The organism is Sphingomonas sp. dw_22 (assembly GCF_018449795.1).
In the GTDB taxonomy this organism is placed as follows: Bacteria; Pseudomonadota; Alphaproteobacteria; order Sphingomonadales; family Sphingomonadaceae; genus Sphingomonas.
This window is the reverse complement of the sequence record NZ_JAAVVE010000002.1, coordinates 173,015-225,899: the sequence shown is the minus strand read 5'-3', so window position 1 is coordinate 225,899 and position 52,885 is coordinate 173,015. Positions and strand designations below refer to the sequence as shown.

58 protein-coding genes, 1 pseudogene and 1 riboswitch (1 of these 60 only partly in view) are annotated in these 52,885 nt (G+C 67.0%); of the genes and pseudogenes, 36 read left to right on the top strand and 23 right to left on the bottom strand.

Annotated elements, in window-relative coordinates; all coding sequences use genetic code 11:
* From HB724_RS01910 to ruvB, 4 genes are all read left to right on the top strand, one after another.
* The coding region (locus tag HB724_RS01910) for an RcnB family protein (RefSeq protein WP_218625028.1) at positions 1 to 292 on the top strand (292 nt) is incomplete at its 5' end.
* 292 nt (positions 293 to 584) lie between these two features.
* Positions 585 to 1,181, top strand: a complete 597-nt coding sequence (gene ruvA, locus HB724_RS01905) for a Holliday junction branch migration protein RuvA (protein WP_213979199.1) — start codon at positions 585 to 587, stop codon at positions 1,179 to 1,181.
* A gap of 2 nt (positions 1,182 to 1,183) precedes the next feature.
* On the top strand, positions 1,184 to 1,741 hold the full coding sequence (locus HB724_RS01900; RefSeq protein ID WP_213979198.1) for a DUF4337 domain-containing protein: 558 nt from the start codon (positions 1,184 to 1,186) through the stop codon (positions 1,739 to 1,741).
* 447 nt (positions 1,742 to 2,188) lie between these two features.
* Positions 2,189 to 3,211: a Holliday junction branch migration DNA helicase RuvB gene (ruvB, locus tag HB724_RS01895; protein WP_213979197.1), complete on the top strand. Its 1,023-nt coding sequence runs from the start codon at positions 2,189 to 2,191 to the stop codon at positions 3,209 to 3,211.
* A gap of 8 nt (positions 3,212 to 3,219) precedes the next feature.
* Here the strand turns inward: ruvB and HB724_RS20340 are convergent, their stop codons facing one another.
* Entirely contained in the window at positions 3,220 to 3,831 is a 612-nt protein-coding gene (locus HB724_RS20340) for a PEPxxWA-CTERM sorting domain-containing protein (protein ID WP_256731244.1), read from the bottom strand.
* A gap of 185 nt (positions 3,832 to 4,016) precedes the next feature.
* A complete protein-coding gene (locus HB724_RS01885) occupies positions 4,017 to 4,451 on the bottom strand; it encodes a MerR family transcriptional regulator (protein WP_213979196.1) in 435 nt (144 codons plus the stop codon).
* 72 nt (positions 4,452 to 4,523) lie between these two features.
* Between HB724_RS01885 and HB724_RS01880 the strand changes: the two genes are divergently transcribed.
* The 8 genes from HB724_RS01880 (at position 4,524) to HB724_RS01845 (ending at position 12,797) form a co-directional block, all read left to right on the top strand.
* Complete coding sequence (locus HB724_RS01880; protein WP_213979195.1) at positions 4,524 to 5,357, top strand: oxidoreductase; 834 nt, start codon at positions 4,524 to 4,526, stop codon at positions 5,355 to 5,357.
* Positions 5,358 to 5,726: 369 nt separating this feature from the next.
* Entirely contained in the window at positions 5,727 to 6,734 is a 1,008-nt protein-coding gene (locus HB724_RS01875) for a PhoH family protein (protein WP_213979194.1), read from the top strand.
* A gap of 49 nt (positions 6,735 to 6,783) precedes the next feature.
* Positions 6,784 to 7,035 carry a type II toxin-antitoxin system VapB family antitoxin gene (locus HB724_RS01870; RefSeq protein ID WP_213979193.1) on the top strand — a complete coding sequence of 84 codons (252 nt, stop codon included), beginning with the start codon at positions 6,784 to 6,786 and terminating at the stop codon, positions 7,033 to 7,035.
* Positions 7,032 to 7,433, top strand: coding sequence for a type II toxin-antitoxin system VapC family toxin (locus tag HB724_RS01865; protein WP_213979192.1), 402 nt, complete (start codon positions 7,032 to 7,034; stop codon positions 7,431 to 7,433). Before HB724_RS01870 ends, HB724_RS01865 begins: the two co-directional genes overlap by 4 nt.
* On the top strand, positions 7,433 to 7,942 hold the full coding sequence (gene ybeY, locus HB724_RS01860; protein ID WP_213979191.1) for an rRNA maturation RNase YbeY: 510 nt from the start codon (positions 7,433 to 7,435) through the stop codon (positions 7,940 to 7,942). The genes HB724_RS01865 and ybeY overlap by 1 nt, the downstream gene beginning before the upstream one ends.
* A gap of 8 nt (positions 7,943 to 7,950) precedes the next feature.
* Entirely contained in the window at positions 7,951 to 8,865 is a 915-nt protein-coding gene (locus tag HB724_RS01855; protein WP_213979190.1) for a hemolysin family protein, read from the top strand.
* A 143-nt stretch (positions 8,866 to 9,008) separates the two neighbouring features.
* The gene (gene katG / locus HB724_RS01850; protein ID WP_213979189.1) at positions 9,009 to 11,240 is read left to right on the top strand and encodes a catalase/peroxidase HPI; all 2,232 of its coding nucleotides are present in this window, start codon (positions 9,009 to 9,011) and stop codon (positions 11,238 to 11,240) included.
* 177 nt (positions 11,241 to 11,417) lie between these two features.
* Positions 11,418 to 12,797, top strand: coding sequence for a sorbosone dehydrogenase family protein (locus HB724_RS01845; protein ID WP_213979188.1), 1,380 nt, complete (start codon positions 11,418 to 11,420; stop codon positions 12,795 to 12,797).
* A gap of 56 nt (positions 12,798 to 12,853) precedes the next feature.
* Here the strand turns inward: HB724_RS01845 and HB724_RS01840 are convergent, their stop codons facing one another.
* Both HB724_RS01840 and HB724_RS01835 read right to left on the bottom strand, forming a co-directional pair.
* Entirely contained in the window at positions 12,854 to 13,156 is a 303-nt protein-coding gene (locus HB724_RS01840) for a polyhydroxyalkanoic acid system family protein (protein WP_213979187.1), read from the bottom strand.
* Positions 13,156 to 13,572: a VOC family protein gene (locus tag HB724_RS01835; RefSeq protein ID WP_213979186.1), complete on the bottom strand. Its 417-nt coding sequence runs from the start codon at positions 13,570 to 13,572 to the stop codon at positions 13,156 to 13,158. Before HB724_RS01835 ends, HB724_RS01840 begins: the two co-directional genes overlap by 1 nt.
* Before the next feature lie 261 nt (positions 13,573 to 13,833).
* On the opposite strand from HB724_RS01835, the gene HB724_RS01830 reads away from it, so the two are divergent.
* The 7 genes from HB724_RS01830 to HB724_RS01800 all read left to right on the top strand — a co-directional run bounded on the left by HB724_RS01830 (position 13,834) and on the right by HB724_RS01800 (position 21,635).
* The gene (locus HB724_RS01830; RefSeq protein WP_213979185.1) at positions 13,834 to 14,742 is read left to right on the top strand and encodes a CPBP family intramembrane glutamic endopeptidase; all 909 of its coding nucleotides are present in this window, start codon (positions 13,834 to 13,836) and stop codon (positions 14,740 to 14,742) included.
* Positions 14,743 to 15,231: 489 nt separating this feature from the next.
* On the top strand, positions 15,232 to 16,791 hold the full coding sequence (gene lnt, locus HB724_RS01825) for an apolipoprotein N-acyltransferase (protein ID WP_213979184.1): 1,560 nt from the start codon (positions 15,232 to 15,234) through the stop codon (positions 16,789 to 16,791).
* Between the two features lie 74 nt (positions 16,792 to 16,865).
* On the top strand, positions 16,866 to 18,077 hold the full coding sequence (gene metK, locus HB724_RS01820) for a methionine adenosyltransferase (protein ID WP_213979183.1): 1,212 nt from the start codon (positions 16,866 to 16,868) through the stop codon (positions 18,075 to 18,077).
* Positions 18,078 to 18,240: 163 nt separating this feature from the next.
* The gene (locus HB724_RS01815; RefSeq protein WP_213979182.1) at positions 18,241 to 19,002 is read left to right on the top strand and encodes an EAL domain-containing protein; all 762 of its coding nucleotides are present in this window, start codon (positions 18,241 to 18,243) and stop codon (positions 19,000 to 19,002) included.
* A gap of 186 nt (positions 19,003 to 19,188) precedes the next feature.
* Entirely contained in the window at positions 19,189 to 20,001 is an 813-nt protein-coding gene (locus HB724_RS01810) for an EAL domain-containing protein (protein ID WP_213979181.1), read from the top strand.
* Positions 20,002 to 20,160: 159 nt separating this feature from the next.
* Complete coding sequence (locus HB724_RS01805) at positions 20,161 to 20,853, top strand: tRNA (guanine(46)-N(7))-methyltransferase TrmB (RefSeq protein WP_213979180.1); 693 nt, start codon at positions 20,161 to 20,163, stop codon at positions 20,851 to 20,853.
* Between the two features lie 10 nt (positions 20,854 to 20,863).
* A riboswitch (yybP-ykoY riboswitch) is annotated at positions 20,864 to 20,975 on the top strand.
* 90 nt (positions 20,976 to 21,065) lie between these two features.
* Positions 21,066 to 21,635, top strand: coding sequence for a TMEM165/GDT1 family protein (locus tag HB724_RS01800; protein ID WP_213979179.1), 570 nt, complete (start codon positions 21,066 to 21,068; stop codon positions 21,633 to 21,635).
* A gap of 16 nt (positions 21,636 to 21,651) precedes the next feature.
* Here HB724_RS01800 and HB724_RS01795 read toward each other — a convergent pair whose 3' ends face one another.
* From HB724_RS01795 to HB724_RS01785, 3 genes are all read right to left on the bottom strand, one after another.
* Positions 21,652 to 22,353 carry a Crp/Fnr family transcriptional regulator gene (locus tag HB724_RS01795; RefSeq protein ID WP_213979178.1) on the bottom strand — a complete coding sequence of 234 codons (702 nt, stop codon included), beginning with the start codon at positions 22,351 to 22,353 and terminating at the stop codon, positions 21,652 to 21,654.
* 207 nt (positions 22,354 to 22,560) lie between these two features.
* Positions 22,561 to 23,685 carry a GNAT family N-acetyltransferase gene (locus HB724_RS01790; RefSeq protein ID WP_213979177.1) on the bottom strand — a complete coding sequence of 375 codons (1,125 nt, stop codon included), beginning with the start codon at positions 23,683 to 23,685 and terminating at the stop codon, positions 22,561 to 22,563.
* Positions 23,686 to 23,729: 44 nt separating this feature from the next.
* A complete protein-coding gene (locus tag HB724_RS01785; RefSeq protein ID WP_213979176.1) occupies positions 23,730 to 24,086 on the bottom strand; it encodes an STAS/SEC14 domain-containing protein in 357 nt (118 codons plus the stop codon).
* A 58-nt stretch (positions 24,087 to 24,144) separates the two neighbouring features.
* Here HB724_RS01785 and HB724_RS01780 point away from each other — a divergent pair, with 58 nt between their 5' ends.
* Together HB724_RS01780 and HB724_RS01775 are read left to right on the top strand one after the other, a co-directional pair.
* On the top strand, positions 24,145 to 24,603 hold the full coding sequence (locus tag HB724_RS01780; RefSeq protein WP_213979175.1) for a DUF2721 domain-containing protein: 459 nt from the start codon (positions 24,145 to 24,147) through the stop codon (positions 24,601 to 24,603).
* 51 nt (positions 24,604 to 24,654) lie between these two features.
* Positions 24,655 to 25,008, top strand: a complete 354-nt coding sequence (locus HB724_RS01775; protein WP_213979174.1) for a hypothetical protein — start codon at positions 24,655 to 24,657, stop codon at positions 25,006 to 25,008.
* Positions 25,009 to 25,108: 100 nt separating this feature from the next.
* Here the strand turns inward: HB724_RS01775 and HB724_RS01770 are convergent, their stop codons facing one another.
* Together HB724_RS01770 and HB724_RS01765 are read right to left on the bottom strand one after the other, a co-directional pair.
* A complete protein-coding gene (locus HB724_RS01770) occupies positions 25,109 to 26,692 on the bottom strand; it encodes an amidase (RefSeq protein WP_213979173.1) in 1,584 nt (527 codons plus the stop codon).
* Between the two features lie 326 nt (positions 26,693 to 27,018).
* On the bottom strand, positions 27,019 to 27,552 hold the full coding sequence (locus tag HB724_RS01765) for a hypothetical protein (RefSeq protein ID WP_213979172.1): 534 nt from the start codon (positions 27,550 to 27,552) through the stop codon (positions 27,019 to 27,021).
* 454 nt (positions 27,553 to 28,006) lie between these two features.
* On the opposite strand from HB724_RS01765, the gene HB724_RS01760 reads away from it, so the two are divergent.
* The 3 genes from HB724_RS01760 to HB724_RS20335 are packed head-to-tail and all read left to right on the top strand — an operon-like array spanning position 28,007 to position 30,468.
* Positions 28,007 to 29,932: a ribonucleoside-diphosphate reductase subunit alpha gene (locus HB724_RS01760; protein WP_213979171.1), complete on the top strand. Its 1,926-nt coding sequence runs from the start codon at positions 28,007 to 28,009 to the stop codon at positions 29,930 to 29,932.
* Positions 29,907 to 30,320 carry a DUF559 domain-containing protein gene (locus tag HB724_RS01755; RefSeq protein ID WP_346344646.1) on the top strand — a complete coding sequence of 138 codons (414 nt, stop codon included), beginning with the start codon at positions 29,907 to 29,909 and terminating at the stop codon, positions 30,318 to 30,320. The genes HB724_RS01760 and HB724_RS01755 overlap by 26 nt, the downstream gene beginning before the upstream one ends.
* Positions 30,307 to 30,468 carry a DUF559 domain-containing protein gene (locus HB724_RS20335; RefSeq protein WP_256731242.1) on the top strand — a complete coding sequence of 54 codons (162 nt, stop codon included), beginning with the start codon at positions 30,307 to 30,309 and terminating at the stop codon, positions 30,466 to 30,468. Before HB724_RS01755 ends, HB724_RS20335 begins: the two co-directional genes overlap by 14 nt.
* A gap of 116 nt (positions 30,469 to 30,584) precedes the next feature.
* On the opposite strand, the gene HB724_RS01750 is transcribed toward HB724_RS20335, so the two are convergent.
* Positions 30,585 to 30,851: a DUF2171 domain-containing protein gene (locus HB724_RS01750; protein WP_213979170.1), complete on the bottom strand. Its 267-nt coding sequence runs from the start codon at positions 30,849 to 30,851 to the stop codon at positions 30,585 to 30,587.
* 95 nt (positions 30,852 to 30,946) lie between these two features.
* Here HB724_RS01750 and HB724_RS01745 point away from each other — a divergent pair, with 95 nt between their 5' ends.
* The 8 genes from HB724_RS01745 to HB724_RS01710 all read left to right on the top strand — a co-directional run bounded on the left by HB724_RS01745 (position 30,947) and on the right by HB724_RS01710 (position 35,982).
* Positions 30,947 to 31,270, top strand: a complete 324-nt coding sequence (locus tag HB724_RS01745; RefSeq protein WP_213979169.1) for a hypothetical protein — start codon at positions 30,947 to 30,949, stop codon at positions 31,268 to 31,270.
* A 25-nt stretch (positions 31,271 to 31,295) separates the two neighbouring features.
* On the top strand, positions 31,296 to 31,520 hold the full coding sequence (locus tag HB724_RS01740) for a hypothetical protein (protein ID WP_213979168.1): 225 nt from the start codon (positions 31,296 to 31,298) through the stop codon (positions 31,518 to 31,520).
* The gene (locus HB724_RS01735) at positions 31,517 to 31,789 is read left to right on the top strand and encodes a hypothetical protein (protein WP_213979167.1); all 273 of its coding nucleotides are present in this window, start codon (positions 31,517 to 31,519) and stop codon (positions 31,787 to 31,789) included. Before HB724_RS01740 ends, HB724_RS01735 begins: the two co-directional genes overlap by 4 nt.
* A gap of 19 nt (positions 31,790 to 31,808) precedes the next feature.
* The gene (locus HB724_RS01730) at positions 31,809 to 32,864 is read left to right on the top strand and encodes a ribonucleotide-diphosphate reductase subunit beta (RefSeq protein WP_213979166.1); all 1,056 of its coding nucleotides are present in this window, start codon (positions 31,809 to 31,811) and stop codon (positions 32,862 to 32,864) included.
* Positions 32,865 to 33,249: 385 nt separating this feature from the next.
* The gene (locus HB724_RS01725) at positions 33,250 to 33,855 is read left to right on the top strand and encodes an opacity protein (protein WP_213979165.1); all 606 of its coding nucleotides are present in this window, start codon (positions 33,250 to 33,252) and stop codon (positions 33,853 to 33,855) included.
* Positions 33,856 to 34,317: 462 nt separating this feature from the next.
* Positions 34,318 to 34,968, top strand: coding sequence for a DUF4893 domain-containing protein (locus HB724_RS01720; protein ID WP_213979164.1), 651 nt, complete (start codon positions 34,318 to 34,320; stop codon positions 34,966 to 34,968).
* Positions 34,969 to 35,022: 54 nt separating this feature from the next.
* The gene (locus tag HB724_RS01715; protein ID WP_213979163.1) at positions 35,023 to 35,508 is read left to right on the top strand and encodes a nuclear transport factor 2 family protein; all 486 of its coding nucleotides are present in this window, start codon (positions 35,023 to 35,025) and stop codon (positions 35,506 to 35,508) included.
* A gap of 72 nt (positions 35,509 to 35,580) precedes the next feature.
* Positions 35,581 to 35,982: a globin gene (locus HB724_RS01710; protein ID WP_213979162.1), complete on the top strand. Its 402-nt coding sequence runs from the start codon at positions 35,581 to 35,583 to the stop codon at positions 35,980 to 35,982.
* 68 nt (positions 35,983 to 36,050) lie between these two features.
* On the opposite strand, the gene HB724_RS01705 is transcribed toward HB724_RS01710, so the two are convergent.
* The gene (locus HB724_RS01705) at positions 36,051 to 36,521 is read right to left on the bottom strand and encodes a cytochrome c (protein WP_213979161.1); all 471 of its coding nucleotides are present in this window, start codon (positions 36,519 to 36,521) and stop codon (positions 36,051 to 36,053) included.
* Between the two features lie 130 nt (positions 36,522 to 36,651).
* Between HB724_RS01705 and HB724_RS01700 the strand changes: the two genes are divergently transcribed.
* Positions 36,652 to 36,846, top strand: coding sequence for a hypothetical protein (locus tag HB724_RS01700; RefSeq protein ID WP_213979218.1), 195 nt, complete (start codon positions 36,652 to 36,654; stop codon positions 36,844 to 36,846).
* Here HB724_RS01700 and miaB read toward each other — a convergent pair.
* The 10 genes and pseudogenes from miaB to HB724_RS01650 all read right to left on the bottom strand — a co-directional run bounded on the left by miaB (position 36,834) and on the right by HB724_RS01650 (position 43,965).
* Positions 36,834 to 38,132, bottom strand: a complete 1,299-nt coding sequence (gene miaB / locus HB724_RS01695; protein WP_213979160.1) for a tRNA (N6-isopentenyl adenosine(37)-C2)-methylthiotransferase MiaB — start codon at positions 38,130 to 38,132, stop codon at positions 36,834 to 36,836. The genes HB724_RS01700 and miaB overlap by 13 nt on opposite strands.
* Positions 38,133 to 38,406: 274 nt before the next feature.
* On the bottom strand, positions 38,407 to 39,285 hold the full coding sequence (locus tag HB724_RS01690; RefSeq protein WP_213979159.1) for a lysophospholipid acyltransferase family protein: 879 nt from the start codon (positions 39,283 to 39,285) through the stop codon (positions 38,407 to 38,409).
* Positions 39,257 to 39,679 carry a Fur family transcriptional regulator gene (locus HB724_RS01685; RefSeq protein WP_213979158.1) on the bottom strand — a complete coding sequence of 141 codons (423 nt, stop codon included), beginning with the start codon at positions 39,677 to 39,679 and terminating at the stop codon, positions 39,257 to 39,259. The genes HB724_RS01690 and HB724_RS01685 overlap by 29 nt, the downstream gene beginning before the upstream one ends.
* Positions 39,680 to 39,806: 127 nt before the next feature.
* Complete coding sequence (locus HB724_RS01680) at positions 39,807 to 40,220, bottom strand: MucR family transcriptional regulator (protein ID WP_213979157.1); 414 nt, start codon at positions 40,218 to 40,220, stop codon at positions 39,807 to 39,809.
* Positions 40,221 to 40,326: 106 nt separating this feature from the next.
* Positions 40,327 to 40,803: a GNAT family N-acetyltransferase gene (locus HB724_RS01675; protein WP_213979156.1), complete on the bottom strand. Its 477-nt coding sequence runs from the start codon at positions 40,801 to 40,803 to the stop codon at positions 40,327 to 40,329.
* Positions 40,800 to 41,444: pseudogene (gene tsaB / locus HB724_RS01670) on the bottom strand (tRNA (adenosine(37)-N6)-threonylcarbamoyltransferase complex dimerization subunit type 1 TsaB). Before tsaB ends, HB724_RS01675 begins: the two are co-directional and overlap by 4 nt.
* A gap of 46 nt (positions 41,445 to 41,490) precedes the next feature.
* The gene (locus HB724_RS01665; RefSeq protein ID WP_213979155.1) at positions 41,491 to 42,084 is read right to left on the bottom strand and encodes a malonic semialdehyde reductase; all 594 of its coding nucleotides are present in this window, start codon (positions 42,082 to 42,084) and stop codon (positions 41,491 to 41,493) included.
* A gap of 29 nt (positions 42,085 to 42,113) precedes the next feature.
* The gene (locus HB724_RS01660; protein ID WP_213979154.1) at positions 42,114 to 42,689 is read right to left on the bottom strand and encodes a NifU family protein; all 576 of its coding nucleotides are present in this window, start codon (positions 42,687 to 42,689) and stop codon (positions 42,114 to 42,116) included.
* A 71-nt stretch (positions 42,690 to 42,760) separates the two neighbouring features.
* Positions 42,761 to 43,033, bottom strand: a complete 273-nt coding sequence (locus HB724_RS01655; RefSeq protein ID WP_256731241.1) for a hypothetical protein — start codon at positions 43,031 to 43,033, stop codon at positions 42,761 to 42,763.
* A gap of 122 nt (positions 43,034 to 43,155) precedes the next feature.
* Positions 43,156 to 43,965 carry an aspartyl/asparaginyl beta-hydroxylase domain-containing protein gene (locus tag HB724_RS01650; protein WP_256731240.1) on the bottom strand — a complete coding sequence of 270 codons (810 nt, stop codon included), beginning with the start codon at positions 43,963 to 43,965 and terminating at the stop codon, positions 43,156 to 43,158.
* Between the two features lie 224 nt (positions 43,966 to 44,189).
* Between HB724_RS01650 and HB724_RS01645 the strand changes: the two genes are divergently transcribed.
* The gene (locus tag HB724_RS01645) at positions 44,190 to 47,063 is read left to right on the top strand and encodes a M16 family metallopeptidase (protein WP_213979152.1); all 2,874 of its coding nucleotides are present in this window, start codon (positions 44,190 to 44,192) and stop codon (positions 47,061 to 47,063) included.
* A gap of 45 nt (positions 47,064 to 47,108) precedes the next feature.
* Here HB724_RS01645 and HB724_RS01640 read toward each other — a convergent pair whose 3' ends face one another.
* A complete protein-coding gene (locus HB724_RS01640) occupies positions 47,109 to 48,896 on the bottom strand; it encodes an AMP-dependent synthetase/ligase (RefSeq protein WP_213979151.1) in 1,788 nt (595 codons plus the stop codon).
* Positions 48,897 to 49,092: 196 nt separating this feature from the next.
* Here HB724_RS01640 and HB724_RS01635 point away from each other — a divergent pair, with 196 nt between their 5' ends.
* Positions 49,093 to 50,820: a gamma-glutamyltransferase family protein gene (locus HB724_RS01635; RefSeq protein WP_213979150.1), complete on the top strand. Its 1,728-nt coding sequence runs from the start codon at positions 49,093 to 49,095 to the stop codon at positions 50,818 to 50,820.
* Between the two features lie 235 nt (positions 50,821 to 51,055).
* Here HB724_RS01635 and HB724_RS01630 read toward each other — a convergent pair whose 3' ends face one another.
* Complete coding sequence (locus HB724_RS01630) at positions 51,056 to 52,060, bottom strand: quinone-dependent dihydroorotate dehydrogenase (RefSeq protein WP_213979149.1); 1,005 nt, start codon at positions 52,058 to 52,060, stop codon at positions 51,056 to 51,058.
* 264 nt (positions 52,061 to 52,324) lie between these two features.
* Here HB724_RS01630 and HB724_RS01625 point away from each other — a divergent pair, with 264 nt between their 5' ends.
* Positions 52,325 to 52,885, top strand: partial view of a helix-turn-helix domain-containing protein gene (locus HB724_RS01625; RefSeq protein WP_256731239.1) — the 5' portion only. It continues 342 nt past the right edge of the window; only the first 561 of its 903 coding nucleotides appear in the window; the start codon lies at positions 52,325 to 52,327; the stop codon falls past the right edge of the window.

Genomic DNA, 52,885 nt, shown 5'->3' with positions numbered 1-52,885 from the left:
CCCCTCGCCGGTGCGCCCCGACCGCCCGGGCGCGGGTCGTCCGCCGAATTTCCGGCCGGTCCACGGCCCCACCTATCGCTATCCGCGCGGCTACCGCTATCGCCGCTGGACGACGGGTCTGTTGCTGCCGAGCATCTTCCTGTCGAGTTCCTATTATTATGACGACTATGGCGCGCTCGGCGTCGGGCCGCCCCCGCCGGGCTATCGTTGGGTGCGCTACGGGCCGGACCTGCTGCTCATCCAGATCCGCACGCGGCGTGTGGTCGATGTGATCTACGGCGCCTTTTATTGATCCGGAAACGAAGCGGCCGCCTGGGACGGATCGACATTTGACGGCCCCCTCCCTGCAAGCAGGGAGGGGAAAGCTCGATTGCTCCTGGCCCGCCGATGGCCGGCCGCTTCGTTTTCCGCTTTCCTACACGCCGTTGTTCCGCTTATGTACCGCGCGTGATGCCGCACGCCCTCCGCCGCGCCTGTCCGCCCGCCCGCCATGCGCGGCCCCGCGCTCGCGCCTCCGCGACCGGTGGGTTTTTTCGCAATGCCGGTGTCAACCGTGTCAACCTGCGGTGGCCGGAGGGCCGGCGATGATCGCGCACCTCAAGGGCCATCTCGCCGCCACCGGCGCGGATCATGCGGTGATCGACGTGAATGGCGTCGGCTATCTGGTCGGCGCCTCGGCCCGCACGCTGACCGCGCTCGGCACGATCGGCGATCTGGTCACGATCCATACCGAGATGCTGGTATCGGAGGATTCGCTCCGCCTGATGGGCTTCGCCAGCGCCGAGGAGCGTGACTGGTTTCGCCTGCTGACCTCGGTCCAGGGTGTCGGCGCCAAGGTCGCGCTGGCGATCCTCTCGATTCTCTCGCCCGAGGAAGTGCAGACCGCCGTCGCCCGCGCCGATTCCGCGATGATCGCCCGTGCCAACGGCGTCGGGCCGAAGCTCGCCCAGCGCATCGTCAACGAATTGAAGGACAAGGCCGGCGGCATCGCCCTGGGCGGCAGCGGCGCGACCGCCGCGCCGGCAGGCGGCGCGGCGGCGGATGCCGTCTCGGCGCTCCTCAACCTCGGCTTCAAGCCCGCCGAGGCAAGCGGCGCGGTGAGCGCCGCCAATGACGAGCTGGGGCCGGGCGCTACGCTCGATGCGCTGGTCCGCCTGGCGCTCCGGAAGGCGGCGAAATAGCCATGGAAATCGAAGTCAGCGCCGAGGCCAAGGACAAGTCGCTCAATCGCCGCGTCGCGATCACCGTCGTCGTGCTGTCGGTGGTGATGGGCCTGTGCGGCATCAAGGACGGCAACATCGTCCAGGCCATGCAGGCGGCGCAGTCCGCATCGGTGGACGATTGGAACGAATATCAGGCGACCCGCACCAAGCTGCACATCGCCGAGACCAGCCGCACCCAGATCGCGGCGCTCGCCGCCGATCCGGCCCGGGCCGCGCCCGTGCTCGCGGGCATCGACCGCGACATCGCCCGCTACCGGGCCGAGGCCCCGCGCCTGGCGGCCGAAGCCAGGGCGCAGTCGGATCGCTATGACGCGCTCAACGTCCATGACGACCAGTTCGACGCCAGCGACGCGGCGATCTCCACCGCCATCTCGATCGCGGCCGTCTCGGCATTGGCGGAGAGCGGCTGGCTGCTCGGCGCGGCCTGGGCGTTCGGCGCGTTCGGCCTGTTCATAGGCCTGTGCGGCTTCGCCGGCTGGAGCTTCCATCCGGCGCTGCTGAGCGGAGTGCTGGGGTGATGGGGTTATTTGATCGAAAAACTTCTGCATCTCGTGGCCTCTTATCCCTGGCCATTGGAGTGCAAGTCACGATTGTCACTGAGTTGGGGTTTAACCGAGATAGCGAAGTGCTTTGCGCATACTTTTGCGCTCACATTCATGGGTATTCCAAGATCGTTGGCGCCAGTGGAGAGATATTAGAGCGCTTTATCGAAAATTGTTATGCGGGCCTCGTGGAGATAACACCATTGGCGCGGGGAAGATTAATTCCCTTCGGTCTCGCGCTTGGAGGGGCGATAAAGTCGATTGATAGGGCCGGTCTAACAAACGGATGGGCGGATTTTTATCGTCTCCTTGAGGGAGCACACGAATGGTCTACACCTAAGGTTGAGCTAGATATTTGGGTGGGGACAATGGAGCGAGCAGTATTTGCGATGCTCCAAGAACAGAAGCGCGGTTGGAAGCCTGATGTCTGATTCTGATCGCATCCTCGCCCCCGCGCGCAAGCCCGAGGACATCGACGCCGCCCTGCGCCCCAAATCGCTCGACGAGTTCGTCGGCCAGAAGGCGTCGCGCGAGAATCTCCGCGTGTTCATCCAGGCGGCCAAGGCACGCGGCGAGGCGCTCGATCACGTCCTCTTCTTCGGCCCCCCCGGCCTCGGCAAGACCACGCTCGCCCAGATCGTCGCGCGCGAGATGGGCGTGGGGTTCCGCGCGACCTCCGGCCCGGTCATTGCCAAGTCGGGCGACCTCGCGGCGCTGCTCACCAATCTCGAGGACGGCGACGTGCTGTTCATCGACGAGATCCACCGCCTCGCGCCCGCGGTAGAGGAAGTCCTCTACCCGGCGATGGAGGATCGCGCGCTCGATCTGATGATCGGGGAGGGGCCGTCCGCCCGCTCGGTGCGGATCGATCTGCCGCGCTTCACCCTGGTCGGCGCCACCACGCGCCAGGGCCTGCTCACCACGCCGCTGCGCGACCGGTTCGGCATCCCGGTCCGCCTGCAATTCTACACGGTCGAGGAGCTGACCAGCGTCGTCACCCGCGCCGCGACGCTGCTCGACCTCCATATCGCCCAGGACGGCGCGCGCGAGATCGCCCGGCGCTCGCGCGGCACGCCGCGCATCGCCGGGCGGCTGCTGCGCCGCGTGCGCGATTTCGCCAATGTGCTGGGCGAGGAGACGGTCCATGCCCGGGTGGCCGATTCGGCGCTCACCCGGCTGGAGGTCGATTCGCTCGGCCTCGACGCGATGGACCGCCGCTACCTCACGATGATCGCCGATATCTACAAGGGCGGCCCGGTCGGCGTGGAGACGCTGGCGGCGGGGCTCAGCGAGCCGCGCGACACGATCGAGGAAGTGATCGAGCCCTATCTCATCCAGATCGGCATGATCGCCCGCACCGCGCGGGGCCGCTGCCTCAATCCCGCCGGATGGAAGCATCTCGGCCTCGATCCCCCGGCCTCGGCGCAGGACGGCCTGTTCGATTGAGGCGCCGGTCAGGCGGCGGCGTAGCGCACGCGCACCCGGCGGCGCAGCGCCATGCCGGCCAGGCCGAAGCCGCCGATCATCAGGCCCCATGCGGCGGGCTCGGGAACCGGGCTGATCGTGCCCTCGGTGATGCGCACGCCCAGGTCGAGCGGGCCGTATTCGGTGGTCCATCCCGCGCCCGACCGGCGGATCGCATAGGATTGGAGCGGGTTGCCGGCGCTGGAGGGCATCCAGGGCAGGATGCCGAAATCGTCGACGAACGCGAACGTCGCCCAATAGGTGCCCGGTCCCAGATCCCAGTCCAGCGCGTTCAGGCCCTGCCAGCCCGAGTCGTTGAGCGTGAAGCTGCCGGAGAAGAGCGTCGCGCCGGGCAGGCCGCCCGCATCGCCCGCGACGCCGATGATGGCCTCGCCGCCATCGCTGCCGATCCAGCCCTGGATGCTCGCCAGCGTGGTCGCATGGTCCAGGGTGAAGCTGCCGGCCAGGAGCTGGCCCCAGCCGAGCGAATAGCCGGAATAGGGATTGGCGGGCGTGCCGGTATCGACGATCGTCTGCGCCGATGCATTGGCCGAGGCGATCAGGGCGGCACCGGCCAGAAGGCCACGGACGACGGTCTTCATACGCTATATCCCCGCTGTTGATGCTTCGGGGCTATCGGCATTCCGGCATCCAGCCAGGGCTTTTCCGCCGCTTTCCTGTCCTGAAACGGGAAAAATGCGCGGCCATGGTTACCCGACGCGGGGCCTGTCCCGGTCCGGCACGACAGATGCGAATGAATGCAGTTAATGATTCGGCCGACGGATCTTCAGGAGGCCCGCGCCCGCGCCGCCGTCACCGGCGCCGGGCATTCCTCGAATGCGCCGAAGCCCGGCTCCGGCCCCTGCTCGCCGCCTTCGAGCCAGGCGATCTTGGCGCGGACATAGCCGACCATCGCGTTGAGCTGCCCGGCCTTCTCCTCCAGCCGCACGAGCTGCATCCGCATCACTTCCAGGCTGCGCGTGGGCGTCATTCCGCCCATATTATATTCCTCCGCCAGCACGGCGATCTCGCGCAGCGAAAAGCCCAGCCCCTGCGCCATGCGGATGATCCGCGCGGCTTCGACATGCTCGGGCGTGAAGATCTGATAGGGGTTGGCGCCGCCCTTCCGCCCGGTCTCGGGCCGGAGCAGCCCCTTGCGGACATAGAAGCGCACCGTGTCGACGCTCAAGTCCGCGGCGCGGGCGAATTCCGAGATCAGCATGATTTTATCCCTTGACCATGGACCAAGGTCCACACTTATATCCCCTGGCTCCGATTTCAACTGGAGCAAAGCATGCAGAAAACCGCACTCGTCACCGGTGCCTCGGCCGGCATCGGCGAAGCCACCGCCCGCCGGCTGCTGAAGGACGGCTATCGCGTCTTCGCCGCCGCCCGCCGCCTCGATCGCATGGCCGGCCTCGCCGCCGAGGGCGCCGAGCTGATCGACCTCGATCTCACCCAGGATGCCTCGATCGTCGCCGCGATCGCGACGATCCGTGAAAAGGCCGGCCGGCTCGACGTGCTCGTCAACAATGCCGGCTATGGCAGCTATGGCGCGCTGGAGGACGTGCCGATGGCGGAGGCGCGCCGGCAGGTGGAGGTCAACCTGTTCGGCCTCGCGCGCCTGTGCCAGCTCTCGACGCCGCTGATGCGCGCGCAAGGGTCGGGCACGATCCTCAACGTCACTTCGATCGGCGGCAAGTTCGGCGAGCCCTTCGGCGCCTGGTATCACGCCACCAAGTTCGCAGTGGAGGGGCTGAGCGATTGCCTCCGCCTGGAGCTTCGCCCGTTCGGCATCCGCGTCGTCGTGATCGAGCCGGGCGCGATCCGCACCGAATGGGGCGGCATCGCCGTCCAGAGCCTGATCGAGCGTTCGGGCAAGAGCGCCTATGCGCCCTATGCCCTGAAGCACGCCGCGATGCTCGGCAGCGCCGACAATGTCAGCTTCGTCTCGCCGCCCGAAGTGGTCGCCGATACGATCGCCAGGGCCGTCGCCGCGCGCCGCCCGCGCATCCGCTATGCCACCGGGGGCGGCGCGAAGGTTTTCCTGTTCCTGGCGCGCTGGCTGCCCGATCGGATGCTCGATTCGCTGATGTGGCGGATGAGCCAGTCGGGGAAGATCGGCTGAGATCCCGGGACGAATCGACATTTGACGCTCCCCTCCCTGGAAGGGAGGGGTCGGGGGTGGGTGCGCGGCCGCCAGGTCGCGCTCGGCGCAAAGCGCCGAACGGGCATCGGGCGAAAACCGCCGCCAAGCCGGCACGAAATGCGGTCCGCTGTCTCTCCCGCGTCACACCGCCCAATTATCGCGTCGGCATGCCGGTTTTTCCGCTGTCCATGTAGGATTTCCTCTGCCAGACTCTCCCTCGCACATGCACCACGGAACCACCCGTACCTGCTCCGGCTTCGCCTCTTCAGGCCGTGCATGCCCTGCGCCCCAAAGTGCACGAATGGAGCGCATCTCCGCGCACTTTGCCTCTCGCCTTGAAAGGATCGCATGAGCCGAAAGCCCGTCCCCGCCCAGTCCGGTGAACGCTCCAGGGTCGAGGTGACGTTCGACAAGCCGCAACTCCTGCCGCAGCTCTTCGGCGAATATGATTCGAACCTGCTGATGCTCGAGGAGCGGCTGGGCGTCTATATCCATGCCCGCGGCCAGCGCGTCGTGATCGAGGGCAGCGCGGAGGCCGTCGCCCATGCCCGCGAAGTCCTCCAGGAGCTCCACAGCCGGGTGATCCGCGGCGAGGATATCGACGGCGGGCTGGTCGATTCGGTGATCGCGATGTCGAGCGAGCCGATGCTGACCGGCATCGTCCGCGCCGATGCGCCCGGCGGTGGCGGGGCGGCGCAGATCATGATCCGCACGCGCAAGAAGACGATCGTGCCGCGCTCGGCCGCGCAGGTGCATTACATGCGCGAGCTGGTCTCGAACGACATGATCTTCGCGCTCGGGCCGGCGGGCACCGGCAAGACCTATCTCGCGGTCGCCCAGGCCGTCGCGCAGCTCATCACCGGCACCGTCCAGCGGCTGATCCTGTCGCGCCCGGCGGTGGAGGCTGGCGAGCGGCTCGGCTTCCTCCCCGGCGACATGAAGGAGAAGGTCGATCCCTATCTGCGGCCGATCTACGACGCGCTCTATGATTGCCTGCCCGCCGAGCAGGTCGAGCGGCGCATCGCATCGGGCGAGATCGAGATCGCCCCGATCGCCTTCATGCGCGGCCGCACGCTGGCGGAAGCCTTCGTCATCCTCGACGAAGCGCAGAACACCACGCCCGCCCAGATGAAGATGTTCCTCACCCGCTTCGGCCAGAACAGCCGGATGGTGATCTGCGGCGATCCCAACCAGACCGATCTGCCCGGCGGCCCGCCCAGCTCGGGCCTCAACGACGCGGTCGGCAAGCTGGAGGGGATCGAAGGCATCTCGATCTGCCGCTTCGGCGTCCACGACGTGGTGCGCCACCCGATCGTGGGGCGGATCGTCGAGGCCTATGAGGGGCCGGGGGCTTGAAGGGAGGGATATCCCAAGCTAAATTGAGGATATCCTGAGGATTCGGACGATGGGCGCCCTTTATATCAAGGACGAAGACACCGCTGCGCTGGTCAGGCGCGTGGCCGAGCGTTCCGGCCTGACCAATACCGCGCTGATCCGCGAATTGGCGGCTGCGCGCGAAGCGGAATTGAATCGGGGCGAGCGACGGCTGAGCGCGCGGGAGAAGCTTGAACGTTTCTGGCGGGAACATCCTTTGCCGCCGCCCACCGGCTTGAAGGCCGACAAGGCGTTTTTCGACGAACTTTCGGGCGATCTGTGATCCTGTTCGTCGATGCCTCGGCGGTCGTGGCGATGATGAGCAAGGAGCCTGACGCGCTCGAACTTGCCGATCGGATCGGCCAGGCTTCGCGCTTGCTTTGGTCGCCGATCGTCAAGTGGGAAGCTGCCGTGGCACTTTCGCGACTACAGAAATACGCGACTGTCCATTCCGCAAGGAGCGATGTCTTCGCGTTTGGGCAGGAATATGAAATTGAATTGATGACGATCGGCGAAGATGAGAGTGAGATCGCCTTCGAAGCGTTCCGCCTTTACGGCAAGCGCAGCGGACACGCCGCTCGCCTCAACATGGGCGATTGCTTCGCCTATGCCTGCGCCAGGGCCAACAATGCGCGCCTGCTCTACAAGGGCGACGACTTTTCGAAAACGGACCTCGCCTGATGCTTGACGTCGCCGCTCTCCCCGAAAGCCCCTGGCCGACGGGCGATTGGGAAGCCCTCGCCAATCGGGCTGCCGAGGCCGCGATCCGCCAGACGCCCTTCGCCGAATGGCTCGGCTGGCCGACCGTGATCGAGATCGCCGTCCGCCTGACCAGCGACGAAGAGGTTCGCACGCTCAACCACCAGTATCGCGACAAGGACAAGCCGACCAACGTCCTGTCCTTCCCCATGGTCCAGCCCGACCTGCTGGAAACGGTGACGCAGAACAGCGACGACGGCGAGGTGATCCTGGGCGACATCGTCCTCGCCCATGGCGTCTGCGCCGCCGAGGCCGCCGAGCGCGAGATCGGCGTCGCGGATCATGCCACGCACCTGATTGTCCACGGGGTGCTGCATCTGTTAGGGTATGATCATATGGGGGACGCCGAAGCCGAGGCGATGGAAGAGATGGAGCGCGCCGCGCTCGATCAGCTCGGTCTTCACGATCCGTACCCGGTACGCGAGGACTGACCACGAACATGCCCGAGGGCCCCAGTAGCAGCGCCGCTGGCGAAACTGTTCACGAAAGCGGCGGCATATGGCGGGGACTCCGCACCCTGCTGTTCGGCGAGGAGCATGAGGAGACGCTGCGCGACCGCCTGGAGGAGGCGATCGATGAGCATGAGGAGGTGGGCGCCCGCGCCCCCGCCGGAGACCTCGCCCCGATCGAGCGCCAGATGCTGCGCAACCTGCTCCATTTCGGCGAACGCGATGCCGGCGACGTCGGCGTGCCCCGCGCGGACATCGTCGCGGTGGAGGAGGGCACCAGCTTCGCCGATCTGGTCCAGCTCTTCGCCGAGGCGGGGCACAGCCGCCTGCCGGTCTATCGCGATGCGCTCGATACCGTGGTCGGCATGGTCCATATCAAGGACGTGTTCGCGATCCTCGCCGCCGGTGCGCCGCATCCGCCGAGCATCGCCGAGCTGATCCGCGATCCGCTTTACGTGCCGCAATCGATGGGCGCGCTCGATCTGCTCGCCCAGATGCGCTCCAGCCGCACGCACCTCGCGATCGTGCTCGACGAATATTCGGGCACGGAAGGGCTCATCACGATCGAGGATCTGATCGAGGAGATCGTCGGCGAGATCGAGGACGAGCATGACGAAGCGCCGCACGCCCTGCTGGTGCCGATCGACGGCGGCGGCTGGGACGCCGATGCCCGCGCCGAGCTGGAGGACGTGGCCGAGATGGTCGATCCCCGGCTGGGCGAAGTCGACGAGGATGTCGAGACGCTGGGCGGCCTCGCCTTCGTGCTGGCGGGCCATGTGCCCCAGCCGGGGGAGTGCCTGAAGCATGAAAGCGGCTGGACGCTCGAAGTGACCGAGGCCGATGCCCGCAAGGTCACCCGCCTGCGCCTGCATCCGCCCGCCAGGCACGGGACGGGCGAGGAATGAACCCCGGGGGCCGTTCGCGGCCCCGGCATTTATCCTCCGTCATCTATAAATTCGATCAGCGACTACGCTTTAATGTGTTTAGGCGATGAACCCCCGCGTGGCAGTCTTCGTTTCGAAGAATCGCTTACCTAGGGAGATGTGCCATGGCCGATGTTGATCCGAGCGAAAGCCTGTCGAGCGTAGCGAAATGCCCGTTCGCGGGCGGCGGCACCCAGAACAAGGACTGGTGGCCCAACCAGCTCAATCTCAGGGTTCTCCACCAGCATTCGTCGCTCTCCAGCCCGCTGGGCGTGGACTTCAATTATGCGGAGGAATTCCGGAAGCTCGATCTGGCGGCGCTCAAGGCGGACATCCTCGCGCTGATGACCGATTCGCAGGATTGGTGGCCGGCGGACTGGGGCAGTTATGCCGGGCTCTTCATCCGCATGGCATGGCACAGCGCCGGCACCTATCGCATCGGCGACGGGCGCGGCGGCGGCGGCCGGGGCCAGCAGCGCTTCGCTCCGCTCAACAGCTGGCCTGACAATGTCAGCCTCGACAAGGCGCGCCGCCTGCTTTGGCCGATCAAGGCGAAATACGGCCAGAAGATCTCCTGGGCCGATCTGATGATCCTGGCCGGCAACGTCGCGCTCGAATCCTCGGGCTTCAAGACCTTCGGCTTCGCGGGCGGCCGCGTCGACGTGTGGGAGCCGGACGAGGACGTCTATTGGGGCAGCGAGAGAACTTGGCTGGGCGGCGACGAGCGCTATGCGCGGGGGCCGCACGGCGTCGAGAAGGAAGGCGGCGTGCTGGTGGGCGAGGAAAGCGGCGATGCGCCCCACTCGCGCAATCTGGAGAAGCCGCTCGCCTCGGTGCAGATGGGCCTGATCTACGTCAACCCGGAAGGGCCCGACGGCAATCCCGATCCCGTCGCGGCCGCCAAGGATATCCGCGATACGTTCAGCCGCATGGCGATGAATGACGAGGAAACCGTCGCGCTGATCGCGGGCGGCCATACGCTCGGCAAGACACATGGCGCCGGCCCGGCCGACGCGGTCGGCAAGGAGCCCGAAGCGGCTCCGATCGAGGCGCAGGGCCTGGGCTGGGCGAACAGCTACGGGAGCGGCAAGGGCGGCGACGCGATCACCAGCGGCCTGGAGGTCGTCTGGACCCAGACGCCCACCCGGTGGAGCAACAATTTCTTCGAGAATCTGTTCGGGCACGAATGGGAGCTGACCAAGAGCCCGGCCGGCGCCCACCAATGGATCGCCAAGGATGGCAAGGCGACCATCCCCGATCCCTTCGATCCGTCGAAGAAGCGCGTGCCGACGATGCTCACGACCGATCTGACGCTGCGCTTCGATCCCGAGTTCGAGAAGATCTCGCGCCGCTTCCTGGAGAATCCGGAGCAGTTCTACGACGCTTTCGCTCGCGCCTGGTACAAGCTCACCCATCGCGATATGGGGCCGCGCGCCCGTTATCTCGGATCGGAAGTGCCGGGCGAGGTGCTGATCTGGCAGGATCCGCTGCCCGCGCCCGCGCTTCCCGCGCCGGGCGCGGCGGACATCGCCGATCTGAAGGCGCGGATCGCGGCGTCGGGCCTCACGGTGGCGGAGCTCGTCTCGACTGCCTGGGCATCGGCCGCGTCCTTCCGGGGCGGCGACAAGCGTGGCGGCGCCAATGGCGCGCGCGTGGCGCTGGCCCCGCAAAAGGACTGGGAAGTCAACGATCCCGCCCAGCTCGCCAGGGTGATCGGCAAGCTGGAGGAGATCCGCGCGGCTTCGGGCAAGGTGTCGCTCGCCGATCTGATCGTGCTGGCCGGCAATGTCGGCGTCGAGCAGGCCGCGCAGGCGGCGGGCGTGCCGGTCGAGGTGCCGTTCGCGTCCGGCCGGGTCGATGCCACGCAGGAGCAGACCGATGTCGATTCCTTCGAAGCGATGGAACCGGTGGCGGACGGCTTCCGCAACTATCTCAAGCCCGGCCTCGGCGTGCCCGCCGAAGCGCTGCTGGTCGACAAGGCGCAGCTGCTGACGCTGACCGTGCCCGAGATGACCGTGCTGGTGGGCGGCCTGCGCGTGCTGGGCGCCAACAGCCGCGGATCGAAGCAGGGCGTGCTGACCGACCGGCCCGGCGCGCTCACCACCGACTATTTCGTCAACCTGCTCGACATGGCCACCGTCTGGACCCCCGCGCCCGACGGCTATGAAGGCCGCGACCGCAGGACCGGCGCGGTCAAATGGAGCGCCAGCCGCGCCGATCTGGTCTTCGGGTCGAACGCGCAGCTTCGCGCCACCGCCGAAGTCTATGCCAGCGCGGACGGCAAGGAGAAGTTCGTGAAGGACTTCGCCGCGGCCTGGGCGAAGGTGATGAACCTGGACCGCTACGACCTGGCATAACCAAAACTCCTCCCCGGAACGGGGAGGGGGACCGCTCGCGAAGCGAGTGGTGGAGGGGCCGCCGCGTCAACGGCGGTTGCACCGCCGCCCCTCCACCATGCTTCGCATGGTTCCCCTCCCCGTTCCGGGGAGGAATTAAGAATTGGCTTCGGCCCGCCTGCCTCCTATCCTGGCGCCATGTTGAAACGCCTTCTGATCGCCCTCGGCATCCTCGTCGTCGCGGGTGCCGCCATCTGGTTCTGGGCCAGTCAGCCCGATGTGGCGCAATATAGCGAGCAGGCGGTCACCGGCCGCGTGCCGCAGCTCAGCCCCCCGCGCGAGCAGAGCATCCCCACGATCGGCGTCGCCAAGGCGATCGGCTGGCAGAACGGCGCCAAGCCGACCCCCGCTGCCGGCCTCCAGGTTGCGGCCTTCGCCGACAAGCTCGAACATCCGCGCTGGCTCTATCGCCTCGCCAATGGCGACGTGCTGGTCGCCGAGACCAATTCGCCGCCGCGCAAGGGCGGGGGGATCACCGGCTTCGTGATGGGCTGGCTGATGCGCGACGCGGGCGCCGGCGTCGCCTCGCCCAATCGCATCACGCTGCTGCGCGACACCAATGGCGACGGCGTGGCGGACATGCGCACCGCCTTCCTCACCGGGCTCAATTCGCCCACCGGCATGGCCGTGGTCGGCAATTGGCTCTATGTCGGCAACACCGACGCGCTGGTCCGCTATCCCTTCCAGCCCGGCCAGACGCAGATCACCGCCAGGCCCGAGAAGATCGTCGACCTGCCCGGCGGCGGCAATCACTGGGCGCGCAACGTGATCCCGGGGCCGGACGGCAGCCTGTTCGTCGCTATCGGCTCCTCCTCGAACATCGCGGACAACGGGCTGGAGGCCGAAGGCCCCACCTATACCGCCGAGACTGCATCCGAGATGGCGGCCGCGTCGAACAAGCCTGGCCGCGCGATGATCCTCCAGGTCTTCCCCGATCGCAAGGCGCTGCGCGTCTATGCCTGGGGCCTGCGCAATCCCAACGGCATGGCGCTGGAGCCGCATTCGGGCCAGCTCTGGACCGTGGTCAACGAGCGCGACATGCTCGGTTCGGATCTGCCGCCCGACTATCTCACCCAGGTCGATCTCGGCGCCTTTTATGGCTGGCCGTGGAATTACTGGGGCGGCTATGTCGACAAGCGCGTCACGCCCGAGCGGCCGGACCTGCGCGAATACACCAAGCGCCCCGATTTCGCGCTGGGGCCGCACACCGCGCCGCTGGGCCTCACCTTCGCCGCCGACGCCAAGCTGGGCGCACAATATGCCGACGGCGCGTTCATCGGCCTGCACGGCTCGTGGAACCGCGAGCCGCGCTCAGGCTACAAGGTCGTCTATGTCCCCTTCGGTACGGCCGGCTTCCCGGTCCGCGACGCCAAGCCGGCCGACGTCCTCACCGGTTTCCTGAACAAGGACGGCAAGGCGATGGGCCGCCCGGTCGGCGTCATCACCGACGCGACCGGCGCGCTGCTGGTGGCGGACGATGTCGGCAATACGGTCTGGCGGGTGAGCGCGGCGCGATAGCGCTCTCCCTTTGGGAGAGGGTTGGGTGAGGGCTCAGCGCAATGCGCTCGCGACCTTCATTCCAGCAGCTTGGGCGCTTCCTTCGCCAGCTTCTCGCGGATCTTGCCGGCGAACAGCGCCAGCATCGGCGGCAGATCGACTTCGGCATGGACGTGCTGTTCGAACACCTCCAGCCGGCTCGCGATCACCTGCCCCATCGCGCTCAGCGTGAAATGGAGCGTATCGCCTTCCCAGTGCTGCTCGATCGCGCCGCCGCCGGGGAACATGTCGGCGAGCTTGCCGATGCCGCCCGCGATCCGGCCGCGCGCCGCCTCGCGGCCGAGCTTGTGGGGCACATCGACGGAAACCGGATCGCCCATCAGCGGGCGAACAGCATCGAATCGTCGGCGAATGCCTTGAATTCCAGCGCGTTGCCGCTGGGATCGCGGAAGAACATCGTCGCCTGCTCGCCCACCTGCCCCTTGAAGCGGACATAGGGCGCGATCCCGAAGGGGATGCCCGCCGCCTCGACGCGTGCTGCCAGCGTTTCCCAGTCCGGCATCGTCAGCACCACGCCGAAATGCGGCACCGGCACGTCGTGCCCGTCGACTTCGTTGGCGACGGCGACCGGTTTCGCGGCGGGATCGAGATGCGCGACGATCTGGTGGCCGAACAGATCGAAATCGATCCAATGCGCGGAAGATCGCCCCTCGGGGCAGCCGAGCACCCCGCCATAAAAGGCACGCGCCGCGGCAAGATCATGGACGGGGAAGGCGAGGTGGAAGGGGCGGATCATGACGTGGTTCTAGCCGATTCAGTGGGGCAGGAACAATGTCGCTCAATGCCAGGGCGCTGCGTGCACGCGATCGCTTCCGGCGAATGACTGCTAACGACCCACTTCCGGTCATTCTACGGCCCGGTGGACGACGCCTGCTCCTGCCAGAAGCCGCCGTTCGACGGCTAGAGATCAGTCAGGCGATGACTACATCGGGTGGTGATGTATTTTCAGGTACGGGTTAGGGGAACTAACATTCCGCGAAGGGCGACCTTCTACAAGATGGAAGAGACGTTCAATATGAGCAACTTGCCCCTTGCGTGGCCGCCGACATCCCGGAGTTGGCTTGCGTTGCTGTTTGTGGCCGTAGTTTACCTCGGATTCGACCAGGTTGCGGATGCCATCGACACACCGTTGGCCGAGGCGTTCAACCTGCCCGTCTCTGCCTATGGCGAGCTTAAGCTGTTACCCTACGCGCTACTAATGGCAGTGCGACTGGTACTGGAGTTGCTTGTCGTTGCAGCCGTCTGTGGAATCCTGGGTTGCCGTATGTTCGGCTTTCCGCTGGTCGGTCCCGAGATTGGGAAACTGACAGCGATTGGGCTGGCGATCGGTCTGGCCGTCATGGTCTGCGCCATCCTGGCGATCATGGTCACCGGGAACGCCAATGTTGCTGTGTCAACGCAATCGCCCCTCTCGGCCCTGTTGCACGGCGGCGGCTGGCTGATCTTCGACTTTATCGGAGCGACGGGCGAAGAACTTTTCGGGCGAGTAGCGGTCTTGCTGGTCGCAGAACGCTTCGTCGGATGGCGCGGCGCGATCATTGTCTCCGGGTTGATGTTCTCCGTTCTTCACTTCGGCAACCCCGGAGCGAGCTGGATCTGGCTTGCGCGCCTGTTCTTCCAGGGCGCGTTGTTGGCCTATGCGGTGTACCGGACAGGGTCGGTCTGGTGGTCGGTTGGCTACCATACCGGCTGGAATTGGGCGAGTGCGCCGCTATTCGGCGCAGCGGGCAGCGGCTATCTCGATGAAGGTCATCTTCTTGACTTCACGCCAACCGGCTCGAGCATGATTACCGGGGGAGCCGTAGGGCCGGAAGGAAGCATCTTTGCCTTCGTCGCGGTGCTCTGCGCCTTCGTGCTGCTCGTCACCATAACTCCCGATCGCAGGCTGCTCGCACGGCAGGTTTAAGCAACGATCTTGGCGGACCGCAGCGGCTGGAAAGGGATTCTTCCGGCCCGTTTGCACATCTAACGCTGGTTGGTGGCCTCCCGCATTCCGCACCATAGGAACGCCGTTGGAAACTCGTGATTGCCCTGTCTCAAGGGACGAACTTTCGGCAAAGTTGGTGCCGGGCGGTTGTTGACGAAGGTTTTGCATGGGCCGCGTTTCGAGCAGCCGAGATCGAAGTCCGCTTTGGACAAGCTGTCATTCGTCTCCGCCCCGCCCCTGCAAAGGGCAGGAAAGTCCCCAAAAATCAGCTGTTCCAAATCGTGCAGCGAGCCAGATGAACGAACGGCAGGTTCCGGGGCTAGCAACTGAACCGCTGAACGACGACAAGGGGCCGCTGGGTGCCCCGTCCTCGCAATCATCGAATGTCCGCTTTCCACCAATAGCCAACATTCGAATTGACCGGCAGGCGCTTCCTCTAGCCCGCCCCCATCGGCTAAGCCCGCGCCCATGCTCCGCCGTCCCCTGCTCACCGCCTTCGCCCTAGGCCTGCTTTCCGCGACCGGTTTCGCGCCGCTCGACTGGTGGGGCGTCGCGCTCGCCTGCTTCGCGCTGCTGCTGTGGCTGGTCCGCGAAGCCCCCAGCCTTAGATCGGCGCTGCTGCGCGGGTGGGTGTTCGGCGTCGGCCATTTCACCCTGGGCGACAACTGGATCCAGCACGCCTTTGATTATCAGGACAAGATGCCGCCGGTGCTCGGCTATTTCGCCGTCGTCCTGCTCGCGCTCTATCTGGCACTCTATCCCGCGCTGGCGATGGGCCTCGCCTGGCGCTTCGATCGCAGCATCCGCAGCCGCGCCGGCTGGGTGGAGGCGGACCTGGGCTATGTCCTGGCCGCCGCCGCCGCCTGGATCGCCACCGAATATCTGCGTGGCGTGCTGTTCACCGGCTATCCGTGGAACCCGCTCGGCGTGCTCTGGGTGCCCGTGCCCGGCATCCGCAATCTCGCCGCCTGGATCGGCACCTATGCGCTGTCGGGCGTCACGATCGCGGTCGCCGGCACGATCTTCCTCGCCGCCCAGCGCAACTATCGCCCGCTGCTGCTCCTCCCCGCGCTCGCGCTGTTCGCTGTCCTGACTTCCGACCGCTGCGACCGGATCAAGTGCATCAGCACCGCGAGCGGCACCGAGGTCACCGTCGTCCAGCCCAATATCGGCCAGGACGGCGTCGACGCTCCCGATTATGCCGAGCGCGTCCTCGCAAAGCTGATCGCGCTCAGCGGAGGCCCCGCCGCGCTGCCCCGGCTGGTCGTGTGGCCGGAGGGGATGGTCAACCAATATATCGAGGACGGCTATCCCGGCCGCTATTATTTCCGCGCCGATCCGCGCCTCATCCGCGCCCGCATCGCCTCGGTGCTCGGCCCGCTCGATCAGGCGATGGTCGGCGGCACCGCGCTGATGTTCGATCCCAATCAGCGGCTGACCGGCGCCGGCAATTCGGTCTGGACGGTCGATCCCGCCGGCATGCTCGGCCAGCGCTACGACAAGGCGCACCTCGTGCCCTATGGCGAATATCTCCCGATGCGCCCGCTGCTCGAGCCGCTCGGCCTCGCCCGGCTGGTGATGGGCGATGTCGATTTCATCCCCGGCCCCGGCCCGCGCACGCTCGACGTCCCCGGCTTCGGCAGGGCCGGCATCCAGATCTGCTACGAGATCGTCTTCTCGGGCCAGGTGGTGGACAGGCGTAACCGCCCGGATTTCCTGTTCAACCCCTCGAACGACGCCTGGTTCGGCACCTGGGGCCCACCCCAGCACCTCGCCCAGGCGCGGCTGCGCGCGATCGAGGAAGGGCTGCCGATCCTGCGCGCCACGCCCACCGGCATCTCGGCGGTGATCGATGCGCGCGGCCGCGTGCTCGGCACGGTGCCGGCGGGGCAGGAGGGGACGATCCGCCTGCCGCTGCCGCGCCCGCTGCCGCCCACGCTGTTCGCAAGGCTCGGCAACTGGCTCGCTTTCCTCGTCGCGGGGCTGTTCCTCGTCTTCGCCGTTGCCAATCGCCGCTTTGCCCGTTAGGGGCAGCATATAAGGAAAGCTTTATATGGGCATGGCAACGGCCCGGCTGTCCTGGCCCCTGCACGAGGAAAATCATGCGTTCCAATTATCTCTTCACGTCCGAATCGGTCTCCGAAGGCCATCCCGACAAGGTTTCCGATCAGATTTCCGACGCGATCGTCGATCTGTTCCTGTCCAAGGATCCCGAGGCGCGCATCGCCTGCGAGACGCTCACCACCACCCAGCTCGTCGTGCTCGCCGGTGAAATCCGCGGGCGCGGCATCATGGACGAGGCCGGCAACTGGGCGCCCGGCGTCCAGGAAGAGGTCGAGAAGACCGTCCGCGATACCGTCAAGCGCATCGGCTATGAGCAGGACGGCTTCCACTGGGAGACCTTCCGCTTCGAGAACAATCTCCACCCGCAGTCGGCGCATATCGCGCAGGGCGTGGACGCCAGCGGCAACAAGGACGAAGGCGCCGGCGACCAGGGCATCATGTTCGGCTATGCGGCCGACGACACGCCCGATCTGATGCCGGCGACGCTCTATTACAGCCACAAGATCCTCGAGCAGATGGCGGCCGATCGCCATTCGGGCGCCGCGCCGTTCCTGGAGCCCGACGCCAAGAGCCAGGTCACGCTGCGCTACGAGGGCAGCAAGCCCGTCGCCGCCACCGCGATCGTCGTCTCGACCCAGCATGGCAAGGGCTATGACCAGGGCGAGAAGGAAGCCGAGCTCCACGCCTATGTGAAGAAGGTCGTTGCCGGCATTCTTCCGGCCGAGTTGCTTTCGGACGAGACCGTCTATCACATCAACCCGACCGGCAGCTTCGAGATCGGCGGCCCGGACGGCGACGCCGGCCTGACCGGCCGCAAGATCATCGTCGACACCTATGGCGGCGCGGCCCCGCACGGCGGCGGCGCCTTCTCGGGCAAGGATCCCACCAAGGTCGATCGCTCGGCGGCGTACATCACCCGCTATCTGGCGAAGAACATCGTCGCCGCCGGCCTGGCCCAGCGCGTGACGATCCAGCTCGCCTATGCGATCGGCGTGTCCAAGCCGCTGTCGCTCTATGTCGATACCCACGACACCGGCACCGTCGGCGACGACAAGATCGAGGAAGCGATCATGAGCATCGCCAAGCTGGGCGGCCTCACCCCGCGCGGCATCCGCACGCATCTCGGCCTCAACAAGCCGATCTATCAGAAGACCGCGGCCTATGGCCATTTCGGCCGCAAGCCCGAGGGCGATTATTTCCCTTGGGAAAAGACCGATCTGGTCGAGGATCTGAAGGCCGCCCTGGCCTGATCTTCCATCACGGTTTCCGCTGATTGCCATGGCCCCGCGCAGCACCCTGCTGCGCGGGGCCGTCTGGTTTTTTGCAGCCTCGCACGCGGCCGTGCGCGACGCGCCTCTATAAGAATCGATACCTTCATTTCTTCAGCGGAAAAGGGTTTGAGAGGAGCGCGAGATGAGCTCGGGAATCATAAACCCGGAAGCGCCTATCCGCCCGGCGGCCGAGTCGGGCATGACCATGGCTTTCCAGCCGATCGTCGATGTCGTCGAGGGGCGCGTCTATGCCTATGAGGCCGTGCTGCACGGACCCGAGGGCGAAACCGCCGCCGAGATATTCGCGCGGATCGTCCCCGAATCGCGCGGCGACTTCGATCGCCGCTGCGCCGCCGCCGCGGTGCGCTGGGCAATGGCGGCGGGGCTGGGGAACACCGCCGCGCGCCTGTGCATCCCCGTCCATGCCCCCGGCGCCTCAGTGCCCGGCGAACCGATGCTCACTGCGGTCCGGATAGGCAGGCAATGCGGCCTGATCCCCGAACGGATGATCTTCGCGCTGCACGGCTATCAGGATCTGCCCGGCGCGAAGCTCGCCGACATCGTCCATTGCAATGCCAGCATGGGCAGCCAGACGATCTTCGTCGGCCTGGGCGCCGATCAGGTCGGGCTCGGCGCCTGCGCGCGCTATGCGCCCAATGCGGTGAAGCTCGACAGCGATCTCGTCAGCGGCATCGCCAATAGCTGGTCGCGCCGGCTGGTGCTCGAAGACCTCACCCCGCGCGTGCGCAAGCTGGGCATCCGCATCCTCGCCGGCGGGGTCGACAGCCAGGCGGTGCTCGCGCGGCTGCGCAGCTTCGGCATCTTCCACGTCCAGGGCGATCATGTCGGCCCGCCCGAGATCGGCGTGTTGCCCGAACCGATCCTCCAGCGCGACGCGGCCTGACGCCGATCCCGAAAACCCATCGTCACCCCGGCCGAAGTGCCGGGGTGACGGAATGAAGGATTGCAGCCGACCCCGCCGAACCGGCCCCTTGGTAGAATCCCTATGCGGAGGAATCCAACGCGGCGTCGCACGGAGTGGGCGAAGCCATTGTTAACCAATACCCCTCTCCCGACAGGGAGACGAACCATGATCTATCGCGCGCTCGACGGCCTACAGCTCGGCGTCACGCTCAAGCCGATGATCGCGATCGGCGCATCCCAGCCCTTCGCCTGGCAGGCGGTCGCCACTGCGTCGCAGGGCCGCAGCTTCGCTGCCACGGCCGCCGCGCTCCCGTCCGAACACCGCATTGCGCTGGAGGCGCGCCGCATCACCCTGGCCGTCGAGCGTGCCGTCGCCGCCGGGCTGCTCCGCTCGGATGCGCTGCTCGCGGTTCCCATCGGCGCGGCGGGCGGCAAGGCCGAACCCCTGCTCTCGCATCTCTTCCGCACCGCGCTGGCGCATCGTTTTCCCGTCGATCGCCTCGTCGTCGAAGTCAGCGCCGACGAGCGCGGCGATCGCGAGGCCGCCGCGGCGCTGGTCAAGGCATGCAACAGGCGCGGGATCTCGGTCGCGCTCGATGCCTTCGCCGCGGGCCCGGTGGGGCTCCATCTGTTCGCCCGCTTCACCCCGCGCTTCGTCAAGCTCGACGCCGCGCTGGTCCACCGCATCGATGCCAGCGCCTCGCGCCGCCCGATCGTGGAGAGCGTGATGCGCCTCGCGCGCGGCATGGGCGTCACCGTCATCGCGACCGGCATCGAGACGCGCGGCGAGATCCAGGCACTCGCCGCGTTCGGCCTCCGCCATATCCAGAGCGACTGGATCGCCCAGCCTCGCCCGGCCCCGGCGACGTTCCGTCTGGCACACCGCGCAGCGCGCCCTCTTCTTCCCTCTCCCTGTGGGAGAGGGTTGCGCAGACTTGGGTCGCGCTCCTTCAGCGCGGCCCAAGTCGGAGCTGGGTGAGGGTGAGCGGTCGCACTTGCGACCGCGCGAGGCTCGGCCTCGCTTTCCCTCATCCAACTTCCGACTTCCGACTAAGGAGACGGTCTAAGAACGGCCGTTTCCCACCAATAGCACCACCAGGGTTTGCGATCCCCGCCGGTCGTCTCTATGCGCGCCCGGATGGCCGATCCGACCACCATTCGCCGCCTCTATGGCCGCCGCGCCGGGCACAAGCTGCGCCAAGGCCAGTCCGCGCTCGTCGAGGAATTGCTGCCCCAGGTCAGCGTTCCCGAAAGCGGCCCGCTCGATGCCCGCACCCTGTTCGGCGATGCCAAAGACCCTGGGCGCCCGCTGGAGTTCGAGATCGGCTTCGGCTCGGGCGAGCATCTCGCCGGCCAGGCCGCGATGCGCCCCGATCACGGCTTTATCGGCTGCGAGCCCTTCCTCAACGGCGTGGTCGGCGCGCTCAATCATGTCCGCGACGGCAACCTCGAAAACATCCGCCTCCATATGGGCGATGCGCTGACGGTGCTCGATCGCCTGCCCAATGCCAGCCTCGACCGGCTCTATCTGCTCCATCCCGATCCCTGGCCCAAGGCGCGCCACGCCAAGCGCCGCATGGTCAATAACGGCCCGCTCGACCTGATCGCGGCGAAGCTCAAGCCCGGCTGCGAGTTCCGCCTCGGCACCGACGACCCGACCTATTGCCGCTGGGCGATGATGGTGATGAACGGTCGCCGCGATTTCGAATGGCAGGCCAGGACCGCGCAGGATTTCCTCATCCGCCCCGCCGACTGGCCCGAGACCCGCTACGAGCGCAAGGCGCGCCGCCAGGGGCATGAGGTCTGGTACTTCCGCTACTTGCGCGTCTGAGCCGAAGCGGCTAGCGCGGCCCCGTCATCTGGGGAGTAGCCAGCCGTCCGCATCGGGACGGGCCCGCGCGTCAACATACTCGGTCGAGAGGCCGTGGCGCACGGGGAACGGAATTTCCGTTCGGGCGAGACCAATGGCGTCGCATCTCCGCTCATGCCGGGCGGGATTTGCGATGCTGTTGGATTCGCATCCGCCCGGCCCGGAGATTTCGCTTGGAAGCCCTGCTCACCTCCACCGCGGTCGTCGCGCTCGCCGAGATCGGCGACAAGACCCAGCTTCTCGCCATCGTCCTCGCCACGCGCTTCAAGCGGCCCTGGCCGATCATCGCGGGCATATTGGCGGCGACGCTCGCCAATCATTTCCTCGCCGCGCTGCTCGGCTCCGAAGTTGCCTCGCTGCTCCAGGGCCTGTGGTTCCGCTATCTGATCGCCGCCTCGTTCATCGCGATGGCGCTGTGGACGCTGGTTCCCGACAAGCTCGACGACGTGGCGGAGGAAGCCGGCCGTTTCGGCGCGTTCCTCACCACCGCCATCGCCTTCTTCCTGGTCGAGATGGGCGACAAGACCCAGATCGCCACGGTCGCTTTGGGCGCGCGCTTCCATCAGGTGCTGTGGGTCACCGCCGGCACGACGCTGGGCATGATGATCGCCAATGTCCCCGCCGTGTTCCTGGGCAACGAACTGATCCGCCGCGTGCCGCTCCATGTCGTCCGGATCGTCGCGGCCCTGCTGTTCCTCGGCATCGGTCTGTGGCTGCTCGCGCAGACCGCGGGACTGTTCTGACCGGTGGGGCGGCCGCTCAGCCGCCCGTCACCAGATCCCGGTCGCGGATCGTGATCCCCCGCGCGCCGTGCAGCGCGATCGCCTTCTTCGCCTTCAGCCGGGTGAGCTGCCGGCTGACCGTCTCGGTCGTCAGCCCCAGCGCCTCCGCCATCTCGCCGCGCGTCAGCGGCAGGTCGAACGTCACCGGGCCGAAGGCGGTGGCCCGGCATCCGCCCGACCGGTCGGCCATGTCGAGCAGGAACCCGCCCACCTTCTCCGCCGCCGAGAGCCGCGCCAGCGCCAGCATCCGCGCCCGCGCCTCGTCCAGCGCCGCGAAGGTCCGCTGGAGCAGCAGCCGTTCCATCCGCGCATGGTCCTGCAGCACCTGCTCGAACGCCTTGCGCGGGAAGATGCAGAGCTCGACATCGCCCAGCGCCGTCACGCTGAAATCGGCCTGCTCGGCATAGGGCCGCCCGACGAAATCGGCCGGATAGAGCAGCCCCACCGTCTGCTCGCGCCCGTCCACCGTCGATACGCTCAGCTTCATTACGCCCGACAGCAAATTGCCGCAGATCAGGCTTTCGTCGCCCGCCCAGATCAGCGTGTCGCCGCGCGACAGCCTGCGCCGCCGGCCGAGCGTGTTGAGTGCGCGCAGCTCGCTGTCGTCCAGGCTGCCGCACAAGGCACGGTCGCGCACCGCGCAATCCGAGCAGATTCGGGCATTGTCGAAATCGGCCATGGCGAACGCCTTGCCGTGGCGGCGCGCGCACGACTTTGACCAAAGTCAAAGCGGCCGCCACCCGCGCGGGCGCACGCCATTGCTCCAACCTTGCCGGAGCAATGGCCCATGTACCTCTATCTCGTGATCGCCGCGATGGTCGGCTTCTCGGTCGTCCTTGCCGCGCTCAGCATCAGCGACGCCCGCCACGGCGCGCGCTGATCCGCGTCAATCCTCGGCCGGTTCGGTCGTCTCCGGCACCGGATGGTGCCCGCTGCGCCGCCAGATGCTGCGCAGCATTTTCCCGGCCAGCGCGGGCAGGCCGGGCCGCACGAACAGCCAGTCGCGGATCGCCGGGCCTTTCGACGCGCCGATCACGCGCTTGTAGCCGCTGTCGCCCGCGCCCCAATCGACCTGCGTGATTCCGTCCTCGATTCCCCGCAGCAAATTGCGATAATATAGCAGCTTGCCGGGCGAATGCCTGGCGAAGCGCGGGTCATAGCTGTTGGCGATCGCGTATTTGAGCGATCCCGCATTGAGATCGAACGAAAAGGCCGCGGGCACGCCGTCCACCCGCAGCATCGCCGCCCACATCATCTCCGCCAGCACCGGATCGCCCGCCGCCCGCCGCCAGAAGGCGCCATGCCCGGTCGCGGTGAACTTCGCGTCCGAACCGTCGGTCCGCGCCGCGATCCAGCTCTTCTCCTCGATCGCGCCGAGCGCGGCAAATGCCGCCGCGTCCCAGCCTGCGCCGGAGACGAAATCCCAGTCGAGTGCGCCATGCTCGCCCAGATGCTTCTCGTGGAAGCGGTTCTTCCGAAGCGTCGAGTTGCGCGGCCAGGTGCCCTCGGCCCTGAGCGCCGCCATGTCGAGCGCATAGCTGTCCGCCACGAAGCGATCGAGCACCGCCCAGCCGCGTGCCTTCGCCGCTTCCTTGAGCAATTCCAGCCCCGGATCGCCGTCATAGACCGGCCCGATCCTCAGCGCCCGCACTTCGCGCCGCAGCCGATCGAGCAGCGCCTTGCCCGCCGCCACATCGGCATCGCCGCGCACCGGAAAGCTGCGGAACGGCCAATAGCAGCCCGGCACCTCGGCCAGCCCGAGCCAGCCCGGCCCCTTGGCGACGAAGGGCAGGGCGGCCACCGTCTCCCCCTCGCGCGCCACGGTCAGCGTCCGCGCCGCGCCGCCATAGGCCCGGAGCGCCGCGTCGTACCAGCCATAGCGCAGGAAGCGGTGCGTCGGCGCGGCATGCGCCGCCACCTGGTCGATCCCGCCTGCGAGTCCATCGACACAGTCGGCGGCGAGCGCGGGGGGCAGGCGCGTGAATTCGTCCAGGGGCATCGGCCGGGTCATCCCGGTTTCCTTACGCCCGAGCGGTTACCAAGCGGTGGAGATGCTCACGCCTCGCGGATCCAGGCGCGCGCCGCTTCGACCTCGCTCGGCGGAAACACCTTCACTTCGGCTGGCAGCACCATGCTTCCCGCGCGCGTGGCCGCCTCGATCCAGCCGCTGTCGGTGACGATCGCGGCGCGGCGCACCTTGTTCATATGGGTGACGCCCCAGCTTACGTCCTTCCACCAGGCCGAAAGCTCCATGCCGGTGAAGTTGCGGATCACCGCGAGCGCGGAAATCCTGCCGTGCCTGGCGATCTCGGCCTCCATCGCCTCCACCCCGGCATCATATTCGGCGCGGGTGATCCCGCCTTCCACGGTGAATTCGATCACGCCCGCCGCGTCGTCGGTCTCGAAGCTCATCATCAGCGCACTCTCCGGCTTGCAGCATCGCCCCGGCTGCCCTCATAAGGCTTATCGCATGGAAGGCCCCTATCTCTCCACCGTTTCCGCTACGATCCAGGCGGCGATCGCGCCGGTGTTTCTGCTCGCCGGCATCGGTGCGTTCCTGAACGTGATGGTCGGCCGCCTCGCGCGCATCGTCGATCGCGCCCGGGTGATCGAGCAGCTCCACCCGCGCTTCACCGGGCCGGAGCATGATCGCCATGTCTGGGAGCTGCGCATCATCGATCGTCGCATCTCCGTCATCAACAACGCGATCTTCCTATGCACCGCCAGCGCGCTCGCGATCTGCTTCGTCGTCGCGCTGATGTTCGTCTCGCGGCTCGGCAATCTCCATGTCGGCAGCCTGGTCGCGCTGGCTTTCATCGTCTCGATGCTGCTGCTGATGGCCGGGCTGATCTATTTCCTGGTCGAGGTGCGCATGTCGCTGCGGGCGATCCATGTCCGCCAGGAGTTGCTGGAACTCGATAGCAAGTGAGCGATCTGCTGTGCTAAAACCGCGCAGCCCGATCGATTCAGGGAGACCGTGATGCGCGTATTCGCAGCCCCGCTCTTGACCCTCGCATTGCTCGCCGCCGCGCCTGCCGCGGCGCAGAGCTTCGGCGGATATAATCCCCCACCGCCGCCGCGTCCGATGCGCGGCGATTCCGGCATCAGCGGCCAGATCGGCCAGATCGGCGGCGACATCCGCGCCGGCCGGCGCAGCGGCCAGCTCAGCCGCAGCGAAGCCCGCGCGCTCCGCCGCGAGCGCAACATGATCGGAACGCTGGAGGATCGCTTCGCCCAGGACGGCCTCTCGGATTCCGAAAAGGCCGAGCTCCAGACCCGCACCGAGATCCTGCGCGCCGACACCATCGCCAGGCGCACCGGCGGGAAGAAGTAGCGGACGATCTCGGAACCACCCGTCACCCCGGCACTTCGGCCGGGGTGACGGAGAAGCTCTCTAAACGCGCCGCACCTCGTCATGCGAAGGTCGGCTCGCCTTAGCGCAGCGTCCGCGCCCCCAGATCAGCCGGGATCGTCGGCAGGTATTTCGGCGCCACCCGCGCATGCGTCGCCTGTTCATAGGCATAGCCCGCATTCAGCAGCAGCCCGTCCGACCAGGCCGTCCCGATGAACGACAGCCCCGCCGGCAGTCCGTTCACCAGCCCCATCGGCACGGTCAGGTGCGGATAGCCCGATACCGCCGGCAGCTCGCTGGCGGACGGCCCCGTGAACTGGTCGCCATGCGCCGGATCGCTCAGCCAGGGCGTGCCATAGGTGGGCGTCACCAGCAGCTTCGCATCCGCCTGCTTGAGCATCCAGTCGATCCCCTCCACGCTCGCCAGCCGCAGCGATTTGGCCCGCGCCTGGGTATATTCGGGATCGTCCAGCCCCTTGGTCCTGTCGGCCTTGACGAAGGTCTCCTGCCCGAAGAACGGCATCTCGGCCGCCTTGTGCGCGTCGTTGAAGGCGATCAGGTCGGCCAGCGTCCGCGCCTTCACCGCGGCGGGCGTCGAGGCGAGATAGGCCGCCATGTCGGCCTTGAGTTCGGCATGGAGCACCACGCCCTCCGCCTCGCCCAGCCCGTCGAGCTTGGGCAGCTTCACTTCGACCAGCACCGCGCCTGCCGCGCGCAATTCGTCCAGCGCCTTATCGAAGCGCGCCGCCAGGTCGTCGGCCATCTCCGGCTTCCAATAGCCCACCCGCACGCCCTTCAGCGCGTCCCGGGAAAGCCCGGCCGCATAATCCTTGCGATATCTGTCCGCGCCCTTGGTCGCCGGATCGGCGGGATCGTCGCCGATCATCGCGGAGAACAGGATCGCCACGTCCTTCACGCTGCGCCCCATCGGCCCCGGCGTATCCTGGCTATGGCTGATCGGCACGACATGGGTGCGGCTCACCAGCCCGAGCGTCGGCTTCAGCCCCGCCAGCCCGTTCATCGCCGAAGGGCACACCACCGAACCGTCGGTCTCGGTCCCCACCGCCACCGCCGCCAGGCTCGCCGCCACCGCCGCGCCCGAGCCGCTCGACGATCCGCACGCCGTGCGATCGAGCGCATAGGGATTGCGCACCAGCCCGCCCACCGCGCTCCACCCGCTCATCGAGTTGTTGGAGCGGATGTTCGCCCATTCGCTGAGGTTGGTCTTGCCCAGGATCACCGCGCCCTGCGCCCGCAGCAGCGCCACCACCGGCGCGTCTCGCCGGGTGTCGTTGGCGGCCAGCGCCAGGCTCCCCGCCGTGGTCGACAGCTCCCTGGTCTCGATATTGTCCTTGATGAGCACCGGAATGCCGTCGAGCGGCCCCAGCGTCTTCCCCGCCTTGCGCCGCGCATCGCTCGCCCGCGCCTGGGCGAGCGCATCGGGGCTGATCGCGATCACCGCGCGCAGCGTCGGCCCCTTGCGGTCCATCGCGGCGATGCGCGCCAGATAGGCCTGGGTGAGGGCGACGCTGCTCGCCCGCCCCGAAGCCATCGCCGCCTGGAGCGCGTCGATCGAAACCTCGTCCACCGCGATCCGCGTCTGCGCCGCCACGGGCGAAGCCGCCGCCAGCCCGATCGCCAATGCCAATAGCCCCGTCCGCCGCATGCCCGTCCCCCTGTTGGTTCGGAAGGCAGCCTAGAGCGCTCCGGCGCGCGCGGTAAAGTCCCACCGCCCACCTCCATCGCCACCCCGGCCGCAGTGCCGGGGTCCACTCCTCCGCGAGCGAGCCCCTCACGCCTTCAGCGGCTCTCCCAGCATCCCGGTGGACCCCGGCGCTGCGGCCGGGGTGGCGAAAGGGGGGAAGGCGATCTGGCCCGAACTTGCGCAAGATCGGTCGGGCGGCGAAATGGCCCCGGTCGTGATCGGCGCTCGCCACGGAGGATGCGATGACCAAGGCGGCGCCCGAGCATGAGGCCGTCATCGAGTGCGGATCAGGAATCCTCGGAGATGCGCTTCGCCCAGGAATTCTTGGAAGCGACCGCCCTGGTCGCCGCCTGCTTCTTTTCCTCGACAAGGGCGCGCTGATGGGCGTTCAACCGCGAGCGCTTCCAGTCGCTGCGCGCGCGCAACATGCAAACCAATCCCGCGATCACCGTCGCGGCGACATAGAATTCGATGCCCTTCAGGGAGGCGAAGCCGCTCATCCAGAGCATCAGGACGAGCAGCCCGAGCAGCAGCAGCGCGAAGCCGGAATAGGTCAGTGCATCCCGGACATCGGCTTTGCGAAGAGCGTCTGCTGGATTGGGTTGCATGGGACTTGCCTTTGGTCTGGGGCGGCGGCGGATGTGGAACGGTGAAACGGACTCGGGAATAGCGGATACGTAATGGTATCGAACGAGATTATTAGGATGGAGTAAACCACCGCGCGCGTGGCGATCTCGCCGCGGCGGCAGGATCGCCGATCTCTCCGTTCCGGCGCGCTCGGCCATCGGGCTGCCCGCGGCCGAATATTCGCCTTCACGCATTCTTCGGGGCGCGCCGCGGATCGGAACACAATCCCTGGTATCCCCGGATTCCTCCCCCGAAATTTATTTTCAGTTCCCCATCCGTTCCCTTGCCTTTCCGGAACCCCCCGGAAGTCCGTGCGTCGCTGCATTGTACCCCCTGCCGGCATGCCATGAACCGAGTCATTTTAGCGACGAGCCGTTACGGGAATTAACCATTTACCGTCTTGCTCTCGGACTCATTTGGGCACAATCTGTAGTGGTTGCACTAGGGGGCAAGCTCAAGCACTGGTAGAACCAGCGCCGCATAGCTATATGCGGAACAGGTTCTGCTGCGCCGGGCTCCAAGGGCGGCGGACACTTTTTGTTCTCGCGCAAAGACGCGCCGATGCTACCATCGGAACATACGCCCCCGAGTCGGATTTTTGGCCTCCCTTCGGGGGAGGCGCGTACAAGCATTGCAGGGGTCGAAGTCATGGAATTCAGAGACACGGAAAACAGCGTGAACGAGACCGTCACCGACGCCGCCATCAAGGCAGTCACCGAGACCGCGACCAAGCTGGCCGCGGAAGGCGAGAAGCACCAGCGCGACAGCCGCGCGATCAATCCGCACCCCTATCCGGTCGAGGTCGATCATTCGCGCGACGCGCTGCTCACCGATTTCGGCAAGGAGACGTTAAAGGACCGCTATCTGCTGCCCGGCGAGAATTTCCAGGATCTGTTCGTCCGCGTCGCCTCGGCCTATGCCGATGATGCCGCGCACGCCCAGCGCCTCTACGACTATATCTCGAAGCTGTGGTTCATGCCCGCCACGCCGGTCCTGTCGAACGGCGGCACCGGGCGCGGCCTGCCCATTTCCTGCTTTCTCAATTCGGTGCCCGACAGCCTGAACGGCATCGTCGATACCTGGAACGAGAATGTCTGGCTGGCCTCGCGCGGCGGCGGCATCGGCACCTATTGGGGCAATGTCCGCGGCATCGGCGAGCCGGTCGGCCTCAACGGCAAGACCAGCGGCATCATCCCGTTCGTCCGCGTGATGGATTCGCTCACCCTTGCGATCAGCCAGGGTAGCCTGCGCCGCGGCTCGGCCGCCTGCTATCTCGACATCTCGCACCCGGAGATCGAGGAGTTCCTCGAGATCCGCAAGCCGTCGGGCGATTTCAACCGCAAGGCGCTCAATCTCCACCACGGCGTGCTGATCCCCGATGCCTTCATGGAGGCCGTGCGCGACGGCGCCGAGTGGGTGCTCAAGTCGCCCAAGGACGGTTCGGAGCGCGGCAAGGTCGATGCCCGCGCGCTGTTCCAGAAGCTGGTCGAGACCCGTCTCGCCACCGGCGAGCCCTATATCGTCTTCTCCGATATCGTGAACCGGACGATGCCCAAGCATCACCGCGATCTGGGCCTCAAGGTCTCGACCTCGAACCTGTGCAGCGAGATCACCCTGCCGACCGGCAAGGACCATCTCGGCAACGATCGCACCGCGGTCTGCTGCCTGTCGTCGCTCAACCTCGAAACCTGGGACCAGTGGAAGGACGAGAAGGGCTTTATCGAGGACGTGATGCGCTTCCTCGACAATGTCCTTCAGGATTATATCGACCGCGCCGAGCCCGGCATGGAGAAGGCCGCCTATTCCGCCGGCCGCGAGCGTTCGGTGGGCCTGGGCGTGATGGGCTTCCATTCCTTCCTCCAGGCGCGCGGCCTGCCGTTCGAAGGCGCGATGGCGAAGAGCTGGAACATGCGGATCTTCAAGCATGTCCGCGCCCAGGTCGATCAGGCGTCGATGGCGCTCGCGGTCGAGCGCGGCCCGTGCCCCGACGCGGCCGACATGGGCGTGATGGAGCGTTTCTCGTGCAAGATGGCGATCGCGCCGACCGCGTCGATCTCGATCATTTGCGGCGGCACCAGCGCCTGCATCGAGCCGATCCCGGCCAACGTCTATACCCACAAGACGCTGTCGGGCAGCTTCTCGGTCCGCAATCCGTATCTGGAGAAGCTGCTGGTCGAGAAGAGCAAGAATTCCGAAGCGGTGTGGAGCACGATCCTCGAGCAGGGCGGCTCGGTCCAGCATCTCGACTTCCTCTCGCCGGAGGAGAAGGACTGCTACAAGACCAGCTTCGAGATCGATCAGCGCTGGATCCTCGAGCTCGCCGGCGATCGCGCGCCCTATATCGATCAGGCGCAGTCGCTGAACCTGTTCATCCCGGCCGACGTCGAGAAATGGGATCTGCTGATGCTCCACTTCCGCGCCTGGGAGCTGGGCGTGAAGTCCCTCTACTATCTCCGCTCGAAGAGCATCCAGCGCGCCGGCTTCGCGGGCGGTGTCGAGGCCGACAACACGATCGACCTGCGCGAGATCCAGGTCGAGTCCAAGGACTATGACGAATGCCTGGCGTGCCAGTGAGGTGGATAGGGTAGTTCGCCCTGAAAACCCCTCTCCCCTTATGGGAGAGAGTGTTGGGCCGGCTGTGCCCCCGGCGCAGCCTGAACAGCGCGGGGCGCTGTTCACCCAACGCTGGGCCCGCGCCGCGCAGCGGCGTGGGAGGGTGAGGGGGAATGAAGCCGGCCTGACCAAGCGCCAGCTCCTCCCCGCCACGACCCTATTCCGATCGCGTGCGCTTCGCCGTGAAGCGGGGCCGCCCGAGCGGAAGTTGCGCGCCGCGCTGCGATCGAGCTTGCCGGGTGCGAAGTTTCGCTGGCAGGTTCCCATGGGCCCCTATCATGCGGATTTCTGCTCCCATGCGGCTCGTCTGATCGTGGAAGTGGATGACGAGACGCATGCTCCGGCGTGAGAAAGACGAAGCGCGCACGCGCTTCCTGAACGGCGAAGGCTATCGTGTGATCCGCTTCTGGAACAACGATGTGATGACGAACGTCGAGGGCGTGATCGCGGAGATCGCGCGCAATCTGCCATCCGAATTGCGGGGAAGTTTCGCGTGATTGCACGGCCCCCTCACCCTTCCCACCGCCTTCGGCGGCAGGCCCCTTCCCTCTCCCACAAGGGGAGAGGGAACGATGCGTCGCCGAAGGCGCGGAAGGGTGAGGGGCGCGCGCGCCTATTCTGCCTCTTCCTCGAAGATCTCCACCGCCACATCGGCGTTGGCGGAGAGCCGCACCTGATCGCCCTCGACATCGGCGACCAGGCCGAGCGAGATGTAATGATGGTGCCCGGCATGGCTGCCCTCGGCGCCTTCGAGGTCGACGCCCGAATCCTTCTTGGTCAGCTTGATCCGGTCGCCGTCGACATGATCGACGGTGCCGACATGGACGCCGTCGGCGCCGATCACTTCCATATGTTCCCGAATAGCACTCGCATCCGCCATGATCGTTCTCCTGTGGGTTCGGCGTTCCAACGCACGCCCGCCCGAAACGATGCAGCGCCGATCGCGCGCCGTCACCTACCCTTTGGAGGGATCGCATGAAGCCCGTCCGCGTGCCTCTCGCGCTCGCCGCGCTCATCCTGCTCGCCGCCTGCGCGCACCAGGTGCAGAGCGCCGTCGCGCCCGGCGCGCCCGGCTTCCTATATGGGCTGTGGCATGGCTTCATCTTCCCCGTGGCCTGGATATTCTCGCTCTTCGTGCCCGACATCGCGGTCTATGCCGTGCCCAACAACGGTGGCTGGTATGATTTCGGCTATTTCATCGGCGTGGTCTTCCTCGGCGTCGGCGCGAGCGGCGGCAGGAAAGTGGTCTATCGCGATCGCATTATCCGCGAGCGCAATACCCGGATCATCGACCAGTGACGCGCGGCTCGCGGACCCTTCGGGCATGACGCGCGCGCTCGTCCTCCAGGCCGGCATCGGCGCGGTGTCGGGCGTGATCGGGCTGGGGCTGCTGCTCCGCCCGCGCGACGCCGGCCGCCTGCTCGGCGTGCCCGAGGGCGAGCCCGCCACCTATGGCCTGCGCATCGCCGGCATGATGCTGGCCGCGCTCGGCCTGTTCCTCACCGGCTTCGCGACGGTGTTCGCGCTGGCGACGGGAGGGGCGGCGTGATCTGGTGGGTCGCCTTGCTCTGGCTTCCCTTCGCTGGGCTCTCCATGTTCGGCGGCAGGGCGATCTTTCGTCATGCGCGGAAACTGGCGGATGCCACGATCGATTTCGAGGCGAGGGGGCCGATCAAGCCACCTGCTTGGCACACGGGTCAGAAAAGCCGTGCCATCGAAACCGCCGGCTATAAGTTCGTCGGAGCCTTCGTAATTCTATGGGGGGCGCTGCTCGGCATCGTCTGTCTCGCCAATCTCGCTTTTTCTTTCTTCCAGTAATCGCCCAGGAGTAACCCGCATGTCCCTTCTCCAAGCCCGCAAGACCTACAAGCCCTTCGAATATCCCTGGGCCTATGAGTTCTGGAAGCGCCAGCAGCAGATCCACTGGATGCCGGAGGAAGTGCCGCTGGGCGAGGATTGCCGCGACTGGGCGCAAAAGCTCTCCGATCACGAGCGCAACCTGCTCACGCAGATCTTCCGCTTCTTCACCCAGGCCGACGTGGAGGTGCAGGATTGCTACCACGAGAAATATGGCCGGGTGTTCAAGCCCACCGAGATCAAGATGATGCTCGCCGCCTTCTCCAACATGGAGACGGTGCACATCGCCGCCTACAGCCATCTGCTCGATACGATCGGCATGCCCGAAAGCGAGTACGGCATGTTCCTCGAATATGCCGAGATGAAGGACAAGCACGATTATCTCGGCACCTTCGGCGTCGACAGCGATGAGGATATCGCCAAGACGCTGGCGATGTTCGGCGGCTTCACCGAGGGACTTCAGCTCTTCGCCAGCTTCGCGATGCTGATGAACTTTCCGCGCTTCAACAAGATGAAGGGCATGGGCCAGATCGTCTCCTGGTCGGTCCGCGACGAGAGCCTGCACTGCGAAGGCATCATCAAGCTGTTCCACACCTTCGTCCGCGAGCGCGATTGCCTCACCAAGTCGGTGCGCGGCGAGATCATGGACATGTGCCAGACGACGGTGCGGCTCGAGGACGCCTTCATCGATCTCGCCTTCGAGCAGGGCCCGGTCAACGGCATGACGCCCAAGGAGATCAAGAAGTATATCCGCTACATCGCGGACTGGCGCCTGGGCCAGCTCGGCATGAAGCCGATCTACATGATCGACGAGCACCCGCTCCCCTGGCTCGCCCCGCTGCTGAACGGCGTCGAGCACGCCAATTTCTTCGAGCAGCGCGCGACGGAATATTCCAAGGGCGCGACGCGCGGCAACTGGAACGAAGTGTGGGACTCGTTCGACAAGCGCCAGAAGGCCAAGATCGAGAAGCCGGCGAACGAGGATGCCGGGGAGGGCGGGGACATGTTCTCCAAGGCCGGGATCGCGGCGGAATAAGACGGTCTTGATCCGGGTGGCACGAGGCTTCCGTCTCGAAATCCGGTAGGTCCGATCCGGGAGGACAGGTGGCAATGCTTCCTGTCCGACCAGCGGATCGGAGCTTGCGTCACCCCGGACTTGTTCGGGATTCGTCCCCGTCGAACATGGATGCGCTCGCACTTTCCCCGGCGAAGGCCGGGGCTCAGTTGCCACCCCATTCATCCCCCAGCAAGAAACCGTACCCCCAAAGCCACACCCGCCGGAAACTGCCCCTCCCGCTGTCATCGCATTGCAACAAAAGGACTCCCCCGCGCTTTAGTCTCATGCCGATGCCGCCAGGCGCCCCGCGTAACAGGGGCCATGCGGCATCGGCCCGTAGTCACAAGTGCAAAGGTTTCCCCACATGCGTATCCTTCTCGCCGCGGCCGTTGCCGCGGTCCTTCCTGTCGCCGCTTACGCGCAGGACACCGAAACCAGCCCCACCGAGACCAGCGTCGCCACCAGCCCCGATGGCTCGCGCCCCTTCGGCATCGAGCCCTATTTCGGCGTGATGGGCGGCTATGAGCAGTTCGACGACACCAATCCCGCGGCCGGCATCCCCCATGCCCCCGGCGGCAAGGATTTCGACGGCGGCATCGTCCAGGGCGTCGCCGGCGTGAACGTGCCGCTCGGCCCCTTGTTCGTCGGCGTGGAGGGCAATGCCACCAAGGGCTTCAAGGGCGCGATTGATTGGGAATATGGCGTCGCCGGCCGCGCGGGCGTGCGGCTGGGCGATAGCGGCATGATCTACGGCAAGGCCGGCTATCAGTGGGTCAATTTCGATGCACTGGGCAACGACAGCCGCGATTTCCACGCCGTCACCGCCGGCCTCGGCGTCGAGGTTGGCCCCAAGTCGATCGGCCTTGGCGGCATCACCGGCAATTCGGGCATCCGCCTGCGGCTCGAAGTCAACAGCTTCGGCAATTTCAACAGCTTCCAGCCGGTAGCGGGCGTCATCGCCCACTTCTGAGCAAGCCGTTCCGGCGGGCGCGGCGGGAGCAATCCCGTCGCGCCTGCGGGACCATATGAAAACATTTTCCTACACGAACCAATATGGCTAAATGACTACGCTCCAACCAACCGGAGCCGAGTCCATGAAGCACGATCATCCCACGCCGGTCCCCCGCCGATCCGCTGGCCCCGGCCGATTATGCCGCCCCGCCGATCCTGCGCGGCCATGATCCGCAGGAGGCGCCGTTCGACATCGACAGCGACTGGTAAGGCCTCGCACGCGCGATGACCCGCGACCTTTGCGACTTTAGGGTATCGGGATACCGCTCCGCCACGGCCTCCGGGCCGGGTGTCCGGCACCCCCCGCGCAAATTTCTTCGCAGTTGCGGTAGAACGAGGCGAGCGTTTACGTTTCGTTAACAATTCGCGTTCATCTTTCGGTAAGCTTTTCAGATCGATGAAACTTTCCAGGGGGAAGCCAATGTACCGGCTCGTCTGCGCGCTTTTCATCGTGCCCGCTCTCGCCGCATGCGCGGGCAAGACGCCCCATGCCGATCTCGGCATGAACGCGGCGCCGTCCACCCATGTCGTCGAGCCTGCCTGGCGCAAGGCGATCGCGCCGCAGGACAGCGATCGGCTCGCCATATTGCCCGCCGAATGGGCGAAGCTCCACGGCAAGCTGCGCCCCGCGACGCGCACCGCTCAGGGGCCGCTGCTCGATCCCACCGCCGGCCTCGCCAATGCCGAGCTGCCGCCGGGCTCCTATCGCTGCCGCACGCTCCATCTGCGCGCCGCCGCGCGCGGACCCGCATCGGTCAGGGCGACGCCGCAGGGCTTCTGCTATGTCTCGGGCGAGGCGGATTCGCTTGCCTTCTCCAAGCAGACCGGCACCGATATCGCCGCGGGCTATTTCTATCCGGACGGCAAGCGCTACATCTTCCTCGGCGCCCGTCAGCGCCGCGCGGGCGAAAACAGCTATCCCTATGGCGCCGATCCCGATCGCGACGTGGTCGGCGTGGCGGAGCGGGTCGGCAATTTCCGCTGGCGCCTGGCGGTGACGGGCCAGCGCGCGGGTGATGTCGACGTCTATGAGCTTACGCCCGTGCCCGCGGAACAGCAGCCCAGGGGCTAGTTGCGCGGGGCGTCCGTGTGTGTATTGTGCAAGCAATACACCAAGGAGCCCTGGATGATCCTCGCTGCCGCCGCCCTCGCATTCGCCTTGCCCCAGACGGTCGCCATCCCCGCCGGCAATGCGCTGACGGCCGAGATCCAGGCCGCCGATATCGATTTCTTCGCCACCTTCTTCCAGGGCTGCGATCCCGCCCGGCTGGGCCGGATGGTAACCCCCGATTTCGAGATGTACCATGATCGCGACGGCGTGGTGGCGACCAGCGGCGAGGCCTTTGTCGCCCTTTATGCCAAGGGGTGCGAGGCGAAGAAGGCGCCCGACGCCTGGCGCAGCCGCCGCGAGCTGGTGGCGGGCACGCTGCATGTCGATCCGGTCCCCGGCTTCGGCGCGATCGAAGAGGGCGATCATATCTTCTACGAGCGTCAGGGCGACGGGCCGGAAAAGCTGGTCGGCCGCGCCCATTTCGTCCAGCTCTGGCGCAAGGCGGCGGATGGCTGGCGGCTGGCGCGGGTGCTCAGCTACGCCCATCGCGCGCTGCCCTGATCGGCCGGGCGCCGCGCCCCGGTTTGACGCCGGTCAACGCTCCGGCGCGGTCAGGCCCTAGTCTCTCCGGCCATGTCCCAAGCCACGCCTTTCGAACGGATCGGCGGCGCCGAAGTCGTCCGCGCCCTTGCCGCCCGCTTCTATGCGCTGCTCGACGCCGACCCGGATTATGCCGAGCTGCGTGCGCTCCACGGCGCGGATCTGGAGCCGATCCGCGAGTCGCTCGCCTTGTTCCTCCAGGCCTGGCTGGGCGGCCCGCGCGACTGGTTCGAGGCGCGGCCGGGCACCTGCATCATGCGGCTCCACCGGGCGATGTCGGTCACGCCGGTACTTGCGGGGCAATGGTCCGATGCGATGCTGCGCTCGATCGCCGCCGATCCGCGGATCGATCCGGCCCTGGCGCGTCAGCTCGGCGAGGCGCTGGACCGGATGGCCTTCGCCATGGTCCCCCGCCCGGAGATGGCGGCGGGGTAGGGCCAGGATCAGCGCTCCCCTCCCTGCTTGCGGGGAGGGGAATCCCAATGTCGATCGCTCCCAGCCGGTCAGCGGTGCTCGTCGGGCTTGCGATAGCCGTCGTGGCACGCCCCGCACGTCTTGCCCACCTCGCCGAATTGCGCGGCGAAGCCGGCCTTGTCGCCCGCCTTGGCAAGCTCAGCCAGCTTGGCCGCCGCTGCGGCATAATCGGCTGCCTTGGCCTCGAAGCCCGCCCGGTCGCTCCATACCGTGGGCAGCGCGTTGGAGGGCGCCCCGTCGCTGCCGGCGGGGAACATGCCTGGGATCGCCTTGGCCCAGCCGGCAAGGGAGCGCGCGGCGAATGCCTGGCCGGCCACGTCGTCGCCGCGTTCGACGATGCCCTTCATGCCGTTGAACAGCGCCCCTGACATGCGGAACGCCGCCTGCCGTCCGGCGATTGCGCTGCCCGCATCGGCGGCGACGGGCTTGCCGCTGGCCGAGGCGACCGCCGTTCCGAGCAGCAGCGCCGCGCCCGCCAAGCCCCAGGTTCCAAGCCGCATGACTGCCTCCATGTTGGGTTTGACTGTCACGCTATCCCACCGGCCGGGAACGGGCAATCGTCCATGGAAGTGTATCCATTCCGGAGCGAGTCCCATCCGAAGCGGAGCGCGGCTGGGCTATGGGGCGGCGATGTCCGAAAGCCTGCCCCCGGTCGAATATGCCTGCGAACGCTGCGGCGGCGTCGCGGTCACCCGCGATGCCTGGGCGGAATGGGATGTGGCGCTGCAGGCCTGGGTGCTCAGCGAGACCTTCGATTTCGCCTTCTGCCACCAATGCCACCGCGGCACGCGGCTGGCCGAGCGGCCGGCATCTCAGGAGCGATAGATGCCGGCGAGCGAATTGGGATCGGCGCGGACGATCTCGACCTCGACCATCTCGCCGATCGCGGCGTCGGTCGCCAGATGCACCGATTGCAGCCATGGCGATTTGCCGAGCATCTGGCCGGGCAGCTTGCCCCGGCGCTCGATCAGCACCGCGCAGCTTTTGCCCAGGGTGGCGGCGTTGAAGGCGGCCTGATCGCGGTTGAGCGCGGCCTGGAGCCGCTGGAGCCGTTCGTCCATCACCTCGGCGGGCACGAAGGCGTCGGACATCTCCGCCGCCGGGGTGCCGGGGCGGGGGCTGTACTTGAAGCTGAAGCACTGGGCATAGCCGACCGCATCGACCAGCCGCAGCGTCTCCTCGAACTCGGCGTCGGTCTCGCCGGGAAAGCCGACGATGAAGTCGCCCGACAGTGCGATGTCCGGCCGCGCGGCGCGGACGCGGTCGAGGATGCGCAGATACGAGTCCCGCGTATGCGAGCGGTTCATCGCCTTGAGGATGCGGTCGCTGCCCGATTGCACCGGCAGATGGAGGAACGGCATCAGCTTCTCCACCTCGGCATGGGCGCGGATCAGCCCTTCGCGCATGTCGTTGGGGTGGCTGGTGGTATAGCGGATGCGCGCCAGCCCCTCGATCCGGTCGAGCGCGGCGATCAGCCCGTGCAGCCCGCTTCCCTCGGCGTCATCCCAGGCGTTGACGTTCTGCCCGAGCAGCGTGATCTCCCTGGCCCCGGCATCGACCAGTGCCTTCGCTTCGTCGACGATCGCCGCGAAGGGCCGGCTGACCTCGGCGCCGCGGGTATAGGGCACCACGCAATAGGTGCAGAACTTGTCGCAGCCTTCCTGCACGGTGAGGAAGGCCGAGGGGCCGACCTTGCGCCGCGAGGGCAGCGCGCCGAACTTGCTGGCCACCGGCATGTCGGTATCGATCGCCGATTGGCCGCGCGCGGCCTGCGCCACCAGCTCGGGCAGGTTGTGATAGGCTTGCGGGCCGACCACGACGTCCACCTTGGCGCGGCGGACGATCTCCTCGCCCTCGGCCTGCGCCACGCAGCCCGCCACCGCGATCATCGGCGCGCGGCCATGTTTGCGCAGGCGCCCGATGTCCGAATAGACCTTCTCGGTCGCCTTTTCGCGGATGTGGCAGGTATTGAGGACGACGAGATCGGCATCGTTGGCGTCGGCGGTCGCGGTCAGGCCCTGCGCGGCCATCAGCTCGCCCATCCGCTCGCCGTCATAGACGTTCATCTGGCAACCGAACGACTTGACGTGGAAAGTCTTGGGGGTGGTCATGATCGGCGGGGCTATAGCTTTCCCGGCACTATCCGTCACCCCGGCGAAAGCTTGGGCCGATCGACGCTCGGCCCTTGCAATGTAGGATTTGAGAGCAGACCGGGGAGCCGGCTCTTTCTCATCGTCGAGGCATCCCGAAAGCGTGCGAAGAAACACGCGCGATAGAGTCAAATGAGTCAACCGGCAGGACCAGCGGATGAATCCTTCTCCGGCGAAGGCCGGGAAAGCAGAAAGGCCACCTGCCGCCAGTCCGTGAATTGATCGTGTCGCAGCCCTAAGGCCGTTCCGCCTTGTACCCGATCCCGTCCTCGGCAAACCGGAACGGCCGCAGCGGCTGGCCCAGCGTCGCCACCAGCGCGGTCTCGATCCGCCTGCGGCTCTCGGCGGCGATCACCTTGCGGCCCGGGAAGTCGCGCGGGTGGAAGGGCTCCAGGAAATGCACATCGAGCCGGAAGCTGCCCTTGCGGCTGAGGACACGCTTCGCATTGTCGAGCCCGCGCTCCTGGCCGATCCAGGCGATGTCCTCGCCGGCGGCGTCATAGGCGAGCATCACCGGCTGGACCATCACCCCGGGTGGCGGCGGCTCGAGCACGCGCAGCATCGGCGTCTTGAACGGCAGCAGCGACTTGCCGTCGGTCGTGGTACCTTCGGGAAACACGGTGATCGCCCAATTCTCCGCCAGCGCGTCGCGGAGCTGGTTGATCTGCTCGGCGACGCCCAGCCGGTTCTCGCGCTTGACATAGACGGTGCGGTTGAGCCCCGCGAGCCAGCCCACGATCGGCGAGGTCGCGATCTCCGCCTTGGCGACGAAGGCCGTGCCGCTGGCGCCGCCCAGCGCGAGAATATCGATCCAGCTCAGATGGTTGGAGATATAGAAGACGTCGCGTTTCAACGGCGTGCCGACGCGCCGGACCCGCGCGCCGCAGATCCGCGCGGCGGTGCTCAGGAAATGGCGCGGCCAGGGGGAGGGGAGGTGGAACAGGCGGAACAGATAATGGAGCGGCACGAACAGCATCAGCGCGCCCACCAGCATCGCGACGCGTGTAGTCAGCCGCATCCGTTCGGCCGGGGTCAGCTTGGCGGGGATGCCCTGGGCGGCCTGTTCGCGCCGCCGCGCGGCGGCTTCAGCTCTTGCGGTCGAGCGCGACGCCATAAAGCTCCATCCGGTGATCGACGAGCCGGAAGCCCAGCCGCTCGGCGATCTGCTTCTGGAGCTGCTCCAGCTCGGGATCGACGAACTCGATCACGCGGCCGGTCTCGACGTCGATCAGATGGTCGTGATGCGCCTCGGGCGCGGGCTCGTAGCGCGCGCGGCCGTCGCCGAAATCATGGCGGTCGAGGATGCCGGCCTCCTCGAACAGCCGCACGGTGCGATAGACCGTGGCGATCGAGATGCCGGGGTCGATCGCGGAGGCGCGTTCATACACCTTCTCGACGTCGGGATGATCTTCGGCGTCGGAAAGGACGCGCGCGATCACCTTGCGCTGTTCGGTAATGCGCAGGCCTTTTTCATGGCAGAGCGCTTCGAGATCGATCTTGCGAGGCATGATGCCGATGTAACGCCATTGGCGCCTCGGGGGAAGGGCGCGACTGCGCGCAAAAACAAAACGCCGGCCGGGGCGCTTGCCCTGGCCGGCGTCTGGTTCCCGCCCCCTCGAAAGGAGGGTATCGGGATCAGCGCTTGCGGCGCTTGGTGCCCAGGCCGATCTTCTTGGCGAGCGTGCGGCGCTGCTCGGCATAGTTCGGGGCGACCATCGGATAGTCGGCCGGCAGGTTCCACTTGGCGCGATACTGTTCCGGGGTCATCTGATAATGGGTCATCAGGTGGCGCTTCAGCATCTTCAGCTTCTTGCCGTCTTCGAGGCAGACGATGAAGTCCGGCTTCACCGAAGAGCGAATCGAAACGGCCGGCTCCTGCTTCACTTCCGGTTCCACGACGGCGGTGCCGAGACCGGTGAGCGCGCTGTGCACGTTCTGGATCAGTAGCGGAAGATCCGAAACGGCAACACTATTGTTGCTGACATGGGCAGAAACAATATCCGCTGTCAGGGTGACCAACGTTTCCTGAATGTCTGATGAAGCGTCCATGGTTTTCCTTTCGACCCGATTGCGGGCGACTATATATGTCGCCTGGGCGCCCTATCGGACCAATTCGCTTCGATGGCAAGCGCTTAACCATCTACTGCGCAAAAATTCAGATGAACTTCCGGGCAAAGGTTTGTGCATCAAACGCTTGTCCGGTGTTGCCGCGATAGTAAGCGCGGCGTTCTCCGACCTTGTCGAAACCTTCGCGACGATAAAGTTGGACCGCTTCATTGCCGGAACGGACCTCAAGATGCATTTCGACGACTCCGCGATCACGCGCTTCGGCGACAACTGCGCGAAGAAGTGCGCCCGCTATTCCCCGGCGGCGCGCGGCGGGGCGGGTGGCGAGCAGCAGCAACTCGGCCTCGTCTCCGGTCGAGCGTGCCATTGCGAAGCCCGAATCGATTCCGTCCAGGCTGGCGATCACCAGCCATACGCCCGGCAGCGAGAGCATCCCCATGCACTGGGCGCTGGTCCATGCCTCGCCGAAGCGCGGATCGAACGCTTCCTGCATGATGGCGCTGACGGCGGGCACGTCCTGGATGCCGCCTTCGCGCAGCTCGGTGAGGTTAAGGGTGCTGCTCATGCCAGCCCCCGCTCGGCCAGCGTCCTGGCATCGGGCGCGCGGCCATAGATCGGGCGCGGCGGCAGCGCGGCGAATGCGGCGGGAAGCAGCAGCGCGTCGGCGGCGCGGGGCAATGCCTCCCGCAGGTCGCGGTCGGGCGCGAGGGCGGCGAGATGGCGGACGCCGCTGCCGATCGCGGCGCGGGTGCCGATCGCGTCGAGCGCGGCGGCCGGAAGGAGCTAGCGGAGCGGACCGTCCTCGGCCAGGGGGGAAGAAGCGAACCCCTTCATAAAACCTTCCCCGTGGCCGCCTTCGAGCACGACGGCAAGCGCGGCCAGGGCCGGGTCCGGGGCGAAGCCCGCCGCCGCCAGCAGCGCGAGCGACGAATAGCCCTGGACTTCGGCGCTCCAGCCGATCGCCAGCCCGCGCGCCGCGGCCAGCCCCACCCGGACGCCGGTGAAGCTGCCGGGGCCGACATCGACGAGGATGCGCGCCGCGCGTCCCTGGCCGGGCAGGTCGGCGATCATCGGCACCAGCCGTTCGGCATGGCCGCGCCCGACGACTTCATGCGCCTGGGCGAGCAGGATGCCGTCTTCCAGCAACGCCACCGAACAGGCGGCAGTCGCGGTTTCGATCACCAGGATACGCGGGCCAATGGACATTGGCCCGCGCTAGCCAATTGCTCGGCCAAGCGTCAAATGGCGCACGTCAAATGACGGTGTTGAACCGCTCGAATTCCGGCCGCGGCAGGCGGTCGAAGATCGTCGAGGGATCGCCATGGCCGAGCGTCGAGATGAAGTTCGACTTCACGTTCGGCTGGTCGGCGAAGAAGGCGGCGTCGACCGCGGCATTGTCGAAGCCCGACATCGGCCCGGTATCGAAGCCCAGCGCGCGTGCCGCGATGATGAAATAGGCGCCCTGGAGCGAGGAATTGCGGATCGCATGGGTATAGCGGACCTCCGGGTCCGGGAACCAGTCCTTGGCGGTCGGCGCGTGCGGGAAGAGCCAGGGAAGCTGTTCGTTGAACGCCAGGTCCATGCCGATGATGACGCTGGCGGGCGCGGCCTGGATCTTGGGAGCGTTGGTGCCGCTCGCGAACGAGGCCAGCTTGTCCTTGGCCTCCTGGCTCACCACCCAGACGAAGCGCGCGGACTGCTGGTTGGCCGAAGTCGGCCCCATCTTGAGCAGGTCGTAGATGCGGCGGATGTCGTCCTGGGTGACGGGCGTGTCGGTATAGCCGTTATAAGTGCGCGCGGTACGGAAGATCGTATCCAGCCCCGCATCGTCGAGGGGTCGGGCCATAGTTCGGTCCTTTCGGTTGGGGATCGCGCTTAGACGGCGCGGACTTCGGTTACTTCGGGCACATAATGCTTGAGCAGCTGCTCGATGCCGTTCTTGAGCGTCGCCGTGGACGAAGGGCAGCCCGAGCAGGCGCCCTGCATCTGGAGGTAGACCTTCCCCGCATCGAAGCCGCGATAGATGATGTCGCCGCCGTCATTGGCGACGGCGGGGCGGACGCGCGTGTCGATCAGCTCGCGGATCTGCGCGACGATGTCGGCATCTTCCGGATTGTCGCCGAAATCGCCGCTCTCGGGCGGGACGGAGATGCCCGCCGCCGATCCCAGCCGGAACAGCGGCATGTTGGCGGAGAAATGATCGAGCAGGATGCCGAGCACGTCGGGCTTCAGCCCGGTCCATTCGACGCCGGGCCCTGCGGTGACCGAAATGAAGTCGCGCCCGAAGAACACGCCGGTCACGTCGCCCAGCGAGAACAGCGCCTCGGCGAGCGGCGATGCCTCGGCATCCTCGGGGCTGGCGAAGTCGCGCGTGCCGGCGTCCATCACGGTCCTGCCGGGCAGGAACTTCAGCGTTGCCGGATTGGGCGTGGATTCGGTCTCGATCAGCATGGCGTGCATGTGGGCGTGCGGGGCGGCCGGATCAAGCGGGTGGCGCGAAACGCTGGGTTGCCGCGCGAAGATCAGTCCGCGGTGTCGTCGCTGGTGCGGGTCGCGTCGGTCACGTCGCGGTCATGCCCGCTCTTGTCGCTGAAGAACGCCGCGGCGAACAGGCCGCAGCCGAGCAGAGTCGAGACGAAGACGCCGCCGACGGTCGCGAAGACCATCGAAGGATAAAGCGGGCCGTAGAGCGAGAGATACCAGAGCGATCCCGCCACCATCAGCACCGCGGCGACGGAAATCCATGCCAGCATCCGCTTGAAATCGGTCCAGGCCTTGGCGCGTTCGGCAACCATGATTGCGTCCTTTCGGCGAGCGCAAATGAGGCCCGCAAGGACTATCTGGCCCTTTATTGACCAGGATCAAGCAAAGCAGGCGAGGGTGGGACAATATGTCCAACCCCGGTCGGCGGGCCGTCTCAGCCGTCCAGCGCCTTCATCGCCTCGTTCCAGCGCATCACATTGGCGCGCGCATCCTGCACGAAGGCCGAGCTGCGGACGACCCGCAGGAACTTGTCGGCGATCCAGCGCCCCGGATTGCGCAAGGGGCGGCGGAACTGGATGAGCAGGACGACGCGGGTGCCGCTCGTCTCGTTCCACACCTCATGGTCATAGGTGTCGTCGAACACCAGGGTCTCGCCTTCGGACCAGCGCACCATGCGGTCCGCGACGCGCATCCGCACATCGCCGTCGCGCGGCACGATCAGGCCGAGATGGCAGGTGATGAGCCCCTTGGTGACGCCGCGATGCGCGGGGATGTGCGCGCCCGGCGCCAGGATCGAGAAGAAGGCGCTGTTGAGCCCCGGTATCTGCGCGACGATGCACGAGGTCGCCGGGCACCGCTCCAGATTCTCGCGGACGCGATAGCCATAGCCCCACAGGAAGAAGGACCGCCATTTGTTGACCGGGGCGATCGCGCGGTGATCGGGCGAGATGCTGGCGAGCGAGGGCGCGGGCCGGCGGTCCAGCGCGGCGGCGATCGCCTCGTCGCGGATCGCCTGCCAGTTCGCGCGGAGCAGCGCGGTCCATCCGAAATCGCGCACGTCGAGCACCGGATCGTTGGGCACGAGCGAGGAGGAGGCGATCAGGCGATCGAAGAAGCCGCGCAGATGCTTGCCATATTTTATCAGGAAGGGGCGGTTCGTCTCGGCCCGCATCGGCGCATCGGGCTGCTCTGAGCCCCGCCTCTGATCGGGCGCTCCCACCGCGCGGGCTTCGGAATCCGTCATCTCGTTCGAGTCGCGCCGGAGCGCACAGTTCATCTTCGCCTTCACGCCAACAACACCCTGAAACGCGCCGGGGCAGGTGCCGTATTGCGTCGCGGCATCCGCGCGGACTCGCTCTACACCGCCACTTTGGTCGAAAACGTGGCGCTCGCGTGGCGGGGCATGCGTACAGGCGATAGAAAGGAACTCGCTGGCAAGGCGGCGATAACGCCACTAGATGGGGCCTTATGCTTTCTACCCAGCGGTTCCCGCGCCTCGCCTTCCTCGCCCTTGCCCTGCTCTCCCCGGCGCTCCCCGCGCAGGCGCAGACCGCACCCGCGCAAACGGCGGCCCGCCCGGTCCAGACGGCCGACGATCCCTGGCTCTACAAGGGCAGCGATCTCGTCCATGACGATCAGTGGAAGTTCGGGCGCCTGTCGAACGGTGTGCGCTATGCGGTGCGCAGGAACGGCGTGCCGCCGGGCCAGGTCTCGATCCGCGTGCGCATCGATGCCGGATCGCTGATGGAGAAGGACAGCGAGCGCGGCTTCGCGCATCTGATCGAGCATCTCACCTTCCGCGGATCGGTGTACGTGCCCGATGGCGAATCGAAGCGCGTCTGGCAGCGGCTGGGCGTCACCTTCGGCTCGGACAGCAATGCGTCCACCACCTTCACCAGCACCACCTACAAGCTCGATCTGCCCAACGCGACGCCGGCCGGGCTGGACGAGAGCTTCAAGATCCTGTCCGGCATGATGTCCGGCCCGGCGCTCACCCAGCAGGCGCTCACCGCCGAGCGCCCTGTCGTCCTTGCCGAGCAGCGCGAGCAGCCGGGGCCGCAGGTCCGGATGCAGGATGCGATGCTGGACCTGGCCTTTGCCGGCCAGCCGCTCGCGGATCGCGAGCCGATCGGCACGGTCGAGACGCTGAACGCCGCCACGCCCGCCGCCGTGCAGGCATTCCATGATCGCTGGTATCGCCCCGAACGCGCCGTCGTGATCGCGATCGGCGACGTCGATCCGGCCGTGCTGGAGGCGATGGTCGTCAAGCATTTCAGCGACTGGAAGGGCGTTGGCCCCGCGCCGGCCAATCCCGATTTCGGCAAGCCCACGCCCGACCATCCCGTCGCCGCGAGCGTCGTAGAGCCCGCCCTCCAGCCGATGGCGATGATGCTGATCGTGCGGCCCTGGACGGTCTTCGCCGATACCGTGATCTTCAACCAGAAGCGCATGGTCGATCTGGTGGCGCTGCGCATCATCAACCGCCGCCTCGAATCGCGTGCCCGCGCCGGGGCGAGCTACATCGCCGCCGGCGGCGATCTCAACGACATCGCCCGCTCCGCCAATGTGACGACGATCAACGTGCTGCCGGTCGGCGACGATTGGGAGACCGCGCTGCGCGACGCCCGCGCCGAGATCGCCGAGGCGGCCGCCACGCCGCCCACCCAGGCCGAGATCGATCGCGAAGTCGCCGAGATCGACGCGGTGATGCAGCAGCGCATCAACACCGCCGCGGTCGAATCGGGCGTGTCGATCGCCGACGATCTGGTCCAGGCGGTCGACATCAACGAGACGGTGACGACGCCCGAGGCGTCCTACGACATCTTCAAGCAGGCGGTGGCGAACAAGATGTTCACGCCCGCGACGGTGCAGGCATCGGCCAAGAAGGTGTTCGAAGGCGTCGCGGTGCGCGCGCTGGTCAACACCCACAAGCCCGATCCGCAACTGGTGACCAAGGTCACCGCCGCGCTCCAGGCCGATGTGAAGGCGTCGGCGACCAAGCGCCGCGCGCTCAACGTCACCTTCGCCCAGCTTCCGCGCCTGGGCAAGCCCGCCACGGTGGTCAGCCGCGAGCGCGTGCTTCCCGATATCGAGATCGACAAGGTCGTGTTCTCGAACGGCGTCCGCCTGCTGATGCGCCAGGACCAGTCGGAGGTCGGCAAGGTGTTCGTCAATGTCCGCTTCGGCGCCGGCCTGAACGCGCTGCCCGCGCGTCCGAGCGCCGCTTGGGCGGGCGAGGGTGCGCTGATGGCGAGCGGCATCGGCAAGCTCGGCCAGGAGGAGCTCGACGCGCTGACCGGCAACCGCCAGATGGGCCTGGGCTTCTCGATCGACGAGGATGCGTTCGAGCTTTCGGGCCAGACCAACAAGGCCGATCTGCTCGATCAGCTCAAGCTGTTCGCCACCAAGCTCGCCGCGCCCGGCTGGGATCCCAATCCGGTGCTGCGCGCCAAGACGGCGATGCTGGCGGGCTATGCCGGCCTCTCGGCCTCGCCCGACGCGGTGATGGCGCGCGACCTAGAGACGCTCGCGCATTCCGGCGATCCGCGCTGGGGCATCCCGTCGCGCGCCGCGGTGGAGGCGACGACGCCGGAATCCTTCCGCAAGCTCTGGGAGCCGCTGCTCGCCAGCGGGCCGATCGAAGTCGATGTGTTCGGCGACATGGACAGCGAAGCGACGATCAAGGCGGTCGCCGAGACGCTGGGCGCGCTCAAGCCGCGCAGCGCAAGCACGACGCCGCCCCCGCCGGTCAAGTTCCCGGCGCATGTCGACAAGCCCGTGGTCCGCACCCACACCGGCACGCCCAACCAGGCGGCGGCGGTGATCGCATGGCCCACCGGCGGCGGCAGCGCCGACGTGGCCGAGAGCCGCAAGCTGGAGATCCTCGCCGCGATCTTTCGTGATCGGCTGATCGACCAGCTCCGCAGCCAGGCGGGCGTCAGCTATTCGCCGAACGTCGATAGCTCCTGGCCGCTGGGCATGACCGCGGGCGGCAAGGTGATCGCGATGGGCATGGTGCCGCCGGACAAGACCGACTTCTTCTTCCAGCTCGCGCGGGGCATCGCCGCCGATCTGATCGCCAAGCCGGTCGATGCCGACGAGCTCGATCGCGCGCTGACGCCGCTCAAGCAGATGATCATCCGCCGTTCGAGCGGCAACATGTTCTGGATGACGCTGGTCGAGGGCGGGAGCTACGATCCTGCGCGGATCGCGTCGGTGGGCACGCTGGGCCGCGACTATGCCGCCACCTCGCCCGACGAGATCCAGGCGCTCGCCGCCCGCTTCCTGCGCCCGGACACCGACTGGACGATGGTGGTCGTGCCGGAGAAAGCGGCGAAGTGACGCTTTAGCCCCTCCCCTGAAGGGGAGGGGCTAATTGTCCGCTTCTCAATAAAGCCCATCCAGGCGCTCGCCGTACACCTGCTTCAATATATGCCGGCGGATCTTGAGGCTGGGCGTCAGCTGCTCGTTCTCGATCGTGAACGGCCCGTCGGCGATGATGAACTTCCGCACCCGCTCGGTCACCGACAGATCCTTGTTCACCCGCTCGACCGCATGGCCCAGCGCGGCCCGGTAATCGGGATCCTGCGCCAGCGACTTGAAGTCGCATCTGGCGCCGCCCCTGGCGCACCATTCCTGGGTCCATTCGGGATCCGGCACCAGCACCGCGGTCATATAGGGCTTCTTGTCGCCGGCGATCATCGCCTGGACGATCTCGGGCTGGAGGGTGAGCATCCCCTCCACCTTCTGCGGGGAGATGTTGTCGCCCTTGTCGTTGACGATAATGTCCTTCTTGCGGTCGGTGATCTTGATGCGGCCCTTCTCGTCGATCAGGCCGATGTCGCCGGTATGGAGCCAGCCGTCCTTGAGGACGCGCGCCGTCTCCGCCTCGTTGCGCCAATAGCCGTGCATCACCAGCTCGCCCTTGACCAGGATCTCGCCATCCTCGGCGATGCGGACCTCGACGCCCTCCAGCGGCGGGCCGACCGTGTCCATCTTGAGGCCCGCCTTGGGCCGGTTGCACGAGATGACCGGCGCCGCCTCGGTCTGGCCATAGCCCTGGAGGAAGGTCAGCCCCAGCGACTGGAAGAACGTCCCCACCTCGGGATTGAGCGGCGCCCCGCCCGATACCATCGCCTTGATCCGCCCGCCGAAGCGCTTCGCCAGCTTGGGCCGCAGCGTGGCGTTCAGGAGCAGGTTCATCGGCGCATCGGTCAGCCTGCCTTCGCCCGCGGCCTTGCGCGCGCCGATCGAGACCGCCTTGTCGAGCAGGTAGCTGGCGAAATTGCCCTGCTTCTCCACCTGCTTGGTGATCCGCGTGCGCAGCACTTCGAACAGGCGCGGCACCACCACCATGATCGTCGGGCGGACCTCCTCCATGTTGGAGGCGAGCTTCTCCAGCCCCTCGGCGTAATAGATCTGCGCGCCCAGCGCGATCGGGAAGTGCTGGCCGGCGGTATGCTCATAGGCGTGGGAGAGGGGCAGGAACGAGAGGAACACCTCGTCGTCCCAGCCGAAATCCTCCGAGATCAGCGATGCGCAGGCCTCGACATTGTGGAGGATCGCGCCGTGATGCTGCATCACGCCGCGCGGGCTACCGCCCGTGCCGCTGGTGTAGATGAGGCAGGCGGTCTCCTCGCGCCGGAAATCGGCCCTGGCGGCGACCTGGGCCGGATCGGCCGGGTGTTTCGCGATCAGCTCGCGCCAGTCGTGGAACTCCATCGTGCCGTGCTGGCCGGCGCGGACGTCGTCGATGCCGATCACCATCCGCGCCGAGGACGACCGGATCGCCGCCGGCAGCAGCGTCTTCGCCAATTTGCTGTTCGAGATGATGATCGCGCAGGCGCCCGAATTCTCGATGATGTGCTGGTGGTCGCGCTCGGTATTGGTGGTGTAGGTCGGCACGGTGATGCAGCCGGCGGCCATGATCGCCAGGTCGCTGATGCAGAATTCGGGCCGGTTCTCGGACACGAGCATCACCCGGTCGCCGCGCTTCAGGCCCAGCCCCTCCAGCGCCGTCGCGAGGGCCGCGACCTGCCGCGCCGCCTCGGTCCAGCTCGTCGGCCGCCATTCGCCCTCGGCCTTGTGCCACAGGAAAGGCTTGTCGCCCAATTCGCGCGCACGGGCGAAGAACATGCCCACCAGATTTTCGAACCGTTCGAGCTTGCGGCTCATCGCATCCCCTTTCCCCAGCCCAACGCTCGAATTCCCCCGGCGTTGCCCCCAATTGCTGCACTTAGTCTTAGAGTGCCCGATCGGGTTCCGCCAGCGGTGCCCGGCGGGCGTGGACGGCCCCCCGCCCGCTGCGCTATCGGCAGACATATGGACCGTGCATTTGCGAACTAGGCCGGCCGCATAATCGGGAGCGCGCATGAGATTGTTCCGTAACGTCGTGGCGGCATTCGCCGCATTTGCCCTTGCCGCGTGCGCCGTCACCCAGGACCGCATCGCCGAGCAGCCCACCGCTCCGCAGGGCAAGGCGCAGATCTTCGCGGCGGCGGCGAACCCGCTCGCGGTCGAGACCGGCCTCGCCGTGCTCCGCCGCGGCGGCAGTGCGGTGGATGCTGCGATCGCGATGCAGGCGATGCTCTCGCTGGTCGAGCCGCAGAGCTCGGGCATCGGCGGCGGCGCCTTCATGAGCTATTACGACGCCAGGACGCGCAAGGTGACCGTCTATGACGGCCGCGAGACCGCGCCCGCAGGCGCTTCGGAGGGCATGTTCCTCGGCGGCGACGGCAAGGCGCTGCCCTTCGGCGAGGCGGTGTTGAGCGGCCGCGCGACGGGCGTGCCGGGCGCCATCCGCATGCTGAGCGTCGCCCATGACGATCATGGCAGGATCGCCTGGCGCGACCTGTTCGGCGATGCCGAGCGCACCGCGCGGGAGGGCTTCGTCATCTCGCCGCGCCTCGGCCGCTTCATCGCCGGCAGCTTCCCCGAAAACGCCGCGCCGGACGTGCGCAGCTATTTCTCCAATCCCGACGGCAGCCTGAAAAAGGCCGGCGACCGGCTGACCAACCCCGCCTATGCGGCGTTCGTCCGGCGTCTGGCGGAGGAGGGCGTGAGCGCGCTCTATGCCGGCCCCACCGCCGAGCGCATCGTCGAGCGCACCCATGCCGCGCCGCTCGGCGGATCGATGACGCTCGCCGATCTCGCCGCCTATCGCCCGGTCAAGCGCGAGGCGCTGTGCGGCCATTACCGCATCTATCTGGTCTGCACCCCGCCGCCCCCCGCCAGCGGCGTCGGCCTGCTCCAGCTCCTCGCGATCCTGGAGCACACCGACATCGCCTCGCGCGGACCGCAGGATCCCCAGGCCTGGTTCCTCTTCGCCGAGGCGAGCCGGATCATGTATGCCGATCGCGATCGCTATGTCGGCGATCCGGCGTTCGTGCAGGTGCCTGTCGCCGGCATGCTCGATCCCGCCTATGTCGCGGGCCGGGCGAAGCTGATCGGCGATGTCGCCGCGCCGTCGCCGGTGGCGGGCATGCCCGCCGGCGCTCCCGTCGCCGCCGCCGATCGGACGCTGGAGCCCATGGGCACCTCGCACATCGTGATCGAGGATGCGGACGGGAACGTCGTGTCGATGACGACCACGGTCGAATCGATCTTCGGATCGGGGCGGATGGTCGATGGCTTCTTCCTCAACAACCAGATGACCGATTTCGCGATGCAGCCGCGCGACGATCAGGGCCGGCTGCTCGCCAACGCCCCCGCGCCGGGCAAGCGGCCGCGCTCGTCGATGACGCCCTTGGTCGTGCTCGACGGGGAAGGGCGGTTCGCCGGGGCGTTCGGCTCGGCGGGGGGCAATGCGATCCTGCCCTATGTCGCCAAGTCGATGGTCGGCGCGATCGATTGGAACCTGCCGGTGCAGGACGCGATCGCGCTGCCGAACCTCGTCGCGCGCGGGCCGGCGTTCAACGGCGAGGTCACCAAATTCTCGCCCGAGCTGCTCCAGGCGCTGGCCGTGCGGGGAATCAGGCTGCTGCCGGGGCAGGGCGAGGATTCGGGTATCCAGGGCGTGATGGTCCGCCCGGGCGGCCGCTTCGATGGCGGCTACGACCCCCGGCGCGAGGGCAGGGCGATCGCCGAGCCGGCGCGATAGGATGGTCTGAACCCATTACCGTCACCCCGGCCGTAGTGCCGGGGTCCACTCCTCCGCGCGCGAGCCCATCACACCTCCAGCCGCTCACCCAGCCGCACGGTGGACCCCGGCACTTCGGCCGGGGTGACGGCCCTGTCGGTTGACCAAGTTGACTCGACTCACGCGCGTTTCCGGAACCCGACGATGAGAAAGAGCCGTGCCTCCGCTCGGCTCTCAAATCCTATTTTGCAAGGGCTTAGCCGGCCCGCAGCCCCCGGACGATCCGGCGCGGCAGTCCCGGCCCCTTGAATACCAGCGCGCTGTAGACCTGCACCAGCTTCGCCCCCGCATCGATCCGGCGCTGCGCCTCGTCCGGGCTGTTGATCCCACCCACCGAAACCAGCGGAAGCTCCCCGCCGCTCGCTTCCAGCGCCTCGGCCAGCTTGGCGCGGGCGAGCGCGCGCAGCGGCGCGCCCGAGAGCCCGCCCGCCTCGCCGGCATGGGGCGAGCGCAGGGGCGGGCGCGAGAGGGTGGTGTTCGACACGATCAGCGCATCGACATGATTGTCGATCGCCGCACGGATCGCGCCCTCCAGCCCCGCCCGGTCGAGATCGGGCGCGACCTTGAGGAAGAGCGGGGTGCGGGGCACCGCGCTTTCGGCGTTCTTTCGCGCGGCATCGGCGGCGGCGAGCAGTTCGTCGAGCGCGGGGCGCGATTGCAGGTCGCGCAGGCCCGGCGTGTTGGGCGAGCTGACGTTGATGGTGATATAGTCGGCGAGCGGCGCGGCCCTGGCGACGCCCAGCGCATAATCGGCGACCCGGTCCGCCGAATCCTTGTTCGCGCCGACATTGATGCCGAGCACGCCCGCGCGGTGCCGAATCGCCGCGACTCGGGCCAGCGCAGCATCGATTCCGCCATTGTTGAAGCCCATCCGGTTGATGACGGCCTCGTCCTCGACCAATCGAAACAGCCGCGGCCTGGGATTTCCGGGCTGCGGAAGCGGCGTGAGCGTGCCGACTTCGACCGATCCGAAGCCCAGCCCGAACAGCCCGGCAACGGCTTCGGCATCCTTGTCGAGCCCCGCGGCAAGGCCGACCGGATTGGGGAAAACCAATCCGGCGACTTCGACCGGATCCTTTGCATCCATTTTGGCAGCGAAGGGCGTGCCCAAAGCTCCCCACAGCTTTAAGCCAGCAATAGCAATGCGATGCGCGCGCTCGGCGTCGAGCGCGAAGAGTGCGGATTGGAGCGGATAGGCCATGTTCCCGGCCTTCGCATCTCCTCCCTGCGGCGTCAAAACGCCGCATGTCGATTCCGTACAATACCGAGGGCGGTGTATCGTTTAGGGAGGAATTGCGACCCGAGGGGTTCCGCTTAAACGGGGGGAACCCTTTTCCTCATGGCCCGGCCGGGTAACCGGCCGGGCCACTTTTATCTGTCGCACTCCCCCGCTATAGTCGTTGGCCAGAACGATATCCGAACCTGGGGGATCAGGTCGAACATGCGGGGCGCAGCGAGTCGCAAGATGGCGGGACTGGAGCCGGGTGAAGACCCGACCCTGCCGCGCATCGAATTCATCAAGGCGACCGGCAAATTGCTGCCGCACGTCGAATCCTATTACGTGTTCCGCTGCGACGCCGCGCAGATGGAGGGGATCGAGCGCGTCGATCTGGGGCAGCTCCGCTTCCTGATCCGCGGCGAGGGGGAGATGACCTTCCCCGACGGCCATGTCGAATCCACGCGCCGGATCATGGTCAACGGCCCCGGCACGGCGGCCGCGACCTACAAGATGCGCGGGCCGGTCCATGTGTTCGGCGTGTCGCTCAGGGGCATCGGCTGGAAGGCGCTGATCGGCCTGCCGGCGGACAAGGTGGCCGATCACATCATCGATGGCGAGAAGCTGTTCTGCGAACAGGCGCCTTTGCTCCTCCAGCGCCTGCGCAAGATGGACCGGCTGGAGGACATGGTCGCCGCGATCGAGCCGCTGCTGATGATGCGCCAGCAGGAAGTGAAGCCCGTGCCCAAGGCGCATGTCATCTTCCTGCGCGTCATCCGCGAATGGGCCGCGACCGAGGATCCGACGATC

Bases quoted from the DNA above. Each gene is read 5' to 3' on its own strand.
- ruvA (WP_213979199.1), top strand. From the start codon at position 585: ATGATCGCGCACCTCAAGGGCCATCTCGCCGCCACCGGCGCGGATCAT.
- HB724_RS01900 (WP_213979198.1), top strand. From the start codon at position 1,184: ATGGAAATCGAAGTCAGCGCCGAGGCCAAGGACAAGTCGCTCAATCGC.
- ruvB (WP_213979197.1), top strand. From the start codon at position 2,189: ATGTCTGATTCTGATCGCATCCTCGCCCCCGCGCGCAAGCCCGAGGAC.
- HB724_RS20340 (WP_256731244.1), bottom strand. From the start codon at position 3,831: ATGAAGACCGTCGTCCGTGGCCTTCTGGCCGGTGCCGCCCTGATCGCC.
- HB724_RS01885 (WP_213979196.1), bottom strand. From the start codon at position 4,451: ATGCTGATCTCGGAATTCGCCCGCGCCGCGGACTTGAGCGTCGACACG.
- HB724_RS01880 (WP_213979195.1), top strand. From the start codon at position 4,524: ATGCAGAAAACCGCACTCGTCACCGGTGCCTCGGCCGGCATCGGCGAA.
- HB724_RS01875 (WP_213979194.1), top strand. From the start codon at position 5,727: ATGAGCCGAAAGCCCGTCCCCGCCCAGTCCGGTGAACGCTCCAGGGTC.
- HB724_RS01870 (WP_213979193.1), top strand. From the start codon at position 6,784: ATGGGCGCCCTTTATATCAAGGACGAAGACACCGCTGCGCTGGTCAGG.
- ybeY (WP_213979191.1), top strand. From the start codon at position 7,433: ATGCTTGACGTCGCCGCTCTCCCCGAAAGCCCCTGGCCGACGGGCGAT.
- HB724_RS01855 (WP_213979190.1), top strand. From the start codon at position 7,951: ATGCCCGAGGGCCCCAGTAGCAGCGCCGCTGGCGAAACTGTTCACGAA.
- katG (WP_213979189.1), top strand. From the start codon at position 9,009: ATGGCCGATGTTGATCCGAGCGAAAGCCTGTCGAGCGTAGCGAAATGC.
- HB724_RS01845 (WP_213979188.1), top strand. From the start codon at position 11,418: ATGTTGAAACGCCTTCTGATCGCCCTCGGCATCCTCGTCGTCGCGGGT.
- HB724_RS01840 (WP_213979187.1), bottom strand. From the start codon at position 13,156: ATGGGCGATCCGGTTTCCGTCGATGTGCCCCACAAGCTCGGCCGCGAG.
- HB724_RS01835 (WP_213979186.1), bottom strand. From the start codon at position 13,572: ATGATCCGCCCCTTCCACCTCGCCTTCCCCGTCCATGATCTTGCCGCG.
- HB724_RS01830 (WP_213979185.1), top strand. From the start codon at position 13,834: ATGGAAGAGACGTTCAATATGAGCAACTTGCCCCTTGCGTGGCCGCCG.
- lnt (WP_213979184.1), top strand. From the start codon at position 15,232: ATGCTCCGCCGTCCCCTGCTCACCGCCTTCGCCCTAGGCCTGCTTTCC.
- metK (WP_213979183.1), top strand. From the start codon at position 16,866: ATGCGTTCCAATTATCTCTTCACGTCCGAATCGGTCTCCGAAGGCCAT.
- HB724_RS01815 (WP_213979182.1), top strand. From the start codon at position 18,241: ATGAGCTCGGGAATCATAAACCCGGAAGCGCCTATCCGCCCGGCGGCC.
- HB724_RS01810 (WP_213979181.1), top strand. From the start codon at position 19,189: ATGATCTATCGCGCGCTCGACGGCCTACAGCTCGGCGTCACGCTCAAG.
- HB724_RS01805 (WP_213979180.1), top strand. From the start codon at position 20,161: ATGGCCGATCCGACCACCATTCGCCGCCTCTATGGCCGCCGCGCCGGG.
- HB724_RS01795 (WP_213979178.1), bottom strand. From the start codon at position 22,353: ATGGCCGATTTCGACAATGCCCGAATCTGCTCGGATTGCGCGGTGCGC.
- HB724_RS01790 (WP_213979177.1), bottom strand. From the start codon at position 23,685: ATGACCCGGCCGATGCCCCTGGACGAATTCACGCGCCTGCCCCCCGCG.
- HB724_RS01785 (WP_213979176.1), bottom strand. From the start codon at position 24,086: ATGAGCTTCGAGACCGACGACGCGGCGGGCGTGATCGAATTCACCGTG.
- HB724_RS01780 (WP_213979175.1), top strand. From the start codon at position 24,145: ATGGAAGGCCCCTATCTCTCCACCGTTTCCGCTACGATCCAGGCGGCG.
- HB724_RS01775 (WP_213979174.1), top strand. From the start codon at position 24,655: ATGCGCGTATTCGCAGCCCCGCTCTTGACCCTCGCATTGCTCGCCGCC.
- HB724_RS01770 (WP_213979173.1), bottom strand. From the start codon at position 26,692: ATGCGGCGGACGGGGCTATTGGCATTGGCGATCGGGCTGGCGGCGGCT.
- HB724_RS01765 (WP_213979172.1), bottom strand. From the start codon at position 27,552: ATGCGTGAAGGCGAATATTCGGCCGCGGGCAGCCCGATGGCCGAGCGC.
- HB724_RS01760 (WP_213979171.1), top strand. From the start codon at position 28,007: ATGGAATTCAGAGACACGGAAAACAGCGTGAACGAGACCGTCACCGAC.
- HB724_RS01755 (WP_346344646.1), top strand. From the start codon at position 29,907: ATGACGAATGCCTGGCGTGCCAGTGAGGTGGATAGGGTAGTTCGCCCT.
- HB724_RS20335 (WP_256731242.1), top strand. From the start codon at position 30,307: ATGCTCCGGCGTGAGAAAGACGAAGCGCGCACGCGCTTCCTGAACGGC.
- HB724_RS01750 (WP_213979170.1), bottom strand. From the start codon at position 30,851: ATGGCGGATGCGAGTGCTATTCGGGAACATATGGAAGTGATCGGCGCC.
- HB724_RS01745 (WP_213979169.1), top strand. From the start codon at position 30,947: ATGAAGCCCGTCCGCGTGCCTCTCGCGCTCGCCGCGCTCATCCTGCTC.
- HB724_RS01740 (WP_213979168.1), top strand. From the start codon at position 31,296: ATGACGCGCGCGCTCGTCCTCCAGGCCGGCATCGGCGCGGTGTCGGGC.
- HB724_RS01730 (WP_213979166.1), top strand. From the start codon at position 31,809: ATGTCCCTTCTCCAAGCCCGCAAGACCTACAAGCCCTTCGAATATCCC.
- HB724_RS01725 (WP_213979165.1), top strand. From the start codon at position 33,250: ATGCGTATCCTTCTCGCCGCGGCCGTTGCCGCGGTCCTTCCTGTCGCC.
- HB724_RS01720 (WP_213979164.1), top strand. From the start codon at position 34,318: ATGTACCGGCTCGTCTGCGCGCTTTTCATCGTGCCCGCTCTCGCCGCA.
- HB724_RS01715 (WP_213979163.1), top strand. From the start codon at position 35,023: ATGATCCTCGCTGCCGCCGCCCTCGCATTCGCCTTGCCCCAGACGGTC.
- HB724_RS01710 (WP_213979162.1), top strand. From the start codon at position 35,581: ATGTCCCAAGCCACGCCTTTCGAACGGATCGGCGGCGCCGAAGTCGTC.
- HB724_RS01705 (WP_213979161.1), bottom strand. From the start codon at position 36,521: ATGCGGCTTGGAACCTGGGGCTTGGCGGGCGCGGCGCTGCTGCTCGGA.
- HB724_RS01700 (WP_213979218.1), top strand. From the start codon at position 36,652: ATGTCCGAAAGCCTGCCCCCGGTCGAATATGCCTGCGAACGCTGCGGC.
- miaB (WP_213979160.1), bottom strand. From the start codon at position 38,132: ATGACCACCCCCAAGACTTTCCACGTCAAGTCGTTCGGTTGCCAGATG.
- HB724_RS01690 (WP_213979159.1), bottom strand. From the start codon at position 39,285: ATGGCGTCGCGCTCGACCGCAAGAGCTGAAGCCGCCGCGCGGCGGCGC.
- HB724_RS01685 (WP_213979158.1), bottom strand. From the start codon at position 39,679: ATGCCTCGCAAGATCGATCTCGAAGCGCTCTGCCATGAAAAAGGCCTG.
- HB724_RS01680 (WP_213979157.1), bottom strand. From the start codon at position 40,220: ATGGACGCTTCATCAGACATTCAGGAAACGTTGGTCACCCTGACAGCG.
- HB724_RS01675 (WP_213979156.1), bottom strand. From the start codon at position 40,803: ATGAGCAGCACCCTTAACCTCACCGAGCTGCGCGAAGGCGGCATCCAG.
- HB724_RS01665 (WP_213979155.1), bottom strand. From the start codon at position 42,084: ATGGCCCGACCCCTCGACGATGCGGGGCTGGATACGATCTTCCGTACC.
- HB724_RS01660 (WP_213979154.1), bottom strand. From the start codon at position 42,689: ATGCTGATCGAGACCGAATCCACGCCCAATCCGGCAACGCTGAAGTTC.
- HB724_RS01655 (WP_256731241.1), bottom strand. From the start codon at position 43,033: ATGGTTGCCGAACGCGCCAAGGCCTGGACCGATTTCAAGCGGATGCTG.
- HB724_RS01650 (WP_256731240.1), bottom strand. From the start codon at position 43,965: ATGACGGATTCCGAAGCCCGCGCGGTGGGAGCGCCCGATCAGAGGCGG.
- HB724_RS01645 (WP_213979152.1), top strand. From the start codon at position 44,190: ATGCTTTCTACCCAGCGGTTCCCGCGCCTCGCCTTCCTCGCCCTTGCC.
- HB724_RS01640 (WP_213979151.1), bottom strand. From the start codon at position 48,896: ATGAGCCGCAAGCTCGAACGGTTCGAAAATCTGGTGGGCATGTTCTTC.
- HB724_RS01635 (WP_213979150.1), top strand. From the start codon at position 49,093: ATGAGATTGTTCCGTAACGTCGTGGCGGCATTCGCCGCATTTGCCCTT.
- HB724_RS01630 (WP_213979149.1), bottom strand. From the start codon at position 52,060: ATGGCCTATCCGCTCCAATCCGCACTCTTCGCGCTCGACGCCGAGCGC.